This window comes from Streptomyces sp. CT34, from assembly GCF_000805335.1.
Classification (GTDB): Bacteria; Actinomycetota; Actinomycetes; order Streptomycetales; family Streptomycetaceae; genus Streptomyces.
Genome location: NZ_KN708638.1, coordinates 5,616,776 through 5,674,255 on the forward strand (window position 1 = coordinate 5,616,776; position 57,480 = coordinate 5,674,255).

Below are 57,480 nucleotides of genomic sequence, written 5' to 3' on the forward strand. Positions count from 1 at the left end.
GATTCTCCCTGTCCCACCAAGAAACAGGAGAACTACCAGCATGACGCACCCGCGCCCCTCCGACCAGCTGACCTCCGCGCTTGACGCAGCGTCGCGGGGCTGGCACGTCTTCCCCCTCATCCCCGGCGACAAGCGCCCCGCCGTCCGCGACTGGGAGACCCGCGCCACCACCGACCGCGAGCGCATCACCCGGTGCTGGACGCACGCCCCCTACAACGTCGGCATCGCCACCGGACCGTCCGGGCTGGTCGTCGTCGACCTCGACACCCCCAAGTGTCCTGACGACACCCCGCCGGCCGAATGGACCGCGCACGGCGTCGCCGATGGCGCGGACGTGCTCGCCGTGCTCTGCGAGCGCCACGGCCAGCTCTTCCCTGCCGACACCCACACCGTGCGCACCGGCCGCGGCGGGCTGCACCTGTACTTCGCCGCCCCCACAGGCGAAGAACTGCGCAACACACAGGGCAAGCTGGGCTGGAAGATCGACACCCGCGCCGGAGGCGGCTACGTCGTCGCCGCAGGCAGCATCGCCAACGGGCACCCCTACACGACCCCCCACAGCGCCTCCGTGGCGCTCCTGCCGGGCTGGCTGGCTGCACTGCTGCGCCCGGCTCCGCTGCCCCCGCAGCGCCCGGTCACCGTCCCGCTCACGACAAGAGACCGGCGCGGTAAGTTCCTCAACGCGGCACTCAACGGCGAGTTGGCCCGAGTCGCCAACTCCGGTGAGCACCAGCACAACAACGCCCTCTACTACGCCTCAGTGGCGCTGGGACAGCTGGTCGCCGGGGGAGAGCTGGACGCACACACGGTGACCGAGAGGCTCGTTGAGGCAGCGCTCAGCGTCGGCCAAGGTGAGCAAGAGGCCCGGCGCACCATCGCCTCCGGCCTGCGGGCCGGAGCCAATCGTCCCCGGACGGTCGCGGCATGAACAACAACCCCATCCCCCCGCTCCACCTGTACTCGGTGCCGCCCCACCCCGAGACGGACCGCGAGGCGCCGCCGAAGCGGGAACGAATGCGCACCGCATGGACCGCGGATCAGCTGATGGCCGCGGACTTCCCGGAGCCGAAGTGGGCCGTGCCGGGCATTCTCTCCGAGGGCGTCAACCTCCTGGCCGGTCCGCCGAAGGTCGGCAAGTCCTGGCTGTCCCTCGGACTCGGACTGTCCGTCGCCGCGGGAGGCACGGCGTTCGACGCTGTGCCCGTGGAGGGCGGACCGGTCCTCTACCTTGCGTTGGAGGACACCCCGCGGCGTCTTCAGGCCCGTATGGGCAAGATCCTCGGAGGCCAGCCCGCACCGGCCGGGCTGACCCTCGCCACCCAGTGCCCGCCGCTGCCGCAGGGCGGCAACGAGGCGATCGCCAACTGGTTGGAGCGCAACCCTGAGGCGCGCATGGTGGTCATCGACGTGTTCGCCAAGATGCGCGGAGCCTCCGCGCCCGGCGCGTCTGCCTACGACGCTGACTATGCCGCCGTGGGGCACGCGAAGCGGCTCGCGGACCACTACAGCGTGGCCGTAGTCCTGGTGCACCACGTCCGCAAGGCGGGTTCGGACGACTTCCTAACCGAGGTCTCCGGCACCAACGGCCTCGCGGGCGCCGCAGACGCCACGCTCGTACTCAAGCGCGCCCGCGGGCAGGCCGACGGCATCCTCCATGTCACCGGCCGCGACGTCGACGAAGCCGAGTACGCCCTGAAGTTCCACAAGGGCGCCGGAGCCTGGCAGTTGCTCGACGGGCCCGTCTCCGACCACACCATCGGCGACACCCGCGCTGCCATCCTGCGCTACATCCGGGAGAACCCTGGCGTGCAGCCCAAGGACATCGCCGAGGCGTTGCCGCAGGTCGACGCCGACACCATCCGACGCTACTGCTCCCGCATGGCCAGAGCAGGCCAGCTCACCAAGGACGGCAGCGGCCGGTACTACCCGGACACCGCGGCGAATGCCCGGGAGGTGTCCGAGGTGTCCGACTGTCCGGTTACCCCATCTGACCAGGGAAAAGTACCCGGACACCCGGATTGCCCTAGTGTCCGACTGTCCGGTGCGGACGAGGCCGAAGGGATGGCCAGATGAGCGCTCGTGCACGGGACGAGAAGATGACCGTCCAGGAGGTTCTTGCCGACCTGAAGGTCGCCCCGTCGACCTTCTATCGGTGGCGCCAACTGGGGAAGGGGCCGCGCTCGATCAAGCTCCCGAACGGCGATGTCCGGATCCGGCGGTCGGAGTACGAGCGTTGGCTTGCGGAGCGGGAGGACGCTGCGTGAGCACTGAGAACGGCACCCCGGCCGGGCGCCCTCGCGGGTCGGCCCGGCCGGGCTACACCTTCGACGTCAAGTTGTGGAAGATCTCCAAAACCGGCCGCAAATCCCGCCCATGGCGCCTTCGTTGGGTAGTGGCAGGCGAGGTGTTCGGCGATACGTTCGCCACGTACCCGCTCGCCGAAAGCCGACGCAATGAGTTGTGGCACGCCATGAATCGGCGCGGCGAAGCGTTCGAGATCGAATCGGGGCTGCCAGAGTCCGAGGTGCGGGCGGCGGCCGAGGCCGCTGTAGCAGCGGACGCCGAACCGCGGGTTCGGTGGTTCGAGTTCTGCCGCAAGTACGTGGCCGGGCGGTGGCGTACAGGCGCGGCCAAGACCCGTGAGGGCATGGCGGACGGTCTTGCGGCCGTGACGCTCGCCATGGTCAAGCGCGGGGACGGCGTCCCCGACGACGAGACGCTTCGACTTGCTTTCAGGTGGGGGGTCGTGCCCGCGAATGCGGGGGAGGAACCGTCGGCCGAACTCAAGGCGGCGTACGACTGGGTTACGACGGCCGACCGGCCGTTGGGTGATCTGGCCGACCCCGAGGTACTCGAAGACGTGCTGTACCGCCTCAGCTACAAGCTGGACGGCACCCCGGCGGCGGGCGACACGTACAAGCGGCGCCGTCGCGCCCTGAACACCGCCCTCGAACACGCCGTGGTCGCGGGGGAGCTCGCGGAGAACCCGCTTCAGCGGTCCCGCCGGAAACACGTCGGCTCGAACGACGTGGTGGATCGCCGCGTGCTGGTGAACGCCGTACAGGCGCGCCAGTTGCTCACCGCCGTCTCCTACGTCGGGTCGTGGGATCGCTGCCGCGGGCGGCGTCTGGTGGCCTTCTACGCGGTCCTGTACTACGCAGGGCTCCGACCCGCTGAGGCCGTCGGGCTACGGCTGTCGGACTGTCACCTGCCGGAGAAGGGCTGGGGCACGCTGACACTGCGGGAGACACGCCCTGTCTCCGGCAAGCAGTGGACGGACTCAGGAGAACGGCACGACCGCCGCGGACTGAAGGCGCGGGAGGCCTCCACGGACCGGCCCGTTCCGATCCCGCCGGTCCTGGTCGCCATCCTTCAGGAGCACCTGAAGGAGTTCGGCACTGCCAAGGAGGGGCGTGTGTTCGGCAACGAGCGCGGGGGAGTGGTCGGTTCTTCTACCTATTGGCGGGTGTGGGAGGAAGCGCGGGGGTACGCCCTCCCGCCGGAACGCGCAGACTCGCCGTTGGCTGGGCGCCCGTACGACCTACGGCACGCCTGCATCACGCGGTGGCTGAACGCGGGGGTGCCGATTGCTGAGGTGGCCCGTCGGGTCGGCAACTCTCCGGAGGTGATCCACCGCCGGTATCACGGCTGTATCGATGGCCATGAGGAAGCGGCGAACGCCAAGATCACAAAGGTGCTGGAGGAGGACGGCGACACGGCTTGATCGGTGTGTCGGAGGTGTGTCGTGAACACTGAGAGAGCCTGAGGAGGAGCGGGAGTCAGTGGGACTGGCTCCCGCTCTCTTGTGCTGGCATTCGCCCTGGTCAGAGCTTGATTCTTGCTGGTTGACCGGCGAGTGCCCCCGGCAGGATTCGAACCTGCGCACACGGCTCCGGAGGCCGTTGCTCTATCCCCTGAGCTACGGGGGCGTTGCCGCTGTTGTTGCGGCGACGGGTAGAACCCTACCAGCTCTGATGGGGTGTTCATGAACAGGGTTTTGGGAGGGGGACGGAGGGCGGTGGAAGGCGGGGGACGGGCGGCTTTACCGCATGGGATGGGTGTGCCGGCGGTGCTCGTGGAAAGGTCCCCCGCATGGGGGCGGAAGTGGGCAAAACCGGGACGCAGCCGCAGGTGGGCACCTAGTCTCATGGTGTGCCTGGCTTGTCCGGTCGGATCCTTGTCGTGGACGACAACAAGGTGATCCGGCAGTTGATCAGGGTCAACCTTGAGCTGGAGGGCTTCGAGGTGGTGACCGCGGCTGATGGTGCCGAATGTCTGGACGTCGTGCACCACGTGAGACCGGACGTGGTGACCCTCGACGTCGTGATGCCGCGGCTCAACGGGCTGCACACCGCCGCGCGTCTGCGCTCCGACCCGCGGACCTGGGACATTCCGATCGCCATCGTCAGCGCGTGCACCCAGGGCGAGGTGGACAACGGGGAGTCGGTGGGGATCGACGCCTTTCTGGCGAAGCCGTTCGAGCCGATGGAGCTGGTGCGTACGGTCGGGATGCTGGTCCGCGAGGGGCGGCAGCGGGAGCGCGGTCCCGAGAGTGAGGGGGCCGAGGGCGGGCCTGAGGTGCCGGGGGGCGGCGGCATGACGGCCGCGGACGGTGTTCAGGGGAACGCCGTGGGGGACGAGGTCGAGAGTGGCGTGGAGAGCGGTGGGGAATCCGGGGCCGGGGGGCGGTCGGCCGGCTGAGGCGGCGGGTCGTGGGGCCGGGGCGGTGCCGGGTGTCCACAGGGCGAAACCGGGTCGCATGGATGCCCCCCTTCTCCCATACGCTTGTCCTGTGACGCCCGCCGAGCTCTCCCGTACCGTCCTGCGCTCCGTGCGCGGTGCTGTTGAGGAACGGGAGCTCTCCGTGGCCGTACCGGCGCGGATCGTGGTGCAGCCGCCGCCGCGGCCCGGGTGCGGGGACTACGCCTCCAACATCGCGTTGCAGCTGGCCGGGCCCGCGGGGCGGCCGGCCCGGGAGGTGGCCGAGATCCTGCGGAAGCGGCTGGCGGGCAGTGCGGGGATCGCCCGGGTCGAGATCGCGGGACCCGGTTTCCTGAATTTCACGCTGGGGGACGGCGCGCTGGCCGGGCTGGTACGGGAAGTACTGGCGCGTGGGGCGGCGTACGGGGAGTGCAGCGGCGCTTCCGGGGAGGCGAGTGCTTCCGGGCGCGGGCGGGGGAGTGGGGCTTCGGGGCCTGCGGCGGCCCCGGTGGGAAGTGGCGCGCGCGGCCTGGTCGTGGCCGAGGTGCTGGCGCGGATCGGAGCGGGTGACGGCGGTCGGGCCGCCGGCCCGAGTGAAGACGTCGCCGGCCCCGGAGACGACGTCGCCGGCCCCGATGACGGGTGTCTCGATGACGGGCCGGGGGGTCCGGCCGGCGGGGGCACTGTTTTCGTCAACTGCCTTGCCGGCTCTGGATCTCCCTCTGGTTCTGGATCGGTCTCTGGCTCTGGATCGGGCTCCGGTCCCGGTTCGGGTTCCGGTCCCGGTTCGGTTTCCCCTGCCGGTTCCGGCTCGGAATCCGTCGCCGCCTCCGCCGACGCCCACGCTCCCGCCCGCGTCTCGCCCTTCTCCTTCCCATCTGCCCCTGTCTCGTCCTTCCGTCCCGCCCTCGACTCGTCCTCCCCCTCCGCCCGTGCCGAGTTGGCCGCGCTCGTGGCGCGGCTCGGTTCGGACGAGGCCCGCTGGGTGCTGCTGCGGCCGGCGGCCCAGGACCCGGTGCGGGTGCCGGAGCGGCCGGTGCAGCGGGAGGAGAATCCGCGGTTCCGGGTCCAGTACGCGTACGCCCGGACCCGGGCGATGGCGCGCGGCGCGCGGGAGCTGGGGTTCGCGGGGGAGCCGGGCGAGGTGATGGCGGCCGGGGGCGGCCGGGTGGTGGCGACGGGACGTCCGCATGATTCGCAGGGGCCCGGGAGCGGGCAGCCGTCGCGGATCCTCCAGGCCGTGCAGACGTGCCTGGCGACCTACCCCGCGGCCACGGAGAGCGCTCTGCGGCTGGGGGCGCCGGACCGGCTGGTGCGGCATCTGGAGGCGACCGCGGATGCCTGGCTCCGGTGCCAGGAGGAGTTTCCGCCGCTGCCCGTCGGCGAGGAGAAACCCTTGGCCGTGCACCGTGCCCGGCTGGCCCTTGCCGAGGCCGCCGGGGCGGTGCTGGGGAACGGCCTGCGCCTGCTCGGCATCTCTGCTTCTGAATACGTCTGATGTGTGTGAGGCGCCTGATGCATCCGTCCCACGGCCTTCGCGCACCCCTGGTGACCACCTCCGATGACTACCTCTGAAAGATTTTGAGGGGATCGTTTCCGTTATGAGTCGTTCCGCGCATCCTGCTGGGCCCCGCCATGGCGACGTGCTGCCCGAGGGGCACTACGCCGGGCCGCCCGCCGACCTCAACACCCTTGACCCGCACGTCTGGTCCCGTACCGTCCGGCGCGACGCCGACGGTGTGGTGACCGTCGGCGGGCTGGCCGTGACCGCGCTCGCCGAGGAGTTCGGCACGCCGGCGTACTTCCTGGACGAGGAGGACTTCCGGGCGCGCTGCCGGGCCTGGAAGGACGCGTTCGGGGCGGACGCCGACGTGTTCTACGCGGGCAAGGCGTTCCTCTCCCGGGCCGTCGTGCGCTGGCTGGACGAAGAAGGGCTGAATCTCGACGTCTGCTCCGGCGGCGAGCTGGCCACGGCGCTGGCCGCCGGGATGCCCGCCGAGCGGATCGCGCTGCACGGCAACAACAAGAGCACCGAGGAGATCACCCGGGCCGTCGAGGCGGGGGTGGGCCGGATCGTGCTCGACTCCTTCCAGGAGATCGTGCGGGTCGCGCATATCGCCGAGAAGCTCGGCAAGCGGCAGCGGGTGCAGATCCGCGTCACCGTCGGCGTCGAGGCGCACACCCACGAGTTCATCGCCACCGCGCACGAGGACCAGAAGTTCGGGATCGCGCTCGCCGGCGGGCAGGCCGCCGAGGCGGTGCGGCGCGCGCTGAAGCTGGACGGCCTCGAACTCATCGGTATCCACAGCCACATCGGGTCGCAGATCTTCGACATGGCGGGCTTCGAGGTCTCCGCCCGCCGCGTCGTCCAACTGCTCGCCGAGGTGCGGGACGAGCACGGCATCGAGCTGCCGGAGATCGATCTCGGCGGCGGCCTCGGGATCGCGTACACCTCCGAGGACGACCCGCGCGAGCCGCACGAGATCGCCAGGGCGCTGGGCGACATCGTGACCCGCGAGTGCGACGCCGCAGGGCTGCGGGTGCCGCGGCTGTCGGTCGAGCCGGGACGGGCGATCATCGGGCCGACGGCGTTCACGCTCTACGAGGTCGGCACGGTCAAGGAGCTCGAAGGGCTGCGGACGTACGTGTCCGTGGACGGCGGGATGTCCGACAACATCCGCACCGCGCTCTACGACGCGGAGTACAGCGTGACGCTGGCGTCGCGCACGTCGGACGCCCGGCCGATGCTGTCCCGGGTCGTCGGCAAGCACTGCGAGAGCGGCGACATCGTCGTCCGTGACGCCTTCCTGCCCGGCGATGTGGCGCCCGGGGACCTGCTCGCGGTGCCGGCCACGGGTGCCTACTGCCGCTCCATGGCGAGCAACTACAACCACGCGCTGCGGCCCCCGGTCGTGGCCGTCAAGGACGGTGCGGCCCGGGTGATCGTCCGGCGGGAGACGGAGGAAGATCTCCTGCGGCTGGATGTCGGGTAGGGGCGGATCGCCGGGACCGGGCCCCGGATGAAATAAATGTCTCGGTATCCGGACCGACGACGGAAAGTGCGGTCCGGTGCGTGAGACTGGTGCATGACCAAGCATGAAAACCGCTGGATCGAAGAAAAGACGAGGTCGAATGATGCGTACGCGTCCGCTGAAGGTGGCGCTGCTGGGCTGTGGTGTGGTCGGCTCAGAGGTGGCGCGCATCATGACGACGCACGCGGACGACCTCGCGGCCCGTATCGGTGCGCCCGTGGAGCTCGCCGGGATCGCCGTCCGCCGCCCCGAGCGGGTGCGCGCCGGCGTCCCGGCCGAGCTGATCACCACCGATGCGACCGCGCTCGTCAAGCGGGGCGACATCGACGTCGTCATCGAGGTGATCGGCGGGATCGAGCCCGCCCGCGGGCTGATCACCACCGCCTTCGAGCACGGCGCCAGTGTGGTTTCGGCCAACAAGGCGCTGGTGGCGGCCGACGGTGCCGCGCTGCACGCGGCGGCCGAGAAGCACAACGCCGACCTGTACTACGAGGCGGCGGTCGCCGGTGCGATCCCGCTGGTGCGCCCGCTGCGCGAATCGCTGGCCGGTGACAAGGTCAACCGCGTCCTCGGCATCGTCAACGGCACCACCAACTTCATCCTCGACAAGATGGATTCGACCGGCGCCGGCTACAGCGAGGCGCTGGACGAGGCGACCGCGCTGGGCTACGCCGAGGCCGACCCGACCGCCGACGTCGAGGGCTTCGACGCCGCCGCCAAGGCCGCGATCCTCGCCGGGATCGCCTTCCACACCCGGGTCACCATCGACGACGTGCACCGCGAGGGCCTGACCGAGGTCACCGCGGCCGACATCGCCTCCGCCAAGCGCATGGGCTGCACCGTCAAGCTGCTGGCCATCTGCGAGCGGGCCGCGGACGGCGCGTCGGTGACCGCGCGGGTGCACCCGGCGATGATCCCGCTGACCCATCCGCTGGCGTCCGTGCGCGAGGCGTACAACGCGGTCTTCGTGGAGGCGGACGCGGCCGGCCGGCTGATGTTCTACGGGCCGGGCGCGGGCGCATCGCCGACCGCCTCCGCGGTCCTCGGCGACCTCGTCGCGGTCGGCCGCAACAAGCTCGCCGGCGCCACCGGGCCGGGGGAGTCCGCCTACACCGCGCTGCCCGTGAGCCCCATGGGCGAGGTCGTCACCCGCTACCACATCAGTCTCGACGTGGCCGACAAACCCGGCGTTCTCGCCCAGGTCGCGACGGTCTTCGCCGAACACGGCGTATCGATCGATACGGTCCGTCAGCAGGGTAAGGACGGCGAAGCGGACCTCGTCGTCGTCACCCACCGAGCGACCGACGCGGCCCTGTCGTCGACCGTCGGTGCACTGCGCGAGCTGGACACCGTCCGCGGTGTCGTCAGCATCATGCGGGTCGAAGGGGAGTAAAGGAACCCATGTCTGCCAATTCCACCGTGACCACCACCAGCCGTCAGTGGCGCGGAATCATCGAGGAATACCGTGACCGGCTTCCGGTCAGCGACACGACCGAGGTCGTCACCCTCCGGGAGGGCGGCACGCCTCTCGTGCCGGCCCAGGTGCTGTCCGAGCGCACCGGCTGCGAGGTGCACCTCAAGGTCGAGGGCGCCAACCCCACGGGCTCGTTCAAGGACCGCGGGATGACGATGGCCATCACCCGCGCCAAGGAGGAGGGCGCCAAGGCGGTCATCTGCGCCTCCACCGGCAACACCTCCGCCTCGGCCGCCGCCTACGCGGTCCGGGCCGGCATGGTGTGCGCGGTGCTGGTCCCGCAGGGCAAGATCGCGCTCGGCAAGATGGGCCAGGCGCTGGTGCACGGTGCCAAGATCCTCCAGGTCGACGGAAATTTCGACGACTGCCTGACGCTGGCCCGGGGCCTTTCCGAGAAGTACCCGGTCGCACTTGTGAACTCCGTCAACCCGGTGCGCATCGAGGGCCAGAAGACCGCCGCCTTCGAGATCGTCGACATGCTCGACGACGCCCCGGACATCCATGTGCTGCCGGTCGGCAACGCCGGCAACATCACCGCCTACTGGAGGGGCTACCAGGAGTACGCCGCCGACGGCGTCGCCTCGCACACCCCGCGGATGTGGGGCTTCCAGGCGTCCGGCAGCGCCCCGATCGTGCGCGGTGAGGTCGTCAAGGACCCGCACACCATCGCCACCGCGATCCGTATCGGCAACCCCGCCTCGTGGGAGTTCGCGGAGCGCGCCCGGGACGAGTCCGGCGGCCTCATCGATGACGTGACGGACCGTCAAATCCTCGCCGCCTACCGCCTGTTGGCCGCACGCGAGGGTGTCTTCGTGGAGCCCGCGTCGGCCGCCTCGGTCGCCGGTCTGCTCAAGGCCGCCGAGGAGGGCAGGGTCGACCCGGGCCAGCGGATCGTCTGCACGGTCACCGGCAACGGCCTCAAGGACCCGGACTGGGCGGTCGCCGGAGCGCCGCAGCCGGTCACCGTCCCGATCGACGCGGACGCCGCCGCCGAGCGGCTCGGACTCGGCTGACCGGACGTCCGTGACCTGCGCGTACGGCAGCGGATGACGGGGCGGCCGGTCCCCCGTCATCCGCCGTGCTGCAAATTGCGCAAAGCCTGCAAAGTCAGGACAGGGGCACAGGATGGCGCGCGACACGCATCGTGCGCCTCCTGTGCGCCCTATGTCGCGACAGAACCTTCCTTCGATAGGCTGGCACCCAACTCCCCTCGCCACGGCATAACGCAGTGGTGTGCAGGGCAGGTCAGAACAGACCCCACGAGCCGTCCCGGCACCTCGGTGCCGCGGAGCTGTGCTCCGGGGCAGTACCGCAGCATCAATCAAGGAGAGTCATCGAGCGATGGCCGGTCCCGCGTTCCGCGCCGCCGCCGTCCGGGTGCGCACCCCCGCTACCAGCGCCAATCTCGGTCCCGGCTTCGATGCCCTGGGTCTTTCCCTGGGCCTGTACGACGATGTCGTGGTACGTGTCGCCGACTCCGGGCTGCACGTCGACATCGCCGGTGAGGGGGCCGACACCCTTCCGCGCGACGAGAGCCACCTGCTCGTACGGTCCATGCGCACCGCCTTCGACCTGCTCGGCGGGCAGCCGCGCGGCCTGGAAATCGTCTGCGCCAACCGCATTCCGCACGGCCGCGGCCTCGGCTCCTCGTCGGCCGCCATCTGCGCCGGTATCGTCGCCGCCCGCGCCGTGACCATAGGCGGCGAGCAGCGGCTCGACGACGCCGCGCTGCTGGAACTGGCCAACGAGATCGAGGGCCACCCCGACAACGTCGCAGCCTGCCTGCTCGGTGGCTTCACGCTCGCCTGGATGGACACCGGAACCGCTCACGCGATCCGGATGGATCCCGCCGATTCCATCGTTCCGGTGGTCTTCGTGCCCGGCAAGCCGGTGCTCACCGAGACCGCCCGCGGACTGCTGCCGCGCACCGTCCCGCACGTGGACGCCGCGGCGAACGCCGGCCGCGCCGCACTGCTCGTCGAGGCCCTGACCAGGCGCCCCGAGCTGCTGCTGGCCGCGACCGAGGACCGACTTCACCAGGACTACCGCGCCCCCGCGATGCCGGACAGCGTGGCCCTGGTGAACCGACTGCGCGCGGACGGCGTCCCCGCAGTCATCTCCGGTGCGGGCCCGACGGTGCTCGCACTGGTCGAGGACGCGGCGGCCGACAAGGTCGCGGCACTGGCGGGAGAGGGGTGGGCGGCCAACCGGCTGACCCTCGACGCGGCCGGTACGTGTGTGCTGCCGCTCGCCGGGTGATCACGACCAGTGATCGACGATTGCCGGTCTTTGAGAGGGGGAATGTTTGTTGGATCCGGTAGTGTTAACCTCAAGTCAGTACTCGACGCCAGTGTGGCGCGGTGCTTCGTGTCCCCCTTCGGGACCACTTTCTTCCGGGAGCCTCCCAAACTGCTTGGAGCAATGGCCTGAGCAGAAGTGAGCACGCTCCGGAATCGGCGTGACGAACCAGAGCCACACCGCATATCTTCACGCCGGAGCCATGAACTGATCTTCCGCCGTATCCGGCGGGACCACCGCCCCGGCCCGGTCCGCAAGACCTAAGGACCCAGCCGGACAGCACAACCGGTCGCCGAGCCAGACAGGCCGACGCCCGCTCCAGGGAAGGACCCTTCGTGAGCGACACCACCGATCTGATGGGCGCGCGCACCGATGGCAGTGCCACCACGCCCGCCACGGACGCTCCCGCCGCGCCTGCTACCACGCGGCGCCGCCGTTCCGGCACCGGCCTTGACGGCATGGTCCTGGCAGAGCTGCAGCAGGTTGCCTCCGGCCTCGGTATCAAGGGCACCGCGCGGATGCGCAAGAGCCAGCTGATCGAGGTCATCAAGGAGAGGCAGGCCGGCGGCACGGGAACCGCCGCCAAGGCCGACGCGCCCGCCGCCGACACCGAGACCAAGCCCAAGCGCCGTACGACCTCCAAGGCCCGCACCGGCGAGGACGGTGCCGAGCCGGCCGCCAAGGCCGAGAAGCCCGCCAAGGCGGCCAAGGCCGCGGACAAGGGGGCCCAGCAGCAGATCGAGATCCCGGGCCAGCCCTCCCCCAAGGTCTCGGCTTCGCCCGACCAGGGAGGTGCCCCCACCGACGAGCAGCCGGCCGGCGAGCGCCGCCGGCGCCGGGCCACCGCCGCGGCGGGCAGCCCGGAGACCGCCCCCGCGGGCGACGTCAAGACCGAGGTCAAGGCCGAGGTCAGGACCGAGACCGCGACGGCCCCGCAGGAGACCGGCGAGGGCCGGCCCGCCAAGAGCGGTGAGCGCCAGGACCGCGGCGACCGCCAGGAGCGCGGGCAGAAGGGCGACCGCCGGCAGCGCGACCGCGACCGCGGGGACCGCCGCAAGGGCGACGCCGGCGACGGCGGCCAGGGCGGTGGTGGCCGCCAGCGCGACCGCCGGGCCGACGAGGACGACGACTTCGAGGGCGGCCGGCGCGGTCGCCGCGGCCGGTACCGCGACCGCCGTGGCCGCCGTGGCCGCGACGACTTCGCGGGCGAGCCGCAGCTGTCCGAGGACGACGTGCTCATCCCGGTCGCGGGCATCCTCGACATCCTCGACAACTACGCGTTCATCCGGACCTCGGGCTACCTGCCCGGCCCGAACGACGTGTACGTCTCGCTCGCCCAGGTCCGCAAGAACGGCCTGCGCAAGGGCGACCACGTCACCGGTGCGGTCCGCCAGCCCAAGGACGGCGAGCGGCGCGAGAAGTTCAACGCGCTGGTGCGGCTCGACACCGTCAACAGCATGGCGCCCGAACAGGGCCGCCAGCGGGCGGAGTTCGGCAAGCTGACGCCCCTTTACCCGCAGGAGCGGCTGCGCCTGGAGGGCGAGTCGGGCGGGCTGACGACCCGGATCATCGACCTGGTCACCCCGATCGGCAAGGGCCAGCGAGGGCTGATCGTGGCCCCGCCGAAGACCGGCAAGACCATGATCATGCAGGCGATCGCCAACTCGATCACCCGCAACAACCCCGAGTGCCACCTGATGGTCGTCCTCGTCGACGAGCGTCCCGAAGAGGTCACCGACATGCAGCGGTCGGTCAAGGGCGAGGTCATCTCCTCGACCTTCGACCGCCCGGCCGAGGACCACACCACCGTCGCCGAGCTGGCCATCGAGCGCGCCAAGCGGCTCGTCGAGCTGGGCCACGACGTGGTCGTCCTGCTGGACTCCATCACCCGCCTGGGCCGCGCGTACAACCTCGCGGCACCCGCCTCCGGCCGCATCCTGTCCGGTGGTGTCGACTCGACCGCGCTCTACCCGCCGAAGCGCTTCTTCGGTGCCGCGCGCAACATCGAGGACGGCGGTTCGCTGACCATCCTGGCCACCGCGCTGGTCGAGACCGGCTCGCGGATGGACGAGGTGATCTTCGAGGAGTTCAAGGGCACCGGCAACCTGGAGCTCAAGCTCGACCGCAAGCTCTCCGACAAGCGCATCTTCCCGGCGGTGGACGTGGACGCGTCCAGCACCCGTAAGGAAGAGATCCTGATGGGCAGCGACGAGCTGGCCATCGTCTGGAAGCTGCGCCGGGTGCTGCACGCGCTGGACCAGCAGCAGGCCATCGAGCTGCTGCTGGACAAGATGAAGCAGACCAAGTCCAACGCGGAGTTCCTGCTGCAGATCCAGAAGACGACGCCGACCGCGGGCAACGGCAACGACTGACGCCCGCGGGCGCACGCGCCGCACCACGAGGCCCCCTCGCCGCACCGGTGAGGGGGCCTCGTGCTGTGCCGCCCCGCGGTGCGGTACGGCGTGTGAGCCATGCCGCACGGCGAGCTGTCCCCCTTGAGACCTTCCTGAGACCTTCCGCACAGGTTCGTCCCGCGCACACAGTTCGGGCAAAGCCGGATCACCGGACGAAACCGCAGGTGAGAGGGCGAAAGTCGGATGACGCACGGACCGTGTACGGCGCCTTTCTAAGAAAGCGCTCATAGCGCCCTGTGCAACCCTTCCGGTCGACCTCCCGTCTGTACAGGCACTCACCCGTGACCACGGGATGACGGCGAGGGGCAGCCGAGGGAAAAAGGGACTGAGGAGCAGATGGCGGACAGCAACGGAAGCCCGCGGGCGGCCGGGGGCCGCAGCCGCGGCATACGTGCCACGGGCCGCCGGCGCAAGGGCCCGACCCGGCGCCGCCGGGCCCTGACGATCACGCTGTGCGTGCTGGTCGGCGCGGTACTGCTCGGCGGCGCCGGGCTGGGCTACGTCTACTTCAAGCTCAACGGCAACCTCAAGGGCGTCGACATCAACGCGGCCCTCGGCCAGGACCGGCCGAAGAACGTCGACAACGGCTCGATGGACATCCTGGTCATGGGCTCCGACTCACGGGCCGGCAAGAACGCCGACTACGGCAAGGACGAGGGCGGCGCCCGCTCGGACACCGCGATGGTGGTGCACGTCTTCAAGGGCCACCAGAAGGCCAGCGTCGTCAGCATCCCCCGCGACACCCTGGTCACCCGGCCCAGCTGCACCAAGGACGGCAAGAACGTCCCGGGGGAGCGGCGGGCGATGTTCAACACCGCCTTCGAGGTCGGCGGCCCGGCCTGCGCCGTCAAGACCGTCGAGTCGATGAGCGGGATCCGCATGGACCACTTCGTCGAGGTCGACTTCACCGGCTTCAAGAAGCTGATCGACGCGCTGGGCGGGGTGGACATCACCACCACCAAGCCCATCAACGACCGCTACAGCCACCTGAACCTGGCGCCCGGCAAGCACACCCTCAACGGCGAGGACGCGCTCGGACTCGTCCGGACCCGGCACGGCGTCCCCGGGGGCGACGGCAGCGACCTGGGCCGCATCCAGCTCCAGCAGACCTTCGTCAAGGCGCTGATGAACCAGGTCCGCAACGTCGGCGTGCTCTCCAACCCGGCCAAGCTCTACACCATCGCCGACACCGCCACCAAGACCGTCACCACCGACACCGATCTCAACTCGGTCCCCCAGCTCACCGGGCTCGCCAAGACCCTGGGCGGGATCACCTCGGACCACATCGACATGGTGACGCTGCCGGTGAACTACGACCCGCTCAACCCCTCCCGGGTGCTGCCGCTGACCAAGCAGGGCCGGCTGGTCTGGGACGCGCTGCGCAACGACCAGGACATCCCGAAGTCGGCGATCAAGGGTTCGGCGGGTGACAAGGGCGGAACGGGCAACTACGTCAAGTAGCCGCCCGGCCCGCGTCCCGGCCGCCGGCCCACCGGGGAATAGTTGCGCCCGCACCCCGGTTTTGGGAGATACGGCCAGTCCTGGCAGACTGGACCGTCGGCCCCGGTTCACGTGACGCAATTCCGCAGCACGACCCGGTGCACTCCCGAACCTAGGAGAATCCCTTGAAGCGCGACATCCACCCGGAGTACGTCGAGACCCAGGTCAGCTGCACCTGTGGCGCGTCGTTCACCACCCGTAGCACCGTCGCCGGCGGCACCATCCGCGCCGACATCTGCTCCGAGTGCCACCCGTTCTACACGGGCAAGCAGAAGATTCTGGACACGGGCGGCCGTGTGGCCCGCTTCGAGGCCCGCTTCGGCAAGTCCGCCGCGGCCGCCAAGAAGTAGCGACCCGCAAGGCGCCGGTCTCCGGTCGCCCCCGGACAGGGGGGACCGGACCGGCGTCTTTGTCGTCCGTAGCCTCCGCCGCCCCGGCGGGACACGGTCCGCCGCGCAGCGGCAGCGGGGCGCAGCCGCCCCGGGAAGCCACATCAGCAGTCAGCAGAGGAACACACGATGTTCGAGGCGGTCGAGGAACTGGTCGGCGAGCACGCCGATCTCGAAAAGCGGCTGGCCGACCCGGCGGTCCACGCGGACCAGCGCGAGGCCATGCGGCTCAACAAGCGCTACTCCGAGCTGACCCCGATCATCACGGCGTACCGCGCCTGGAAGCGGACCGGCGACGACATCGAGACCGCCCGGGAACTGGCCGCGGACGACCCGGACTTCGCCGACGAGGTCAAGGAGCTGGACGCTCGCCGCGAGGAGCTCACTGAGAAGCTGCGGCTGCTGCTGGTCCCGCGCGACCCCAGCGACGACAAGGACGTCATCCTCGAGGTCAAGGCCGGTGAGGGCGGCGAGGAGTCCGCGCTGTTCGCCGGCGACCTGCTGCGGATGTACCTGCGGTACGCGGAGCGGGTCGGCTGGAAGACCGAGATCCTGGACGCCAACGAGTCCGACCTCGGCGGCTACAAGGACGTCCAGGTCGCGGTGAAGACCAAGGGCGGCGCCGGCGCCACCGAGCCGGGGCAGGGCGTCTGGGCGCGGCTGAAGTACGAGGGCGGGGTGCACCGCGTCCAGCGGGTGCCGGCCACCGAGTCGCAGGGCCGGATCCACACCTCCGCGGCCGGTGTGCTGGTCACGCCCGAGGCCGAGGAGGTCGAGGTCGAGATCCAGGCCAACGACCTGCGGATCGACGTCTACCGCTCCTCCGGGCCCGGCGGCCAGTCCGTCAACACCACCGACTCCGCGGTCCGCATCACGCACCTGCCCACCGGCATCGTCGTCTCCTGCCAGAACGAGAAGAGCCAGCTCCAGAACAAGGAGCAGGCGATGCGCATCCTGCGGTCGCGGCTGCTGGCCGCGGCCCAGGAAGAGGCCGAGCGGGAGGCGTCGGACGCCCGGCGCAGCCAGGTGCGCACGGTCGACCGCTCGGAGCGCATCCGGACGTACAACTTCCCGGAGAACCGCATCTCGGACCACCGGGTGGGGTTCAAGGCGTACAACTTGGACCAGGTGCTCGACGGCGAGCTCGACCCGGTCATCCAGGCGTGCGTGGACGCCGACTCGGCGGCCAAGCTCGCCGCCGCCCAGTAAGACCGCAAGACCCGTACATTCCGGCTGGAGGACCAGTGCCGCACGATTCCGGGGGGCGACCCCCGAGCCCACGATCGGTGCTGCTCGCGGAGGTGGCCCAGGCCACCCGGCGGCTGGCCGACGCCGGTGTGCCCTCACCGCGCTTCGACGCCGAGGAACTGGCCGCGCATGTGCACGGCGTCAAGCGCAGCCAGCTGCACACGGTCCGCGACGCGGACTTCGACGCCCGCTACTGGGAGGCGATCGCCCGCCGCGAGGCGCGTGAACCGCTCCAGCACATCACCGGCCGGGCCTTCTTCCGCTACCTCGAACTCACCGTCGGGCCGGGGGTGTTCATCCCCCGCCCGGAGACCGAGTCGGTGGTCGGCTGGGCCATAGACGCGGTCCGCGCCATGGACGTCGTCGAGCCGCTGATCGTCGATCTGTGCACCGGCTCGGGCGCCATCGCCCTGGCCCTCGCGCAGGAGGTGCCGCGGTCGCGGGTGCACGCCGTGGAGCTGTCCGAGGAGGCACTGCGGTACGCCCGCAAGAACGTCGAGGGGTCCCGCGTCGTTCTGCATCACGGCGACGCGCTGACCGCGCTTCCCGAACTGGACGGGCAGGTCGACCTGGTCGTCTCCAACCCGCCGTACATCCCGCTGACCGAGTGGGAGTACGTCGCCCCCGAGGCCCGCGACCACGACCCGGAGCTGGCGCTGTTCTCGGGCGAGGACGGCCTCGACACCATCCGCGGCATCGAGCGGACCGCCCACCGCCTGCTGCGGCCGGGCGGCGTGGTCGTCATCGAGCACGCCGACACCCAGGGCGGGCAGGTGCCGTGGATCTTCACCGAGGAGCGGGGCTGGGCCGACGCGGCCGACCACCCCGACCTCAACAACAGGCCCCGATTCGCCACCGCGCGCCGGGCGACGCCATGACGCGCCCCGTTCCCGCGCCCGGTGCACGCGATGCATCCGAAGTATTCGTTCCGCACGAGGAGGTCCCGTAATGGCACGGCGATACGACTGCAGCGACGCGACCGACCGCGCGACCGGTCTGCGTGAGGCCGCCTCGGCCGTCCGCCGCGGTGAGCTGGTCGTGCTGCCGACCGACACCGTCTACGGCGTCGGCGCGGACGCCTTCAGCTCCGAGGCCGTCGGTGATCTGCTGGAGGCCAAGGGCCGCGGCCGGGGGATGCCCACCCCGGTCCTGGTCGGGTCCCCCAACACCCTGCACGGGCTCGTCACCGAGTTCTCCGAGCAGGCGTGGGAGCTGGTCGACGCCTTCTGGCCGGGTGCGCTGACCCTCGTCGCCAAGCACCAGCCGTCGCTGACCTGGGACCTGGGCGAGACCCGCGGCACGGTCGCGGTGCGGATGCCGCTGCACCCCGTCGCGATCGAGCTGCTCAACGAGTTCGGCCCGATGGCGGTCTCCAGCGCCAACCTCACCGGCCACCCCTCCCCGCAGGACTGCGACGCCGCCCAGGAGATGCTGGGCGACTCGGTCTCCGTCTACCTCGACGGCGGCCCGACGCCCGCCGCCGTGCCGTCCTCGATCGTGGACGTGACCGGCCCGGTCCCGGTGCTGCTGCGCACCGGCGCGATCAGCGCGGAGGAGCTGCGCAAGGTGGTACCCGAGCTCGAGGTGGCGAATTGATGCCGCCCCTGGGGCGTGGCATAGCGGGACCCGGCGACGACACCTTCCCCTCCGCAGCCCTTACGTCCCCCTCGCCGCCTTCGCCCGCCTCCGCCACGTTCCGGATCCTCCACGTCAGCACCGGCAACGTCTGCCGCTCGCCGATCACCGAGCGGCTGCACCGGCATGCCCTGGAGGAGCGGCTCGGCGACGGCGGGGCCTGCGGGCTGCTCGTGGAGAGCGCGGGCACCTGGGGCCATGAGGGCGCGCCCATGGAGGCGCACGCCGCGACCGTGCTCGCCGACTACGGCGCGGATCCGGCCGGCTTCATCGGCCGCGAGCTGCTCGACGAGCACGTCATCCGGGCCGACCTGGTGCTGACCGCCACCCGCGACCACCGCGCCCAGGTCATCTCCATGGGCCACTCCGCCGGGCTGCGCACCTTCACGCTCAAGGAGTTCAACCGGCTGGTACGGGCCATAGACCCCGCCACGCTCCCGGCACCCGACCCGGAGCTCCCCGGCGGGGGGCTGGTCGAGCGCGCCCGCGCACTGGTGGGCGCCGCCGCCGCGCTGCGCGGCTGGCTGCTGGCGCCCAACCCGGAGTCCGACGAGGTCTACGACCCCTACGGCGCCCCCATCACCTTCTTCCGCTCCATCGGCGACGAGATCAACCAGGCCCTCGACCCGGTCGTCACCGCCCTCACCGGGGTCCCGGCACCCGCATAGTGGCCGCCCGGCGGGCCGTGACCGCGCCCCGGAAGGGCCTGGACGCCCCCTGGCGGTCCCGCGGCCGGGACCTGGCCCCCGATGGCCCGTACACCGCGCCCGATCGCTGAGCCGCGCCTACATTGGGATTAGGGCCTGCCCGGCGGATCGGGGCCGGACCGGCCCGGGGCACGCGCGGCGTGCCCTGGTCCCCGTACGAGGCCCGGAGCCAGCGATGCCCGCCACCACCGCGTCACCCCGCAGCCAGTCGCCGGCCGACCCCGTCCGGGCCCCCGCACCCGCGGCCCCGGGACCGGCCGAGACCATCGAGGACCGGGCGCGGGCCGCGGCCCGCGACGCGGTCACCCGGCCGCCCGGCTCACCGGACTTCGCGGCGCTGCTGCGGCAGGACCCGGAGATCGCCGGGGTGCTGCTGGGGGAGAGCGCCCGGCAGCGCGACGGACTCCAGCTGATCGCCGCGGAGAACTTCACCTCGCCCGCCGTACTCGCCGCCCTGGGCTCGCCGTTGGGCAACAAATACGCCGAGGGCTATCCGGGCGCCCGGCACCACGGCGGCTGCGAGATCGTCGACCTCGCCGAGCGGATCGCGGTGGAGCGCGCCAAGGCCCTGTTCGGCGCCGAACACGCCAACGTCCAGGCCCACTCCGGGTCTTCGGCCGTACTGGCCGCCTACGCCGCCCTGCTGCGCCCCGGGGACGCCGTCCTGGCGATGTCCCTGCCGCACGGCGGACACCTCACCCACGGATCCCCGGCCAACTTCTCCGGCCGGTGGTTCGACTTCACCGGTTACGGCGTCGACGAGGAGACCGGGCTGCTGGATTACGGCGCGATCCGCGCGCTGGCCCGCGAAAGCCGTCCCAAAGCCATTGTCTGCGGCTCGATTTGCTATCCCCGGCACATCGACTACGCCGCGTTCCGCGACATCGCCGACGAGACCGGCGCGTATCTGATCGCCGATGTGGCGCACCCGATAGGGCTCATCGCGGGCGGCGCGGCGCCCAGCCCGGTCCCGTACGCCGATGTGGTGTGCGCCACCACCCACAAGGTGCTGCGCGGGCCGCGCGGCGGGATGATCCTGTGCGGGGCGCGGCTGGCCGAGCGGATCGACCGCGCGGTGTTCCCGTTCACCCAGGGGGGCGCGCAGATGAACGCGGTCGCCGCCAAGGCCGTCGCCTTCGCCGAGGCCGCGACGCCCGCGTTCGCCGCGTACGCCCATCAGGTGACCGCCAACGCCCGCACCCTCGCCGCCGCGCTGGCCGCCCAGGGCCTGGTGATCACCACCGGCGGCACCGACACCCACCTGATCACCGCGGACTCCGCCCCGCTCGGGGTGGACGCGCGCACCGCCCGGGGCCGGCTGGCCGCCGCCGGGATCGTGCTGGACACCTGCGCGCTGCCGTGCGCCGGCGCGCCCGGGAAGCGCGGGGCGCGCCCGACCGGCATCCGGCTGGGCACCGCCGCGGTGACGACCCAGGGGATGGGCGAGGCCGAGATGCACCGGATCGCCGAGCTGATCGGGGCGGCGCTGCGGGAGGACCGGGAGGCCCGCGCCGACACCGCCGCGCTGGTGCACCGCTTCCCGCCATATCCGGATCAGGACTGATCCGGGAACCGTTCACGGACCGGGTGCGTCTGTTCCTGTATTCACGGCCAGGGGGCTGACACGCATAAGGTGTGGGGCTGTGATGGCCAGCTATCTCTATGGGGCAGCCCGTGCGTGAATACCTGCTGACGCTGTGCGTCACGGCCGCGGTGACCTACCTGCTGACCGGGCCGGTACGGAAGTTCGCGATCGCGGCCGGTGCGATGCCGGAGATCCGCGCGCGTGACGTGCACCGCGAGCCGACGCCGCGGCTCGGCGGTATCGCGATGTTCGGCGGACTGTGCGCGGGACTGCTGGTCGCCGGGCATCTGACCAACCTCAAGAGCGTCTTCGAGACCAACGAGCCGCGGGCGCTGCTGTCGGGCGCCGCGCTGATCTGGATCCTCGGCGTGCTCGACGACAAGTGGGGCGTGGACGCGCTGGTCAAGCTCGGCGGCCAGATGATCGCCGCGGGCGTGATGGTCCTTCAGGGCCTGACGATCCTGTACCTCCCGGTCCCCGGCATCGGTACGGTCGCGCTGACGCCCATGCAGGGCACCCTGCTGACCGTCGCGCTGGTCGTGATCACCATCAACGCGGTGAACTTCGTCGACGGCCTGGACGGCCTGGCGTCCGGCATGGTGTGCATCGCCGCCGCCGCGTTCTTCATGTACACCTACCGGCTGTGGTTCGGCTACGGCATCGAGGCCGCCGCCCCGGCCACCCTGTTCTCGGTCGTCCTGATGGGCATGTGCCTGGGCTTCCTGCCGCACAACATGCACCCGGCGCGGATCTTCATGGGCGACTCCGGATCGATGCTGATCGGCCTGGTGATGGCCGCCGGCGCGGTCTCGCTGACCGGCCAGGTCGATCCGGACCTGCTCAACCAGAAGGCGGGCGGTCTGCGCGAGGCGACCCACGCGATGGTGCCGGTCTACATCCCGCTGCTGCTCCCGCTGACGATCATCGCGGTGCCGATCGCCGACCTGTTTCTGGCCATTGTGCGGCGCACGTGGAAGGGCCAGTCGCCGTTCGCCGCGGACCGCGGGCATCTGCACCACCGGCTGCTGGAGATCGGTCATTCGCACAGCCGCGCGGTGCTGATCATGTACTTCTGGTCGGCGCTGATCGCGTTCGGCGCGGTGGCCTACTCGGCGAACGACGCCAGCATGTGGATCGTCCTGGGCATCGTGCTGCTCAGCGCGGTCGGCCTGGTGCTGCTCCTGCTGCCGCGCTTCACGCCGCGCGCCCCGCGCTGGGCGGAGCGGATGGTTCCGCCGCGTTACCGCCGGGTCGCGAGCGGGCCGGTGGCGGCCGTCGCGGCGGCCGGTACGGAGTCCGCGGAGGCGCCCTCGCAGGAGCGGCGGCCGGCGATTCCGCCGGGCATCCACGGCGCCACCGCGATCGGCGACCGGTCACGCTTCGTGGATCGCCGCAAGGCGGGGAGTCATCACTGAGTGGTGCGACGTCCCCCGAACGTGCGCTGGGAATCGGGACAGTTGACCCGATACCAGACAATCCGCTGCCTGTCAGTGCACCAACGCGCAGGTTCACGCTCAGGTGTGACAGGGTCCACACGAACCAGGTAAAGACCTCATCAAATAGTTTGTGATACCGTTCACGAAACCCGGCGACAGAGCCGAAGGACCGTAGTGCGACGGCCCTTTGGCCTCAGGTTCTTCCTCAGGCCGGGTCTACGCTCGTCCCTGACGAACACCCCACCCTTTGCCGGAGCGCCGCCATGCAGTCGAATGACGCCCGACTACTCCTTCACGCCGTTGTGCCCACCCTCGCCACCGGCGCGATCGCCGCTGCCGTGAGCGGTGCGGTCGCGGGCGGGACGGGAGCGATCGGCGCCGTCGTCGGCACCGTGCTGGTGGTGCTGGTGATGGGCGCCGGACTCGTTGTCCTGCAGCAGACCGCCAAGAAGCTTCCGCAGTTGTTCCAGATGATGGGCCTGCTGCTGTACACGGTGCAGATTCTGTTCGTGGCGGTGTTCCTCATCGCCTTCAAGGGCACAACGCTCTTCGACACCAAGGCATTTGCGTTCACCTTGCTCGCGGCCACCCTCGTATGGATCGCGGCGCAGACCCGCGGGCATATGAAGGCGAAGATTCTGTACGTGGACCCCGACTCCGCGGACGCCAAGAAGGCGGAGACGGCGGGGTCGCCGACGTGACACGTAGGGCCGAGATAAATGGCCTCATGCGGGCCTGCTATCGTCCGGTGCCAACTGCGGCGCAGATGGCGCAGGCGGCTGAGCTCCCAGATTCCACGCGATGGAACGGGCAGTTCTCGCGGCCGATGCCTGTGATCCGGTCCGGCCTCGCGCCGACCAGCCGCCCCCTAATCCGTAAGACCAGTCCAGTGCCGCTCCGTGGCTCAACGCCGCGCCGACACAACGAGGTTGCCGTACCCATGCGCCACGCTGAAGGAGCTCGCGGTGAGTGCTGAAACGATGCTCGCCTTCGAGACCGACTGCCACATCTTTTCCGGGTGCGGCTTTGATGCTCCCGGGCTTCATAACTTCGTCTTCGAGCCGCTCTTCACCATCGGCGGCTTCGAGTTCAACAAGCCGATGCTGCTGGCCGTGCTCAGCACGGTCGTTGTGGTGTGGTTCTTCTGGGCTGCATTCGGCCGGGCGAAGGTGGTTCCCGGAAAGCTCCAGATGATCGGCGAGGCGGGCTATGACTTCGTGCGCCGCGGGCTCGTTTACGACGCGCTGGGGAAGAAGGAGGGCGACAAGTACGTCCCCTTCATGGTCTCGCTGTTCTTCTTCGTGTGGATCATGAACCTCTGGTCGATCATTCCGGTCGCCCAGTTCCCGGTGACGTCGATCATCGCTTTCCCCGCGGGCCTCGCCGCGATCGTCTACATCCTGTGGGTCTCCCTCACCTTCAAGAAGCACGGCTTCGTCGGCGCCTTCAAGAACTTCACCGGCTATGACAAGTCGCTCGGCTGGGTCCTGCCGCTGCTGATGGCCATCGAGCTTCTCTCGAACCTGATCATCCGGCCGTTCACCCACGCGGTACGACTCTTCGCGAACATGTTTGCGGGCCACCTGCTGATCGTGATGTTCACCGTCGCGAGCTGGTACCTGATGAACGGCATCGGCTTCGCCTACGCCGGGGCCTCGTTCCTCATGACCCTCCTGATGACGGCCTTCGAGCTGTTCATCCAGGCCGTCCAGGCGTACATCTTCGTCCTTCTGGCCTGCAACTACGTCCAGGGCGCGCTCGCCGAGCACCACTGAGCACCCCGCCTCCCACCCCAACAGCTGTCCGGTGGCCAACCCCCACCGGTACGTGAAACGAGAAGGAAGTAACGGCATGTCCGCTGCTCTCGAGATGGTCAACCACCTCGCCGCCGCCGGTGACAACGCGAAGACCACGGTCGTCGGCAACGTCGCCTCGATCGGTTACGGTCTCGCCGCCATCGGCCCCGGCGTCGGCGTCGGCATCATCTTCGGTAACGGCACCCAGGCCCTGGCCCGCCAGCCCGAGGCCGCCGGCCTGATCCGCACCAACCAGATCATGGGTTTCGCCTTCTGTGAGGCTCTCGCCCTGATCGGCATCGTCATGGGCTTCGTTTACAAGTAAACGAAACTCCTCGACTATCCATTCAGACGGAAGGCACTGATGTGAACGCCCTGAACTTGGCGGTGGAGGTTCCTGAGAACCCCCTGGTCCCGCCGATTCCGGAGCTGGTCATCGGCCTGATCGCTTTCTTCATCGTCTTCGGCTTCCTCGCCAAGAAGCTCCTCCCGAACATCAACAAGGTTCTGGACGAGCGCCGGGCGCAGATCGAAGGCCGGATCGAGGATGCCGAGGCGACTCAGGCCGAGGCGCAGCAGGTTCTCGCGGACTACCGGGCCCAGCTCGCCGATGCTCGCCACGAGGCCGCGCGTCTGCGCCAGGAGGCGCAGGAGCAGGGCGCGACGCTCATCGCCGAGATGCGCGCCGAGGGCCAGCGGCAGCGTGAGGAGATCATCGCCGCCGGTCACGCCCAGATCGAGGCGGACCGCAAGGCGGCGGGTCAGGCGCTGCGCCAGGACGTGGGCAAGCTCGCCACCGAACTGGCCGGCAAGCTCGTCGGGGAGTCCCTCGAGGACCACGCCCGCCAGAGCCGGACCATCGACCGCTTCCTCGACGAGCTCGAAGCGAAGGCGGCGTCCGACGCGACGAAGGCTGAGGCCGGCCGATGAACGGAGCGAGCCGCGAGGCACTCGCCTCCGCACGCGAGCAGTTCAACGCGCTGACGGACCACACCTCCGTCGACGCGGTGACGCTCGCCGAGGAGCTGGCTGCCGTCACCGCTCTGCTCGACCGCGAGGTGTCGCTGCGTCGGGTCCTGACCGACCCGGCGCAGGGCGGCGAGGCGCGCGCCCAGCTGGCCGAGCGGCTGCTCGGCGGCCAGGTCGGCGAGGCGACTCTCGACCTGGTGACCGGCATGGTCCGCTCCCGCTGGTCGCGCTCGCGCGACCTGCCGGACGCGATCGAGGAGCTGGCCTACAGCGCCGACCTCGTCGCGGCCCAGCGGGACGGCCGGCTCGACGACGTCGAGGACGAGCTGTTCCGGTTCGGCCGCATCGTCGCGTCCAGCGGTGAGCTGCGCCGCGCGCTGACGGACCGCAACGCGACAGCCGCTGCCAAGACGGAGCTGCTGCGCACGCTGCTGGGCGGCCGGGCCAACCCGGTCACCGAGCGCCTGGTGATCCGTCTTGTCGCACAGCCGCGGGGCCGTAGCCTGGAGGCAGGGCTCGATGCCCTCTCCAAGCTGGCGGCGGCCCGCCGGGACCGGATGGTCGCGGTGGTCACCTCCGCGGTGCCGCTCAGCGAAGGGCAGCGGCAGCGTCTCGGCGCCGCCCTGGCCGAGCTGTACGGACGGCAGATCCACCTGAACCTCGACGTGGACCCCGAGGTCCGCGGCGGCGTCCGGGTACGGATCGGCGACGAGGTCATCAACGGGACCATCGCGGAGCGCCTCGAAGAGGCAGCCCGGCGGATGGCCGGCTGACCCAGCCACCAACTCAAGAGCTGCACAACCGGCGGCCGCACACCGGACCGGCCGGCCGGACCGAGAGGTCCGGCTGCGGTCCGGAAGACGCCCCGGGAAACAGCACAAGCATGACGGCGGCCCGAGTTGGGCCGTAAGCGGAAAGCCCCTGGGGGGACGAGCCCCCCGGACCCCGCAAGTAACTTCGGGCCCAACAAGGAGAGCAGGGAACCCAGATGGCGGAGCTCACGATCCGGCCGGAGGAGATCCGGGACGCGCTGGAGAACTTCGTCCAGGCGTACAAGCCGGACGCGGCCTCGCGCGAAGAGGTCGGGACGGTCAGCGAGGCCGGCGACGGCATCGCGAAGGTCGAGGGTCTGCCCTCGACGATGGCGAACGAACTGCTGAAGTTCGAGGACGGCACGCTCGGTCTCGCGCTGAACCTGGAAGAGCGCGAGATCGGTGCGGTCATCCTCGGTGAGTTCAGCGGCATCGAGCAGGGCCAGCCGGTGCAGCGCACCGGCGAGGTGCTCTCGGTCGCCGTGGGCGAGGGCTACCTCGGCCGCGTCGTCGACCCGCTGGGCAACCCGATCGACGGCCTCGGCGAGATCGAGACCGAGGGCCGCCGCGCCCTGGAGCTCCAGGCTCCGGGCGTCATGGTCCGCAAGTCGGTGCACGAGCCCATGGAGACCGGCTACAAGGCCGTCGACTCGATGGTGCCGATCGGCCGCGGCCAGCGTCAGCTGATCATCGGTGACCGCCAGACCGGCAAGACCGCCCTGGCCGTCGACACGATCATCAACCAGCGCGACAACTGGCGCTCGGGCGACCCGAAGAAGCAGGTCCGCTGCATCTACGTCGCCATCGGCCAGAAGGGCTCCACCATCGCGTCCGTGCGCGGCGCGCTGGAGGAGGCCGGCGCCCTGGAGTACACCACCATCGTCGCCGCCCCGGCGTCCGACCCGGCGGGCTTCAAGTACCTGGCGCCCTACACCGGCTCGGCCATCGGCCAGCACTGGATGTACCAGGGCAAGCACGTCCTGATCATCTTCGACGACCTCTCGAAGCAGGCCGACGCCTACCGCGCCGTGTCCCTGCTGCTGCGCCGCCCGCCGGGCCGCGAGGCGTACCCGGGCGACGTCTTCTACCTGCACTCGCGTCTGCTGGAGCGCTGCGCCAAGCTCTCCGACGACATGGGCGCCGGCTCGATGACCGGTCTGCCGATCGTCGAGACCAAGGCCAACGACGTGTCGGCGTTCATCCCGACCAACGTCATCTCCATCACCGACGGCCAGTGCTTCCTGGAGTCGGACCTGTTCAACGCCAACCAGCGTCCGGCGCTGAACGTCGGTATCTCCGTCTCCCGCGTCGGTGGTTCCGCCCAGCACAAGGCCATGCGCCAGGTCTCCGGCCGGCTCCGCGTGGACCTCGCCCAGTACCGCGAGCTGGAGGCGTTCGCCGCCTTCGGTTCCGACCTGGACGCGGCCTCCAAGGCGCAGCTGGAGCGCGGCAAGCGCATGACCGAGCTGCTCAAGCAGGGCCAGTACGCCCCCTTCGCGACCGAGGACCAGGTCGTCTCCATCTGGGCCGGCACCAACGGCAAGATGGACGACGTGCCGGTCGAGGACATCCGCCGGTTCGAGCGGGAGCTCCTGGACTACATGCACCGGGAGAAGAAGGACCTGCTGACCAGCATCCGCGAGGGCGCGAAGATGTCCGACGACACCATCGGCGCGATCTCCGAGGCCGTCGACGGCTTCAAGCGGCAGTTCGAGACCTCGGACGGCAAGCTGCTCGGCGAGGACGCCCCCGCCACCGGCAAGTGACGACGGAAGGGACCTGATCCATGGGAGCCAAGCTCCGGGTCTACAAGCGTCGCATCCGCTCCGTCACCGCGACCAAGAAGATCACCAAGGCGATGGAGATGATCGCCGCCTCGCGCGTCGTCAAGGCGCAGCGCCAGGTGGCGGCGTCGACGCCGTACTCGAGTGAACTGACCCGTGCGGTGACGGCGGTTGCCACGGGTTCGAACACCCAGCACCCGCTGACGACCGAGGCGGAGAAGCCGACCCGGGCCGCGCTGCTGCTCATCACGAGCGACCGCGGTCTGGCCGGCGGCTACTCCTCCAACGTCATCAAGGCCGCGGACCAGCTCACCGAGCGGCTGCGGGCGCAGGGCAAGGAGGTCGACGCCTACATCGTCGGGCGCAAGGGTGTGGCGTACTACAGCTTCCGCGAGCGCACGTTCGTGGAGTCGTGGACCGGCTTCACCGACAACCCGACGTACGCGGACGCGAAGAAGATCGGCGCACCGCTGATCGAGGCCGTCCAGAAGGACACCGCCGAGGGCGGCGTGGACGAACTCCACATCGTCTACACCGAGTTCATCTCGATGATGACGCAGACCGCGCTCGGCGACCGGCTGCTGCCGCTGTCCCTGGACAAGGCCGCGGCCGAGCCGGACGGGCAGGCCAAGGGCGAGATCCTTCCGCTGTTCGACTTCGAGCCGTCGGCCGAGGACGTCCTCGACGCGCTGCTGCCGCGGTACGTCGAGTCGCGGATCTACAACGCACTCCTGCAGGCCGCCGCCTCCAAGCACGCCGCCACCCGGCGCGCGATGAAGTCGGCGACCGACAACGCAGAAGAGCTCATCAAGTCGCTCTCGCGGCTTGCCAACGCGGCCCGACAGGCCGAAATCACCCAGGAAATCAGCGAGATCGTCGGTGGCAGTGCCGCACTGGCCGACGCGACCGCGGGGAGTGACTGACAACTATGACCACCACTGTTGAGCCGACCGCTCCTGCTGGCGTGGCCACTGGCCGCGTCGCGCGGGTCATCGGCCCGGTCGTCGACGTGGAGTTCCCCGTCGACGCGATGCCGGACATCTACAACGCACTGACCGTCCAGGTCGACGACCCGGCCGAGAAGGGCAAGTCCAAGACGCTGACCCTCGAGGTCGCGCAGCACCTGGGCGAGGGCCTGGTCCGGGCGATCTCCATGCAGCCCACCGACGGTCTGGTCCGCCAGGCCCCGGTGACCAACACCGGCACCGGTATCACCGTTCCGGTCGGGGACGTCACCAAGGGCAAGGTCTTCAACACCCTCGGTGAGATCCTCAACAAGCCGGAGGCGGCCTCCGAGGTCACCGAGCGCTGGGCGATCCACCGCAAGGCCCCCGGCTTCGACCAGCTCGAGTCCAAGACCGAGATGTTCGAGACCGGCATCAAGGTCATCGACCTGCTGACCCCGTACGTCAAGGGCGGCAAGATCGGTCTGTTCGGTGGTGCCGGTGTCGGCAAGACCGTTCTGATCCAGGAAATGATCTACCGCGTGGCCAACAACCACGACGGTGTGTCGGTGTTCGCCGGTGTCGGCGAGCGCACCCGTGAGGGCAACGACCTCATCGAGGAGATGACCGACTCCGGCGTCATCGACAAGACCGCGCTGGTCTTCGGTCAGATGGACGAGCCGCCGGGCACCCGTCTGCGCGTCGCGCTGGCCGGCCTGACCATGGCCGAGTACTTCCGCGACGTCCAGAAGCAGGACGTGCTGTTCTTCATCGACAACATCTTCCGCTTCACGCAGGCCGGTTCCGAGGTCTCGACCCTGCTCGGCCGGATGCCCTCCGCGGTGGGCTACCAGCCGAACCTGGCCGACGAGATGGGCCTCCTCCAGGAGCGCATCACCTCGACCCGCGGTCACTCGATCACCTCGATGCAGGCGATCTACGTCCCCGCGGACGACCTGACCGACCCGGCGCCGGCGACCACCTTCGCCCACCTGGACGCGACCACCGTTCTGTCCCGTCCGATCTCGGAGAAGGGCATCTACCCGGCGGTGGACCCGCTGGACTCGACGTCCCGGATCCTGGACCCCCGCTACATCTCGCAGGACCACTACGACTGCGCCTCGCGCGTCAAGACGATCCTGCAGAAGTACAAGGACCTCCAGGACATCATCTCCATCCTCGGTATGGACGAGCTCGGCGAGGAGGACCGGCTCACGGTCTACCGCGCCCGGCGTATCGAGCGGTTCCTGTCGCAGAACACCCACGTGGCGAAGCAGTTCACCGGTGTCGACGGCTCGGACGTGCCGCTGGACGAGTCGATCGCGGCCTTCAACGCGATCGCCGACGGCGAGTTCGACCACTACCCGGAGCAGGCGTTCTTCATGTGCGGTGGCCTGGAGGACCTGAAGAACAACGCCAAGGAGCTTGGCGTTTCCTGACCCGTGCTCCCGGACCGGGGGCGGCCCTGGCCGTCCCCGGTCCGTACGACCACTAGTATTTGACCCAACATCTGCCACACCAGGCAGGTGGAGACCCGAGGAGCCATCGTGGCTGAGCTGCACGTCGAGTTGGTCGCCGCGGACCGGCAGGTCTGGTCCGGCAAGGCCAGCCTGGTCGTCGCGCGCACCTCGTCGGGCGACATCGGCGTCATGCCCGGACACCAGCCGCTGCTCGGCGTGCTGCAGTCGGGCCCGGTGACGATTCGTACGGCGGGTGAGAGCGGGGACGGCACCGTCGTCGCCGCGGTGCACGGCGGCTTCATCTCGTTCGCCGACAACAAGCTGTCTCTGCTCGCGGAGATCGCCGAGCTGTCGGACGAGATCGATGTCCAGCGCGCGGAGCGGGCCCTGGAGCGAGCGAAGTCGGATGCTGACGCAGCCGCCGAGCGCCGCGCCGATGTCCGGCTGCGTGCGGTGACGGGCGTTCACTGAGCCCCGTCACCGACGAGATCGATCCTCAGCCGCGGGCCGCCCGGAGTACCGGAGCGGGCCGCGGCTGAGGCAATGCAGGTGCGTTTCCCGAATACACGGCGAGGAGGTCGGTCGAGATGGTCCTCGCTCTGCTTGTGAGCGGCGCGGTCGTGGTGCTGGTGCTGCTGGGACTGTTCGTCTTCGGACTGAGGCGGCGGCTCATCCAGCGGTCCGGAGGCACCTTCGACTGCAGCCTGCGCTGGAACGTGCCGGAGAACGAGTCCAGCGGCAAGGGCTGGATCTACGGCGTGGCGCGGTACAACGGCGACCGGATCGAGTGGTTCCGGGTCTTCTCGTACGCGCCCCGGCCCCGCCGCCTGCTGGAGCGCTCCGCCATCGAGGTGCTGGAGCGCCGCACCCCGCAGGGCGAGGAGGAGCTGGCGCTGCTCTCCGACTCCATCGTGCTCGCGTGCCGGCACCGCGGTACCCGCGTCGAGCTGGCGATGAGCGAGGACGCGCTCACCGGCTTCCTGGCCTGGCTGGAGGCGGCGCCTCCCGGACAACGAGTCAATGTGGCCTGAATAACAGGGGTCTCGGTGGGCGGGGGCCGGTCCCTCGGGCGGAGTCTGGGGGGAGGGGCAACGTGGCGTAGCCGTAGCCGTAGCCGTAGCCGTAGCCGTAGCCGTAGCCGTAGCCGTAGCCGTGGACGTGGCACGGGTGCGGTGTGTGCGTAGGGAATATCCCCGCCCCCCGCCCCGTTGTGGCCCCGCAGGGGGCGCTGCCACCCCCTACGGGATGCGTTCGACCGCCCCCTACGGTGCGTCCCCTACGAACGCGTCCACCAGAGCGCACCCCTACGGCGCGTCCCGTACGGCTCGTCCCCTACGGCGCATCCACCCCCAACTCCTGTGCCAGTACGGCCGCTTGCACCCGGCTGCGCAGGTCCAGCTTGGCCAGCAGCCGGCTGACGTGGGTCTTCACGGTGGCCTCCGCCATCGCCAGCCGCAGCGCGATATCGGCGTTCGACAGCCCCTGGCCCAGACACCCCAGCACCTCCCGCTCGCGCGGCGTCAGCGCGTCCAGCACCGCCGGATCGGGCGTCCCGCGGTCCCGCGGCGGCCGTTCCGCCGCCCGGGGCCGGGCGAACTCGGCGATCAGCCGGCGGGTCACGGCCGGGGCGATCAGCCCCTCACCGGAGGCGACCGTGCGCACCGCGGTCAGCAACGCCGTCGCGTCGCTGTCCTTGAGCAGGAAGCCCGCGGCCCCGGCGCGCAGCGCGCCGAAGACGTACTCGTCCAGGTCGAAGGTGGTCAGCACCAGGACGTCCGCCAGCTGTTCGGCGACCACCTGGCGGGTCGCCGAGACCCCGTCGAGCCGGGGCATCTGGATGTCCATCAGGACCAGGTCGGGGCGTAACGCGCGGGCCAGGCGGACGGCCTCCTCGCCGTCCACGGCCTCCCCGACGACTTCGACGTCGGGCGCGGAACGCAGGATGAGGACCAGCCCGGCCCGTACGGCGGACTGGTCCTCGGCGACGAGGACCCGGATCGGCTGCGCGGCGGCGCCTGTCATCGTTGTTCTTCCTCCCCGGCGGCGGGCAGCGTCGCCCGCACCAGCCAGTCTCTTCCGTCCGGCCCGCTCTCGGGGCCGGCGTCGAACTCCCCGCCCAGCAGGGCGATCCGCTCGCGCATGCCGACGAGCCCGGCGCCGGAACCCGGTGCGCGGGGGCGCGGCCGGTCGGCGTACGGACTGCGGACGATGACGAGGAGCGTCCCCTCGGGGCCGTGGGCGATACGCACCCGGACCCGGCCGGGCGCGGCGTGCTTGAGGGCGTTGGTCAGTGATTCCTGGACGATGCGGTACGCGGCCAGTTCGACCGGCGCGGGCGGTTTGGGCTCGGCGTCCGGGCCGGTCAGCCGCCGGGCGTCGGCCAGGTCGAAGGTCAGGCCGCTGCCGGCGCCGTTCGTACGGGCCTGGTCGACCAGGGCCTCCAGTCCGTCGAGGGTGGGCGTGGCGGCCGGTTCGTCGCCGTGCGGGGTGGCCTTCGGATCCCGTAACAGCCCGATGAGGCGGCGCATTTCGGCCAGGCCCTGGACGCTGTTCTCCCGGATCACGCCCAGCGCCTCGCGGGTCGCGGCCGGGTCGTCGATGGTCTGCGCGGCGGTGGCGTGGATGGCGATGGCGGACAGGTGGTTGGCGACCAGGTCGTGCAGTTCGCGGGCCATCCGGGCGCGTTCGCTCGCCACCGCCTGGGTGCGGTCCATCTCGGCCAGCAGCGCGGTCTGTTCGGCCCGCAGCCGGGCGGTCTGCGCGGCGTCGCGGTGGTTGCGGATGATCACCCCGGTCCAGGCCGGGGCGGTGGTGATGAGCGCGATCCCGATGCTGATCAGCACGACCTGCGGGTCGCGCCACAGCGCCGTCAGCACGATCGTGGCCAGCACCGTCACCAGTACCGAGTGCACCGGGATCCGGCGGGCCGCGGCCGGCGGGCCGTACAGCACCGCCGCGTAGACCACGTCGGTGAACATCAGGACGGTGGCGACGAGTGTGCCGGTGGTGAGGTCCAGTGCCAGGGCCGGTACCGCGACGGCCAGTGCGGCCATCGGGGCCGTACGGCGCATCAGTTCGGCCGCCGACATCGCGGTGAGCGCGAGCAGGGTCAGCGACGCGGGCAGGCCGAGGAGCGGCGGCCCGCCGTGCAGATCCAACGCCCACAGCAGCAGCCCGACGAGCAGCCCGCCGCCCGCGATGACCACGTCGAGGCGGTGCGGCCGGCCGGGCGCGGCGGGGGATCTGGCGGTCACCCCTCCATGAAACACGGCGCCGGGGCCGGGTGCCCCGCCTCCGCTTCAACCGGCTGCTCCCCGGGCTACATCGAAAGATGCAGCCCCGGATCATCGCCTGCGACGACGTACCGGGCGGTGGCGGCTGGAACGCTGGAGGTGTTCGGTCTGAGCGGTCCGGGACTCGGAGCGGCCGGAGAGGAGACTGCCGTGGTCGTCACGCTGATCATCGCCTGCGAGGTCGGGTTCTGGGTGCTGCTGGCCCTGGGCCTGGCCCTTCGCTATCCGGCGCGGATGCCGCGTACGGGTGCGGCGGTGCTGCTGCTGGAGCCGCTGCTGGAGCTGGCGCTGCTGATCGTCACCGCGATCGACCTGAAGAACGGCGCCTCCGCGGACTGGAAGCACGGCCTGGCCGCCGTCTACATCGGCTACACGGTCGCCTACGGCCACTACACGATCAAGTGGGTCGACGGGCACGTCGCGCACCGCTTCGCGGGCGGCCCGCGCCCCGTCAAGCACTACGGCCTGGCCCGTTTCAAGCACGAGCTGAAGCTGGTGGCGCGGACGGTGCTGATGGTCGTCGTCGCGGTGGCGCTGCTCCAGGGCGCGATCTGGTACGTGGGCCACGACGGCGACACCGCGTCGCTGCGGCACTGGCAGCTGATGAGCCTGCGCATCCTGATCATCCACGGCGTGATCGCGCTGACGTACCTGGTCTTCCCGAGCAAGGCACCGCGCCGGGCCCCCTCGGGGGAGGCGGCCCGGCCCCGGGAGAAGTCGCTGCGCTAGGCCCTGTCGCCACACTGCCGGCGTGCGCCCGAAGGGCGGGCCGGGCGGCGTCCGGCGCGGCGAAGGGGGTCCCCCGCCCGAGCCGTGCGAAGCCGGTTCGAGGGTGGGGGCGCGTGCGGGGCGTCGGCCGGCAGGCGGGAGCGCGACGACAGGGCCCGGGGCCGGCCACGACCCGGCGCACAGGTCCTGGCCGGTTGCTCGGCGTCCTGGCCGGTTGCTCGGCTCAGCGCTCGCCGCCCGGCACCCAGAGCACGTCCCCGACCTCCTTGTTGGCCGTCCGGGCCAGGATGAACAGCAGGTCGGAGAGGCGGTTCAGGTAGGTGGCGGTGAGCGGGTTCATGGTCTCGCCGTGCTGCTCGAAGGCGGCCCAGGTGGAGCGCTCGGCGCGGCGGACGACGGTGCACGCCTGGTGGAGCAGGGCGGCGCCGGGCGTGCCGCCGGGGAGGATGAAGCTGCGGAGCTTCTCCAGCCCGGCCAGGAAGCGGTCGCAGTCCGCCTCCAGCTTGTCGATGTAGGACTGCTCGACGCGCAGCGGCGGGAACTCCGGGTTCTCCACCACCGGCGTCGAGAGATCGGCGCCGACGTCGAAGAGGTCGTTCTGCACCCGCAGCAGCACCGCGGCGATGTCCTCCGGCAGCGAACCGAGCGCCAGCGCCACCCCGATCGCCGCGTTGGCCTCATTGGCGTCCGCGTACGCGCCGATCCGCGCATCGGTCTTGGCGGTGCGGCTCATGTCGCCCAGGGTGGTGGTGCCCTTGTCGCCGGTACGGGTGTAGATGCGGGTCAGATTCACCATGAGGCGAGCCTACGCCGCGACGCCGCGGACGTCCTGGGGGCGGAGCGCGCCGCCCCCAGGCCACCGCTGCGGCACGTCCGGCGGGAGCGGTACGAGGACCTCTGGAGGAGGGCCTGCGCGACGCGGACCTGTGCGAGCCGGACCTGTACGGGCCTGGCGGCCACTCTCCGGCTCTCCGGCAGGAGGCCGGCGCGGCGAGCCGCAACGCCGCCTGATGGTGGGTCAGTTCCGCAGTGGGAGAGGTCCTCAACTCCGCGGTGCGGGCGGCCGGCTGACGGTCCTCCGGGGGCGCGCGGCGCGCCCCGCCGGTGTGATGTCCGTCATGGGGGTCGCGCCGCGGCCCGAAGGGCCTCGTCACGGGGAACGGGATCTCCCCTGCTCGAACGCGGTGGAGAGCTGGCGGAAGGTCGGGTGACGGGGGCGAGTGACGCGCATCTCTTACCCACCAATCGATCGCCAACGACCGCTAACGTCGCTCTGGACCGTCAAATGCACAGGGTGTGAGGGGACAGCAGTGGCAAAGAAGCTCGCCGTCATCGGCGCCGGACTCATGGGTTCCGGTATCGCGCAGGTCTCGGCTCAGGCGGGCTGGGACGTGGTGCTCCGCGATGTGACGGATGAGGCGCTGGCCCGCGGCAAGGGCGGCATCCGGAGCTCGTACGAGAAGTTCGTCGCCAAGGGCAAGCTGGACGCGTCGGCCGCCGAGCAGGCGCTGGCCCGCATCACCACCACGACCGACCTGGACGCGGTCGCCGACGCGGACGTCGTCGTCGAGGCCGTCTTCGAGAAGATCGAGGTCAAGCGGGAGATCTTCCAGGCGCTGGACAAGCTTGCCAAGGACGACGCGGTGCTGGCCTCCAACACCTCGGCCATCCCGATCACCAAGATCGCCGCGGCCACCTCCCGCCCCGAGCGGGTGGTCGGCACGCACTTCTTCTCGCCGGTGCCGATGATGCAGCTGTGCGAGCTGGTGCGCGGCTACAAGACCAGCGACGAAACCCTCGCCGCCGCACGGGAGTTCGCCGAGTCCGTCGGCAAGACCTGTGTCGTCGTCAACCGCGACGTGGCCGGCTTCGTCACCACCCGGCTGATCTCGGCGCTGGTCGTCGAGGCCGCCAGGCTCTACGAATCGGGCGTCGCCAGCGCCGAGGACATCGACACCGCCTGCAAGCTCGGTTTCGGCCATGCGATGGGTCCGCTGGCCACCGCGGATCTGACCGGCGTCGACATCCTGCTGCACGCCACCGAGAACATCTACACCGAGTCCCAGGACGAGAAGTTCGCGCCGCCCGAGATCATGCGGCGGATGGTCGATGCGGGCGATATCGGTCGCAAGAGCGGGCAGGGCTTCTACGAGCACTGATGCCGTGACAGAACTTTGGTCCGATGCCGTCACCCCGCGGGATGAATTCGGTATCGGTTCGCTTACAGGCGGCAACTTCGCCGTATGAGAGGCAGTCAGATCTGTAGACGACAATGCACCACAACCCATGACATCGGGGAGCGCATATGCACATCAGGGGCGACCACGTCGAGTTGGTCGTCGGGGGCCGCCTCGACGTCCGCAGCGCGGCGGACGCCCGTACTGCCCTGCACGCCGCCGTCGACTCCGGGCGGGGCGATCTGGTGCTGGACCTGACCGAGCTGGACTCGTGGGACGCCACCGGCCTCGGCGTGATCATGAGTGCGCACCGGCGTGCGGGCCGGGTCAACCGCCGGCTGGTGCTGCGCGGCGTGCCACCCCAGATGCAGCGGCTCCTGGTCGCCACCCGGCTCCACCGCATCCTCGCGATCGAGGGCGGCATCGCAGCGGAAACGCTTCCCCGGGTGTGATGCGCCGGCCGCGGTGACCGGCCGGGCCCGGACCGTCGCAGCCCGGCCGGGCCCGGCCCAGCCCGGGAGGAATGCCGCAAACCACACCTTGTCCCCCCGATCCGGGGTGTTCCCGTCAGGATGCCACCCCGCCGTGCGCGGACCGGGGGACCGCGGCTAGGGTGCGGTTCCCCGCCGTATGCCATCGACCGCGGCGGGGCACCGGACCAGACGCGACGGCTGAGGAGATCCGCCGGAGCCGGGGGAGTGCGGACGGCCGGAAGCACCGACGGCACGCACATTCTGGGAGCTAGCAGCATGGACCCGAACACGCACCGGGGACCGGAGGAGTACGGCGATCAGGACGCGCCCGACGCGCCGCCGGCCCCCGCGTCCGGCGACCGGCAGGGCGGCTCCGGCGGGCTCGCCCGGGTCGTCCGGCTGGTCGCCGGCAACTACCTCGTCGCCGTCAACCCGGTCGACGGCAGTGAGATACAGCCGTGCCCGCCCGGCGAGCGGCCCGCCCCGCCGGAGAAGCTCGACCAGCAGGAACGCGCCGCCGCGGCCCGCGCCGCGGCGCCCCCCGTGCCGTCGGGGCCGGTCTCCTTCGCCGGCCACGAGGTCCCCCTCGAAGAGCGCGACGAGGACGTCGACCGGCTGGTCCGGCTGCTCACCCGCGGACGCTCGGTGCGCGTCACCGGCCCCTCCGGCTCCGGCCGCACCCGGCTGCTGGACGCCGTCGCCGGCGCGGTGGCGGACCTCGCGCCCGACGGCGTGGTCCGGCTCTCCGGCTACCGCAGAGGCGTCACCGACGTCCTGTACGCCCTGTACGCGGCCGTCTACCGGGCTCCGCAGCACCGCCCCGACCGGCCGGAGCTGCTGCGGCTCCTCGGCGGCATCGGCGCGATCGTCGTCGTCGACGACCTGGAGTTCGGCGGCGCCGCGCTCGACGAGCTCCTCGACGCCACCCCCGAGTGCGCCTTCCTGCTCTCCGCGACCCCCGACGTCCCGGCCCCCAGCGCCGACTCGCACCTCGAAGAGGTCTTCGTCGGCGGGATCAGCCGCACCGCCGGCGTACGGCTGCTGGAGCGCGCCGTGGGCCGCCCGCTCACCGCCGAGGAGGACACCTGGGCCGCCGACCTCTGGTTCGAGTCCGAGGGGCTGCCGCTGCGGTTCGTCCAGGCCGCAGCCCTGCTGCGGCACCGCGAGCGGGCCCGCACCGCGCCCGGCGCCCTGGACGACGGCTACGGGCTGTTCCCCGAGGAGGGGACGGCCGCGGCCGGCGAGCCCGGCGAGCGCCCCGAGACGCCGCTGCCGCCGCTCGGGGAGGCCGCCGCGCCCGCCTCGCTGCTCGCCGAACGGCTCGGCGCCGCCGCCCAGGAGACGCTCCGCTTCGCGGTCGCCCTCAACGGCGAACTGCCGCACCAGGCGCACCTGCCGGCCCTCACCCAGGACACCCACGCGGACGCTGCCCTCGGCGAGCTGCTGGGCAGCGGCCTGATCAGCCCGGCCGGCACCCACTACCGGCTCGCCGGCTCCGTCCGGGACCAGCTGACCGCCGCCGGCTACGCCGAGGGCGCCGCCGCCCGGGCGCACACCGCGGCCCAGCACTACGCCTGGTGGGCCGGGCACCCCTCGGTCACCCCCGAGCAGGCCGCCGCCGAGTCCGACACGGTACTGGCCGCGATGGGCGTACTGACCGGCAGCCGGGAGAACGGCCACCCGGCCGCGGCCGTGCTGCTGGCCCGTACGGCGGCGCCCGCGTTCGCCGCGGCGCTGCACTGGAGCGCCTGGGAGCGCAGTCTGCGGCACGGCCAGGAGGCCGCCCGGCTGGCCGGTGAGGTCGCCGAAGAGGCGTACTTCCACCACGAGTTGGGCGTACTGGCGCTGTGCAGCGGCAACATCGACCGGGCGCGCGCCGAACTGGAGGCGTCCATCGGGCTGCGCGGCGTGCTCTCCGACCGCGACGGCGCGGTCGCCGGGCGGCGGGCGCTGGCCCTGGTCCTCGACCGCGCGCGGGCCGCCTCGGCGAACGCGGCCACCACCGTGCTGAAGTCCGTCGGCCCGGCGGCGGGCGGCGCGACGGCGGCGGCCGCGGACGCGCCGGACGCCCCGGAGGCGGCGCAGGCCCCGACCGGGTCGCCCGATGCCGTCTCGACCGCCAAGCTGAACGCCGTCCGCCCCGCCGGCAGCGGCCCGACGGCCGTCGCCCGGGGAGCTGCGGCTGCCTCCGCCGCCGTGTCCGCCTCCGCCGGCGAGACCACCGCGCCCACCGCCGCGGTCCCGGCCGCCAAGGGCACCGCCGCCGGCAGCGGTGGCGCCCGGCGCGGCATCCTGCGTGGCAGCCGCCGCAACCTCGTCGCCGCCGGCGCCGGGGTGCTGCTGGCCGCCGCGCTCGGCACCGCCGTCACCCTCGGCGCGACCTCCGGCACCTCCACCACCCACGAGAACAAGGTCACCACCGAGCAGTCCTCGGGCGGCGACAGCGGCAGCCCGGACACGCCCGCACAGGACCCCGGCACGGGCTCCGGCCGGCCGGGAGCCTCGGCGGGCGCGTCCGGTACGACCCGGCCCGGCACGCCCGGCCACAAGCCCGTCCCGGCGCCGTCCACCGGCCGTCCCGGCACCACCGGCGCACCGACCGGTACCGACCCGGGCTCCCCGACGACCGGTCCCACCCGGCCGACCGGCGAGCCCACCACCCCGACCGGCCGGCCGACCCATCCCTCGCACAGCCCGAGCAGCAGCCCCACCAAGCCGACGCCGCCGACCAGCCCGACCGGGGAGCCCAGCACCACGCCGACCGGCCCCACGGACAAGCCGACGGGCCAGACTCCCTCGCAGAGCGCCGGCGGCCCCTCGGGCAGCAGCCCGTCCGGCACCAACGCCGCCGCGGCCCCGGCCACCGGCACGGGCTCCGGCGACCCGGCGTCCGCATCCGGCCAGGGCACTCCGGCCGGCTGACGCCCAAGAACGTCCGGGAACACCACGACGGCCCGGTACGGACCGCCCGCCGCAAGGCGGGCCGGCCGGTACCGGGCCGTCGTGGTGTGCCGTGCTCAGAACAGCCGCAGCTTGTCGTCCTCGATGCCGCGCAGCGCGTCGTAGTCCAGCACCACGCAGCCGATCCCGCGGTCCGTGGCCAGCACCCGGGCCTGCGGCTTGATCTCCTGAGCTGCGAAGACGCCCTTCACCGGGGCCAAGTGCGGGTCGCGGTTGAGGAGTTCGAGGTAGCGGGTGAGCTGCTCGACACCGTCGATCTCGCCCCGCCGCTTGATCTCGACCGCAACGGTCTGGCCGTCGGAGTCCCGGCACAAGATATCCACCGGACCAATGGCGGTGGGGTATTCACGCCGAATCAGCGAATAGCCCTCGCCCAGTGTCTCGATCCGATCGGCGAGCAGCTCCTGGAGGTGGGCCTCCACGCCGTCCTTGATGAGCCCCGGGTCCACCCCGAGCTCGTGCGAGGAGTCATGGAGGATCTCCTCCAGGGTGATGATGAGCTTCTCGCCGCCCTTGTTCTCCACCGTCCACACAGCGCCGTCCCCCTCCTTGAGGGAACAGGGCGGGGACATCCAGTTGAGGGGTTTGTAGGCCCGGTCGTCCGCGTGGATGGAGACGGAGCCGTCGGCCTTCACCAGGATCAGGCGGGGGGCGGAGGGCAGATGGGCGGTGAGCCGGCCCGCGTAGTCCACGGAGCAGCGGGCGATGACGAGACGCATGGTGCGCCACGCTACTCGAACCGGGGCCGCTGACGCGATTCGCCCCTGGACGCCGGTCTCTTTACGGGGGAAACCCCCGCACCCCCGGCGCTCGCCATTGGCCGGTTGTATGTGCAATCCCATGGTGCGGGCCCCTTGCGCGGCATAACGTTGAAGCAGGGGGTCGTGAGGCGAACACGCTGTGTCGCGAATTCCCCTTGTCCCATCCCTAGGCCCCGTCTGTCCCGGCGGGTCCGCGAGAGGAGAACCTCATGTCGCTCGACGTCTCACCGGCCCTCCTCGAACAGGCCGAGCGAGGCGAGGTCGACGAAGCCGCATTTGTCGACTGCGTCCGGAACTCCCTGCCTTACGCATGGGGGATGATCAGCTCTCTGGTGGCCCAGCTGAAGGTGGACGGCGGCGAGTTCGCCGACAACCAGACGCCGCCGCCGGACGAGCAGGCGCGCGGCCAGCTGCTGCGCGCGCTGGCGAGTGACGCCATTCGCGGTTCCTTGGAGCGTCACTTCGGTGTGCGACTCGCCTTCCAGAACTGCCACCGGGTCGCGGTCTTCCCGCTCGACCCGGCGGTGGACGTGCGGCTGGCAAAATTCACCTCCATCCGGGGCCAGCTGCTGAACCAGTCGCCCGAACTCCGCGACTGCTGATCGGAGTTGCTGCCGCTGAGCGGGTCGGCCGGAGCGCTCTCCGGGACCGTGCACCGGCGGCAGCACCACCGACCAGCCGTACTCCGCAGCTCGCCCCGCACCCTCGCCACGGCCCGGCCCACGGGCGGGCGAGGGCTCGCGGGGGCCGACAGGACGCGCCCGGACCCGGTCACCCCAGCTGCGGCAGCACCTCGGAGCCCAGCCGCCGGACGTTCTCCTCGGTGGCGGCGAGATCCCCGGAGCCCTCCACGAGCAGCGCGAACCGCCGGATGCCGGTCCGCTCCGAGGTCGCCGCCAGCCGGTCCGCACACAACTCCGGCGTGCCGACCGGGTGCAGCGCGCACAACAGCTCCGTATACGCCAGCGGATCCCGCATCCGGCGATAGCGGCCGTCGACCGTCACATGCGCACCGAGCCCCTGCCGCAGCCAGCCGGGCATCGCCTTCGTCAGCGTCTCCACCGCCGCCGCCCGGTCGTCCGCGATCTGCACCACGCCCGCCGACACATGCTCCGCCGCGGCGATCTCCTCGCCGGACCGGCCGGCCTCCCGCGCCGCCGACCGCCACAGCGCGACCATGTCCGCCTTCTCCTCGTCGCCGCAGTGCATCCCCAGCAGCATCGGCAGCCCGCGCGCGGCGGCGAGTTCGACCGACGCGGCGGAGGTGCACGCCACGACCACCGGCGGCCCGGCCGCCAGACCGTCCGGGTCGTCCGGATCCCCCAGCGCCTCGGCCGGCCGCGGCACCACCGCCACCTCCCGGAACGCATAGCGCTCGCCCTGCGCGCCCACCCGCGGCTCGCGCAGCCAGCGCAGCAGCAGATCCAGTGACTCCGGGAAGCCGTGGTCGTACGCGGCCAGGCCGGAGCCGAAGACCTCCAGGTCGACCCAGGGGCCGCCGCGCCCGACGCCGAGCGTGAACCGGCCCTCGGACGTCAGATGCAGCAGCGCCGCCTGCTCGCCGAGCGCCACCGGATGCTGGGTCGGCAGCACGCTGACCGCCGTGCCCACGCCGATCCGGCGGGTCCGCCCCAGCAGCAGCGCGGCCAGCGTCGTCGCCTGCGGACAGACGCCGTACGGCACGAAGTGGTGTTCCGCCAGCCAGACGTCATGGAGACCGGCCTGCTCCGCGACCTCCGCGGAGCGCACCGCGCGGTGCAGTGCTTCCCCCTGTCCCTGGCCCGGGAATTGAGCGGCCAGGATGAACGCACCTACGCGCATCGCTCTCTGCCTCCTCGCAGCCGACGCGACTCCCCCCTCGTAGGCAACAACGTGCGACACGTGCCCAGGGCACGGCCTGACGCGAAATTTCCTGATCATCGCAGAAACGTGGCGGGGGACGTCCGGCCCTGACCGTGCCGCGTACGCTGGTGACGGCCTCCCCCGGGCTCTCAACCGACGCTGTCCGAGCAGGGGGACCCCCATCGCCGTCGACATCCCGAGGTGTGCTGTGTCCCCGCGTCGAAACCGCCAGCGCGGTGCGAAACCCGTCGAGCGCGCGGGCGGTGCGCGCTACGGTCTGGAGGCCACCGAGGAGTGGCGCGGTGAGGAGTGGGTCGTCCGGCAGATCGGGGCGAGCGGCGCGGCCAAGCACTACCGCTGTCCGGGCTGCGACCAGGAGATCCCGCCGGGCGTCCCGCACGTCGTCACCTGGCCCCGGCACGGCGACGTCGACGACCGCCGCCACTGGCACCGGGCCTGCTGGAACGCACGGGACCGCCGGAGCGCACGGCTCCAGCGGTCCCGGAACGCGCCCAGGTACTGAGCGCGGAAGGCGAGTTGAGCGTCAGACGTCCCGCTTGAGGAGCGCCGCGTAGGCACCGCCCAGGGCGACCGCGGCCACCCCCGCGAGGATCAGCACCGGCTCCCAGCCCGACGGGCCCTCGGACAGGAACGGGATGTCGTAGAGCGTGGCGAACGCGTTCGGCACCGAGTACTCGATCATCGTGTGCTGGAAGTCCTTGAGGGACTCGCCCTGGAGGAACAGCGCCAGCAGCATCGGCAGCAGCACCACGCCCATCATGGCGCTGATGGCGCCCGCGGAGTGCCGCAGCAGCGCACCGACGGACAGCGCCAGCAGGCCGAGCAGTGCGACGTACAGACCGGCGCCGACGGTGCCGCGCAGCCACTGGTCGACGGTCGGCTCCGGACCGTTGAGCATTGCGTAGTCGAGCAGCGCCACCAGGGTCGTGGCGATCGTGGTCAGCACCAGCGCCAGCCCGAAGAAGACGATCGCCTTCGCGGTCAGCACCCGGGCGCGGCTGGGGCAGGCGGTCAGCGTCGTACGGATCATGCCGGTGCCGTACTCGGACGAGATCGACAGCACGCCCAGCGTCATCACGCACAGGCTGCCGAGCAGTACGCCGACGAAGCCGACCGCGAGCAGCGGGTTGACCCGCCGCTCCGAGCCCAGCGCGAGCGACGACAGCAGCCCGACGCCGACGATGAGCAGCAGCATCACGCCCAGCGTCCACATCGTCGAGCGCACCGAGCGGATCTTGGTCCACTCGGAGAGCAGCGCATCGCCCAGGTGACTCGCGCGCACCGGAATGGGGGAGACGTAACCAGCCCCGCCCGCCTGCCAGTTGGGGGCCTCGGGGTGGTGCTGCGGCGGGGGCGGGCCCTGCGGCTGGGGTTGGGGCTGCGGCTGACCGGCGGACGGGACGGTGAGCATCATCGTGCCGGCCGCCTCGCCCGGCTTGCCCGGACCGTGCGCCGCCAGCGGAGTCGGCTCGGGGTGGCCGACGCCCGGCGTCTGGGCCTGGAGCATCATCGTGCCGGCCTCCTTGGCGGGGCCGGGCTGCTCCGGTGGCTGCTGGGCCTGGAGCATCATGGTGCCCGCCTCCGCGGCGGGTGCGGGCTGCTCCGGTGCCTGCTGCGGCGGTTCCGGGGTGGCGGCGGGCGGCATCGGCGCGGCCGGCGGCATCGGGGCGGCGGGCGGCATCTGCTGCGTGCCGGTGTCGTGCGGTCCGCGCTGCGGCTGGGGCTGCGGCTGCTGAGGGCTGGTCATCGGGCGTCCTCGTGGTGCGGCGTGGGGAGATCGGCGGGGGCGGCAGGCGGCACGGGCGCGGCGGGCGGCGGCTGCTGTCCGTACGGGTGGGGCGCGCCGTAGGGACCGGGCGCCCCGTACGGGTGACCCTGACCCTGCGGTGGCAGCGGCTGACCCGGTACCGGAGCGGCACCGGGCGGCTGGGCGTACGGGTTCGGCGGCAGTTGGCCCGGCACCGGTTGCTGGGGCGCCCCGGGCGGCACGGCATATCCCTGCGGGACGGACCCCTGCGGGACGGCTCCCTGCGGCGCGTACCCGGCGGGGGCCTGCTGGAGGCCGGCCCGCTGGTCGGTCGTCGAGCGGTAGTCGACGACGCCCTGCGTCATCCGCATGTACGCCTCTTCGAGCGACGCCTGGTGCGGCGAGAGCTCCCACAGCCGGACCTCGGCCGCGTGCGCCAGATCGCTGATCCGGGGCAGCGGCAGCCCGGTCACCCGCAGCGCGCCGTCCGGCTCGGGTGCCGCCCGGCCGCCCGCCTCGTCGATCGCCGCGGTCAGCTTCTCGCGCTGCTCCGGCTCACCGTCCGGCGTCCGGACCCGGGCGAAGTCCGCGGAATGGGCCGAGATGAAGTCCTTGACGGACATGTCCGCCAGCAGCTGGCCGCGGCCGATCACGATCAGGTGCTCGGCGGTCAGCGCCATCTCGCTCATCAGGTGCGAGGAGACGAAGACGGTACGGCCCTCGGCCGCCAGCTGCTTCATCAGGTTCCGCACCCACAGGATGCCTTCGGGGTCCAGGCCGTTGACCGGCTCGTCGAAGAGCAGCACCTGCGGATCGCCGAGCAGCGCCGCCGCGATGCCCAGGCGCTGACCCATACCGAGCGAGAAGCCCTTGGAGCGCCGGCGGGCGACGTCCTGGAGGCCGACCACCCCCAGTACCTCGTCGACCCGCCGGGCCGGAATGCCGGACAGCTGGGCCAGCGACAGCAGATGCGACCGCGCGCTGCGCCCGCCGTGCACGGCCTTGGCGTCGAGCAGCGCGCCCACCTGGCGCGGGGCGTTGGGAACGTCGCGGAACGGACGGCCGCCGATCGTGGCCCGGCCCGACGTCGGCGCGTCCAGGCCCAGGATCATCCGCATCGTCGTCGATTTGCCGGAGCCGTTGGGGCCCAGGAAGCCGGTGACCGTGCCCGGCCGCACCTGGAACGACAGGTTGTGCACGGCCGTCTTGGGCCCGTAGCGCTTGGTCAGGCCGACTGCCTCGATCATTCTCCGCCCCTCGCAGATGGTCGGGGCAGAGGCGCCCTCGTGCCCCCGTGAGGGTTAGGAGGCTATACGCCCGTTGACGGTTCCCGTCAAAACGGCGGACTCCGGCACCCGTTGCCGGGGGCTCGGGCACCCGCCGGGGGCTCCGGCAACGGGTGCCGCGATCCGGGCCGGTCGCGTCAGGCGTCGCGCCTGTGCAGCAGCACGAATCCGCCGAGCAGCGCCGCCGCCGTCCAGGCCGCCATGATGGCGAAGCCGCCCCACGGTCCGTACGGCGTCGGGTCGTTGACGGGGGCGACCACCTGCATGATCTTCGAGCCGGCCTGGTCCGGGAGGTAGCGGCCGATCTTCCGGGTCGCCGAGACGTTCCCGAGGATGCTGGAGATCAGGAAGAAGAACGGCATCAGGATGCCGAGCGACAGCATCGGGCTGCGCAGCATCGTGGCCACCGCCATCGAGAACAGCGCGATCATCGTCATGTAGAGCCCGCCGCCGATCACCGCCCGCAGTACCCCCGGATCACCGAGGTACGCCCGGTGCTCGCCGAGCGTCGCCTGCCCCGCGAAGAACGTCGCGAAGCTGGTCGCCAGGCCCACCGCGAAGACCAGCGCGGTGGCCACCAGCAGCTTGCTGAACAGGAAGGTGCCGCGCTGCGGAACGGCGGCGAGCGAGGTGCGGATCATGCCGGTGCTGTACTCGTTGGAGACCACCAGCACCCCGAAGACGATCATCGCCAGCTGGCCCAGGCCCATCCCGGCGAAGCTGGTGTTGGTCGGGTCGAAGGAGAGCTGCCGGGCAGCCGGCATCGAGGCGAAGTCGTTCCGGGCGAGGGTGCAGATCAGCACGCCCACGACGACGGTCACCACCACCGCGATGCCCAGCGTCCACACCGTCGACCGCACCGACCTGATCTTGGTCCACTCCGACCGCAGGACCTGCCCGACCACCGCCATCCGTCAGCTCCTTCTCTTCTGCCACTGCCCACCCCAGCCGCCGGGCTGTGCACCGCCCGGCTGCGGACCGCCGGGTCGTGGACCGCCCGGCTGCGCAGCGCCCTGCGGCGGACCGCCCGGCTGTGCACCCCCCGGCTGTGCACCGCCCGGTTGTGGGCCGGCTGGTGGGGGACCGCCCGGGTACGGACCCGCCGGCCGCGGGCCGGCCGCGAACGCGCCCTGCGGCACCGCGGGCCGCCGCGGCTGCTGCCCGGCCCGCGGCCCGGCCGGCTCGCCGTTGTGCGCGTGGTACTCCACCGAACCGGCCGTCAGCCGCATGAACGCCTCCTCCAGGGACGCCTGCTGGGGGCTCAGCTCGTGCAGCACCAGCCCGCGCGCGGCGGCCAGTTCGCCCAGCCGGCGGGCCGGCACCCCGTCGATCTCCAGCGAGCCGTCGCGGGCCGGCACCGCCGCGACGCCCTCGCGGCGCAGCACGTCCAGCAGCCGCTCCCGCTCCGGGGACCGCAGCCGTACGTACGAGCGCGAGTTCTGCCGGATGAACTCCGCCATCGACGTGTCCGCCAGCAGCCGGCCCTGCCCGATCACCACCAAGTGGTCCGCGGTCAGCGCCATTTCGCTCATCAGGTGGGAGGAGACGAAGACGGTACGGCCCTGGGCCGCGAGGTTCTTCATCAGATTGCGGATCCAGTGGATGCCCTCCGGGTCGAGCCCGTTGACCGGCTCGTCGAACATCAGGATCCGCGGATCGCCGAGCAGCGCCGCCGCGATCCCGAGCCGCTGGCCCATGCCGAGCGAGAAGCCCTTGGACCGCTTCCCGGCGACCGACGTCAGCCCGACGGTGTCCAGCACCTGGGCGACCCGGGAGAGGGGGATGCCGTTGCTCTGCGCCAGACACCGCAGATGGTTGGCGGCGCTGCGGCCACCGTGCATCGCCTTGGCGTCCAGCAGCGCGCCGACATACGTCAGGGGGTTCTTCAGCTGCCGGTAGTGCCGGCTGTCGATCCGGACCGAGCCGGCCGTCGGATTGTCCAGATCGAGCATCATCCGCATGGTCGTGGACTTGCCCGCGCCGTTGGGACCGAGGAAGCCGGTGACCATGCCCGGCCGGACGGTGAACGTCAGATGGTCCACCGCAACCGTGTCGCCGTAATGCTTGGTCAGCCCCTTGACCTCGATCATGTACAGCACGCTAGGCGGGCCCCGATGGCCCCGCCACCGGGGCGCGCCGCCCGGTGGACCGGTCACGACCACGCCCCCGTACCGCCACGGAGGCGGTACGGGGGCGCCGTTCGGCGAAGCGGCAAACCGCCGTGGGTCAGCGCGTCTGCTGGGCGGGCACGCCGCGGGTGATGGACTCCTCGTCGCCCGGCGCACCGGCCGCGGCCACCGCGGCACCGGTCAGCGTCGCCAGCATCTCGCGGACGTTGGTCAGCTGCGCGTTGATCGAGTCGCGGCGGTTGGTGAGCGCCGCCAGCTCGCGCTCCGATTCGCTGCGGATCCGGTCGGCCTTGGCGTTGGCGTCCGCCACGATGTCCTCGGCCTGGCGCTGCGCGGTCTCCACGGTCTGCCGGGCCCGGCGCTCGGCGTCCGTCCGCAGCTTCTCGGCCTCCAGGCGCAGCTGCTCGGCGCGGTGCTCGATCTCCGCCAGCCGCTTCTCGGCCTTGGCCTGACGCGAGGCCAGATCGCGCTCCGACTGCTCCCGGCGCTTGGCCAGGTTGGTCTCGAAGTCCGCGGCGGCCTGGGCGGCCTTGGCACGGGTCTCCTCGAAGAGGGAGTCCGCCTCCTCCCGCTTGGACTGGGCGTCCTTCTGCGCCTCGGCGCGCAGGGTGGCCGCCTCGCCCTTGGCCTTCTCGACGATCCTGGCGCCCTCGTCCTCGGCCTTCGCCTTGCGCTCGGCGGCGAACTGCTCGGCGTCGTTGCGGACCTGCTGGGCGGCCGACTCGGCCAGCTCGCGATGCTGCTCGGCAGCCCGACGAGCCTCCTCGCGCAGGTCCTTGGCCTCCTCCTCGGCGAGACGGAGGATCTTCTCGACGCGCGCGCCGAGGCCCGCGTAGGACGGCTCGGCGTCATTGACCTGAGCCTGGGCGTTCTGCGTTTCGAGGTGCAGCTCCTCGATGCGCTTCTCCAGCGAGGTGATACGGGCCAGCGCGCTGTCGCGGTCCGCGACGAGCTTCGTAATGCGGTCATCCACCTGACCGCGGTCGTACCCACGCCGCACGAGCTCGAAGCCGAAGGGGGAGGAAGTGTCGCTCATGGGGTTCCTGTCGAAAGAGACCGGTGAGGTGATAAGGAGAATCCTAGGGGTCTTAACGGCGTGTCATCGAGTCATTGCGCGTTTGAAGTGGAGAATGACCCCTCATTTGAGTGGCTACCCCTCAGACTGCTTGCCACTCGAACGAGTTGCGCCCGCTCCCGCAGCAGCTTTCACACCCCCACCCTTGCCGTCCGCGCCCCCCGCGGGGGTCTCGAACGACTCCAGCGCCTCCAGAACGTCCTGAACCCGGGAGATTTCGGCGTTGATGTCCTCGCGGCGGCGCACCAGGACCTCCAGCTCGTGCTTGCCCTCCGCCACGATCCGGGCGGCCTCCTGCTCGGCCTCCGCCCGCATCCGCTCCGCGTCGCGCACCGCCTCGGCCTTCTTGTTCTCGGCTTCCTTGATGAGGCCCTCGGCCTTCTTGACGGCCTGGATCCGGACCTTGCTCGCCTCGCTGTTCGCGTCGGACATCAGCCGGTCGGCCTTCTCCTCGGCCGCCACCTGCTGCGCGGTGGCCTGCGCGATGAGCTTGTCGACCCGCTCGCCGGCGTTCTTCATCGTCTCCGCCGACTCCCGGCGGGCCCGCTCGTGCAGCTCCTCGACCTCGGACTCGATACGCACCCGCAGCTCCTCGGCGCGCTCCCTTATGGCGGTGGCGTCCCCGCGCGCCTCGCTCAGCAGCGTGTCGGCGTCCGTACGGGCCTTCTCCACCCGCGCGTTGCCGTCGTTCGTCGCCTCCCGGACGATCCGCTCGGCCTCCTTGCGGGCCGCCCCGACCATCGTGTCGGCCTGCTCCTCGGCGCCGGTGGCCGTCTTCAGCGCCTCCTCCCGGGCCTTGACGATGAGCTGGTCGGCCTGCTCGGCGGCGTCGCCGCGGCGCTTGGCCGCGTCCTTGCGGGCCTCGTCCAGCAGCCCGTCGGCCTCCTTCTGCGCCTCGGCCCTGGTGCGCTCGGCAGCCGCCTCGGCGTCCTCCCGGACCTTCGCGGACTCGCTGCGGGTGCGGGTGGCGTGCTCCTGCGCGGCGGTGACCGTCTCGGCCGCCTCGGCGCGCAGCCGGTCCGCCTCCGCGGTGGCCGTGGCGATCATCCGGTCCGCCTGCTCGCGGGCGTCCGCCCGGGCGCGGTCCGCCTCCCGCTCGGCCTCCGCGGTCCGCTCCGCCGCCTCCGAACGCAGCCGCTCGGCCTCGCCGGCGGCCTCCGCCACCAGCTCGTCGGCCTGCGTCGCGGCGTCCGCACGCGTCTTGTTGGCCGCCTTGCGCGCCTCGTCGCCGGTGCGCTCCGCGTCCGTACGGGCGCTCTCCAGCGCCTCGGCGGCCTCGGCGCGCAGCCGCTCGGCCTCCTCGGTGGCCTCCGCGACCATCGCCTGGGCCTGCTGCTCGCCCTCCGCGCGCAGCAGGTCGGCGACCTCCTGGCCCTCCCGGACCGCGCGGTCCGCGTCGTCCTGTGCCGAAGATGTCAGCTCGGTGGCCTCGGTGACGATCCGTTCGGCCTCCGTACGGGCCTCGGCGATCAGCCGGTCGGACTGCTCGGCGGCCTCCGACCGCATCCGGTTCGCGTCGTCCCGCGCCTCGGCCCGGGTCCGCGCCGCGTCCTGCTCCGCCGACGCCAGCGCGTCCGACGCGTCGGTACGCAGCTGCTGCGCCTTCGCGGTGGCGTCCGCGACCAGCTTGTCGGCCTGTGCGGTGGCCTCGGTGACGAGTTGGTCGGCCTGTTCGGCGGCTTCGGTGCGGGTGGTGTTGGCGTCGCGGCGGGCCTCGTCCAGGACGTCCGCGGCCTCGGTCCGCAGCTCCTCGGCCCGCGCGGTGGCGTCCGCGACCTGCTTTTCCGCCTCGGCGGTGGCTTCTGTGACGAGTTGGTCGGCCTGTTCGGCGGCTTCGGTGCGGGTGGTGTTGGCGTCGCGGCGGGCCTCGTCCAGGACGTCCGCGGCCTCCGTCCGCAGCCGCTCGGCCTCCTCGATGGCCTCCGAAACCGTCCGCTCCGCAAGGGACTTGGCGGCCTCCGTCGACTCCTGCGCCTCCCGCCGCACCCGCGCCGCGTCCTCCGACGCGCGCTCGCGCTCGGCGTAGGCGTCCGCGCGGACCCGGTCGGCCTCCTCCTGTGCCTCGGTCCGGGTCCGCTCGGCGGCGTGCTCGGCCGCCGAACGCAGCCCGGCGATCTCCTCGTTGGCCTGGTCGTGCAGCCCCGCGACCGCGTCGCGCACCTGCTGCGCGGTCTGCTCGGCCGCGGCCACCAGTTCGCCGGCCCGCCGGTCCGCCTCCTCGACCAGCCGCTCGGCCTCCGTCTGCGCCTCGCTCACCCGCGTACGGGCCGACGCCAGCAGCTCCTCGCTCTGCTCCCGCGCCGCGGTGCGCTCCTGGTGGGCCTCCTCGCGGGCCTCGCCCAGCAGCTGCTCGGCCTCCCGGCGGCGCCGCGCGGCCTCCTCCTGGGCCTCGGCGAGCGCCTGCGCCGCCTCCGTGCCGGTGCGCTCCGCGGCAGCCGCCGCCTCCGCGCGCACCCGGTCCGCGGTCTCCTGCGCCTCCGCCTTGAGCCGCTCCGCCTCGGTGGACGCCTCGCCGCGCAGCCGTACGGACACCGCCTCGGCCTCGGAACGCGCCGCCGAGGCGTCCTCGGCGGCCTCCGCGCGCAGCCGCTCGGCCTCCTCCTCGGCCTGCTGCGCCAGCGACCGCCGGCGCTCCGCGGCCTCCGCCTTGAGCCGGGCCGCCTCCTCCTGCGTCTCCCGGCGCAGCTGCTCGGCCTCCGCGCGGGCCTCGCGCAGCGCCTCCTCGGCGGCGGCGACCTGCTCCTCCGCCTCGCCGCGCAGCCGGTCCAGTTCGGCCTGCGCCTCGGCCCGCCGCTCCTCGGTGGCCTCCTCGGCCTCCGCGCGCAGCGCCGCGGCGCTCTTCTCGGCCTCGGACGTCAGCTCCTCGGCGGCCTGGGTGCCCTCCAGCAGCAGCTGTTCGGCCTCCGCACGGGCCCGCTCCAGCGCTTCCTCGGCCTGCTTGCGCAGCCCCGAGGCCCGCTCGATGGCCTCGGTCCGCACCCGCTCGCTCTCCGCGACCGCGCCCGAACGGGTCTCCTCGGCATCGGACTTGGCCTTGGCCAGCAGCTCCTCGGCGGTCCCGGCCGCCTCCTCGATCTGCTGGACGGCCTCCCGGCGCGCCTCACTGCGGATCCGCTCGCCCTCGGCGACCGCGTCCGCCCGCAGCTGCTCCGCCTCGCCGCGCAGCCGCCGTGCCTCCTCCTGGAGTTCGACGGTCTTGGCGCGGTACTCCTTGGTGTCGTCCTTCGCCGCGCCCTTGAGCTGCGCCGCGGTGTCGTGCGCCTCCTCGCGCAGCCGGTCCGCCTCGGACTCGGCCTCCCTGCGCAGCCGTTCGGCCTCCTCGGCGGCGGCCTTCGTGGTGGCCTTGGCGTCCTCCGACGCCTTGGTCAGCACCTCCTCGGCGGTCCGCGCCGCCTTCGCCAGCTGCGCCGCGGAGTCCTCCGCCACCTTGGAGCGGGCGGACTCCTGCGCCTCCGCGAGCAGCCGCTCGGACTCCGTCCGCGCGTCCTCCCGCAGTTGCTCGGCCTCCGCCTTGAGCGCCTCGGCCTCCTTGGTGGCCTCCGCCACCAGCCGGGCGACCTCCGCCTTGGCCGTACGGGTGCGCTGCTCGTTCTCCGACTCGGAGGCCGACAGCCGCTTGGCGGCGGACTGCTGCGCCTCCTCGACCAGCTTCTCCGCCTCGGCGCGCGCCTCGCGCAGCGCGGTGTCCGCCTCCTTGACCTTGGCCTCGGCGGTACGGGTCAGCTCCGCGGCCTGCCGGCGGGCCTCCTCGGACTCGCTGCCGGCCGCGGTACGCAGCTGCTCGGCCTGGTCGGTGGCCTCCTGGGCCTGACTGGAGGCGGCGTTCAGCAGCCGCTCGGCGTCCGTGCGCGCCCGGCGCAGGATGGATTCGGCTTCGGCCCGCGCCTCCTCGGCCTCGGTGCCCAGCCGCTCGCGGGCCCGCTCGGCCAGCCGCTGCGCCTCGGCGCGCGCGGACGCCAGCGCCTGCTCGGCCTCCGCCCGGGACTCCTCCATCAGCCGGCGGGCCTGCGACTCCGTGCGGGCGCGCAGTTGCTCGGCCCAGGCCACGTTCTCGTTGACGTGCGATTCGACGGTCTGGCGGCGCTCATTGAGCTCCTCGTCCAGCCGCTGCCGGCGGCTGACCGCCTCGGCGTGCAGCTCGGCCTCCAGCCGCGCCTGCCGCTCGGCCTGCTCCTGGAGCAGCCGCTGGGTCTGCGCCCGTGCCTCGCGCAGCTCCCGCTCGGCGTCCGAACGCAGCTGGTCGGCCTGGATCTGCGCGTTGCGCAGCAGCTGTTCGGCCTGGTGGCTGAGGTTGTCGTAAGCAGGGCGGGTCGCGAGATTGCGGCGCGCCTCATGGAGCTTGGCCCGCAGCACCTCGACCTGGTAGCCGAGGTCGTCGGCGTGCTGGACGGCCTTGTCCCGCTCGGTCTTCAGCCGCTCCATCTCGGCTTCGAACTGCGAGAGGTGGTCGGCCTCAGCCCACTTACGCTCCTGGCGTTCGTTGCCCCGCACTGCGCGGTCCCATCCGTCCCCTGGTCATGGTGGCGGCCGGCCCCGGTCCTTGCGATGCGCGTCCCGTACACGTCACGTCGTACCCGACTCGCACCCGTCGGAGCTGACCCTTCCGAAGAAATGGTGTCAGATCATCGGCAGAGTATGGACCGAGCCCCATTCCCGTACCCCGGCCGAAGCTGCACTCTACCGGCCGGGGAAGGCGAAGGTCAGTGGTCAGTCGCGGCGGGCGGCGCCGCGGTGACGAGTTCGGTGAGCACGCCGTGGCAGTCCTTGGGGTGCAGGAAGGTGATCCGCGAGCCCATCGAACCGGTCCTGGGCTCGTCGTAGAGGACCCGGACGCCCTTGCTCCGGATGTCCTCGGAGTCCCCGTCGACATCGGCCGTGCCGAAGGCGATGTGGTGCACGCCCTCGCCGTTCTTGGCCAGCCACTTGCCGACCGCGGAGTCCTCGCTGGTGGGTTCCAGGAGCTGGAGGTAGGACGCCCCGCCGTCCGACGTCCCGTTGATTTTGAGCATGGCCTCCCGCACGCCCTGCTCCTCGTTGACCTCGGAGTGGAACACCTCGAAGCCATACGTGGCACGGTAGAACTCGACGGTCTTGTCGAGGTCGAAACAGGCGATCCCGATGTGGTCGATTCGCGTCAGCATGGCTCCAGTGCACCGCCCGCACGGCTGGTTACGCAACGTGCGCGCGATCACACCTGCTTGCCGGTGACCCGGCGGCTACCCCTCAGTACATTGACGGGAACCCTCGTTAACTTCCCTCCGAAGGAAGGCCGCACCGTATGTCTGCAAACAACGGCACCACCTCAGTGATCGTGGCCGGAGCGCGCACCCCCATGGGACGGCTCCTGGGGTCCCTGCGGACCTTCTCCGGAGCCGACCTCGGCGGCGTGGCCATCAAGGCGGCGCTGGACCGGGCCGGCATCGGCGGCGACCAGGTGCAGTACGTGATCATGGGCCAGGTGCTCCAGGCCGGGGCGGGGCAGATCCCGGCGCGCCAGGCCGCGGTCAAGGCCGGCATCCCGATGAACGTCCCAGCGCTGACCGTCAACAAGGTCTGTCTCTCCGGCCTCGACGCCATCGCGCTGGCCGACCAGCTCATCCGCGCCGGCGAGTTCGACGTCGTCGTCGCCGGCGGCCAGGAGTCCATGACCAACGCCCCGCACCTGCTGCCGAAGTCCCGCGAGGGCTTCAAGTACGGCGCGGTGGAGATGCTCGACGCGATGGCCCACGACGGCCTCACGGACGCCTTCGAGAACATCGCGATGGGCGAGTCGACCGAGAAGCACAACACCCGCCTCGGCATCGGCCGCACCGAGCAGGACGAGATCGCCGCGGCCTCCCACCAGCGGGCCGCAGCCGCGCAGAAGAACGGCCTGTTCGAGGCCGAGATCACCCCGGTGGAGATCCCGCAGCGCAAGGGCGACCCGGTCATCTTCAGCAAGGACGAGGGCATCCGCGGCGAGACCACGGCGGAGTCGCTCGGCAAGCTGCGGCCGGCCTTCGCCAAGGACGGCACGATCACCGCGGGCACCTCCTCGCAGATCTCCGACGGCGCAGCCGCGGTGGTCGTCATGAGCAAGGCCAGGGCCGAGGCGCTGGGCCTGGAGTGGATCGCCGAGATCGGCGCGCACGGCAATGTCGCCGGCCCCGACAACTCCCTCCAGTCGCAGCCGTCCAATGCGATCAACCACGCCCTCGGCAAGGAGGGCCTGACCGTCGAAGATCTTGACCTGATCGAGATCAACGAGGCGTTCGCGGCGGTCGCCGTGCAGTCAATGAAGGATCTGGGGGTTTCCCCGGAAAAGGTGAATGTCAACGGTGGTGCGATCGCGCTCGGGCACCCGATCGGCATGTCCGGCGCCCGTATCGTGCTGCACCTCGCGCTGGAGCTGCGGCGGCGCGGCGGCGGGGTGGGCGCGGCGGCGCTGTGCGGCGGCGGCGGCCAGGGCGATGCGCTGATCATCCGGGTGCCGGGCAAGTAGGCGGTCCGCGCGCAGCGGGTACGGGAAGGAGTGCTCGTGTACCGGGTACGGGAGCCGGCCTTCGCGTACCGGCGTACCGGGTGAGGAAGCGAGCGCGTACGGGCGGGCCGGACGCGGACGAGTGAGCCGAAGGAGCCGAGCGGCGATGGTGGACGTCCCCCAGCTGGTGGAAGCGGCCCGGCAGGGCCGGCCGAGGGCGGTGGCCCGGCTGATCTCCCTCGTCGAGGGGGCGGCGCCGGAGCTGCGCGAGGTGATGGCGGCGCTGGCGCCGCTGACCGGTGGCGCGTACGTGGTCGGGCTGACCGGCTCGCCCGGCGTCGGGAAGTCCACCACCACGTCAGCGCTGGTGACCGCGTACCGCAAGGCGGGAAAACGGGTCGGCGTGCTCGCCGTCGACCCGTCGTCGCCGTTCTCCGGGGGCGCGCTGCTCGGCGACCGGGTGCGGATGAGCGAGCACGCCTCGGACCCCGGCGTCTACATCCGCTCGATGGCCACCCGCGGCCATCTGGGCGGGCTGGCGTGGGCGGCGCCGCAGGCGATCCGGGTGCTGGACGCGGCCGGCTGCGACGTGGTGCTGGTCGAGACGGTCGGTGTCGGGCAGTCGGAGGTGGAGATCGCCTCGCAGGCCGACACCAGTGTGGTGCTGCTGGCGCCCGGGATGGGCGACGGGATCCAGGCCGCGAAGGCGGGCATCCTGGAGATCGGCGACGTCTACGTGGTCAACAAGGCCGACCGGGACGGCGCGGACGCCACCGCGCGGGAGCTCAACCACATGCTGGGGCTGGGCGAGGCGCGGGCGCCCGGCGACTGGCGGCCCCCGATCGTGAAGACGGTGGCGGCGCGCGGGGAGGGCGTCGACGAGGTCGTCGAGGCGCTGGAGAAGCACCGGGCCTGGATGGAGGAGCACGGCGTCCTCGCGCAGCGGCGGCTGTCGCGGGCGGCCCGCGAGGTCGAGACGATCGCGGTCACCGCGCTGCGGTCGCGGATCGGGGACCTGTCGGGCGACCGCCACGTGGACGCGCTGGCCGAGCGCATCGTGGCCGGCGAGACGGACCCGTACCGGGCGGCGGACGAGCTGGTGGCGGGCCTGACGTCGGGGGAGTGACCTGGGACCCGGCGGCCCGCTGCGCGGTGCGGTCGCGGCCCGGTGGGGCCGGCGCTTCCCGGGCGCCGCCCCACCGGACCCACCCGCGCTACAGCGCGCCGCGCCGCTCGCGGAGGTGTTCGGCGACGGGGGTCAGGGAGACGCGGAGGGCTTCGAGGTCTTCGGGGGCGAAGAGGTCGATGAAGTGCCTGCGGACCGAGGTGACATGGTGCGGGGCGACCCGGCGCATGGTGTCCCAGCCCTCGTCCGTGAGGACGGCGTAGAGGCCGCGGCGGTCCGACTCGCAGCTCTCGCGGCGCACCAGGCCGGCGTTCTCCATGCGCGTGATCTGGTGCGAGAGGCGGCTCTTGGACTGCAGGGTGCTGGCGGCCAGGTCGCTCATCCGCAGCCGGCGGTCCTCGGCCTCGGAGAGGTTGACCAGGATCTCGTAGTCGTTGTTGGTCAGGCCGAACGGCTGCAGATCGCGCTCCAGTTGGTGCATCAGCAGCCTGCTGACGTCCAGATGGGTGCGCCAGGCACGCTGCTCCTGGTCGGTCAGCCAGGGGGTGTCGCTGTCGGTCGTCATGGATGAATTCTACCCGTGAAAGTTGAATAATGAATTAATCATGGCTGTGGTGTGACAGACATCGGCCGGCCGGGACCGGGTGTTGGTCAGACGTTCGAGGTCACCGTCCGCAGACTACCGTTCACAGCCCGAAGCGGCGCTGGAGCCCCCCGATGTCGCCGGGAAGCTGCGGCAGTTGTGAGCCACTTTGCGCAGCGTGGCCGGCGCCGCCCGGTATGCGGCCCTCCTCCGGCGTGCCGGTCGCCGGCTCCGGCAGGATCTGTTCGGCCGGCCGGAGCGGGACGATCTCGGTGCCGGTGCACTCGTACCGGTGCTCCTCGCCCGAGGTGCCGCCGGAACCGGTGCGCGCGCGTCGCCCACCCGGGAATCCCCGCAGGTACCGGTGGTCGCGGCGAGGGCAGGGGGAGGGGCGGCCGGCCCGGCCAACCAGGGCCGGGGGAGCAATGCGGAGCGGTGGCTCGGTGACGACCACGCGGCCGTCGGAGGCGGCGGCGAACTTCCCGGTGCCGGTGAGGGTGCGGAAGCCGGGGGTGATCGACTGCTTCGGCGGCGGAGATGGCTGAAAGGCGAGCACATTGCCGGCGCGAAGAGTGAGGTTGCCCTCATCCAGGTCGCGGGAGTTCACGCCGAAGGACCGCCCGGTGAGCAGCA

Annotated in this window: 51 protein-coding genes and 1 tRNA gene (1 of these 52 running past the window's edge); 37 read left to right on the top strand and 15 right to left on the bottom strand. The window is 71.6% G+C overall.

Annotated features, from left to right (window positions below):
- Window positions 1–40: 40 nt before the first annotated feature.
- From RZ84_RS24640 to RZ84_RS24655, 4 genes are read left to right on the top strand one after another with little or no spacing between them, the layout of a single operon-like run.
- Window positions 41–928: a bifunctional DNA primase/polymerase gene (locus tag RZ84_RS24640; protein WP_043266119.1), complete on the top strand. Its 888-nt coding sequence runs from the start codon at window positions 41–43 to the stop codon at window positions 926–928.
- Entirely contained in the window at window positions 925–2,073 is a 1,149-nt protein-coding gene (locus tag RZ84_RS24645) for an AAA family ATPase (RefSeq protein ID WP_052230147.1), read from the top strand. Before RZ84_RS24640 ends, RZ84_RS24645 begins: the two co-directional genes overlap by 4 nt.
- A complete protein-coding gene (locus RZ84_RS24650; protein WP_043270748.1) occupies window positions 2,070–2,264 on the top strand; it encodes a helix-turn-helix transcriptional regulator in 195 nt (64 codons plus the stop codon). The genes RZ84_RS24645 and RZ84_RS24650 overlap by 4 nt, the downstream gene beginning before the upstream one ends.
- Window positions 2,261–3,724: a tyrosine-type recombinase/integrase gene (locus RZ84_RS24655; RefSeq protein WP_043270750.1), complete on the top strand. Its 1,464-nt coding sequence runs from the start codon at window positions 2,261–2,263 to the stop codon at window positions 3,722–3,724. Before RZ84_RS24650 ends, RZ84_RS24655 begins: the two co-directional genes overlap by 4 nt.
- A 133-nt stretch (window positions 3,725–3,857) precedes the next feature.
- Here the strand turns inward: RZ84_RS24655 and RZ84_RS24660 are convergent.
- A tRNA-Arg gene (locus tag RZ84_RS24660) sits at window positions 3,858–3,929 on the bottom strand.
- 253 nt (window positions 3,930–4,182) lie between these two features.
- On the opposite strand from RZ84_RS24660, the gene RZ84_RS38335 reads away from it, so the two are divergent.
- The 25 genes from RZ84_RS38335 (at window position 4,183) to RZ84_RS24785 (ending at window position 31,215) form a co-directional block, all read left to right on the top strand.
- Complete coding sequence (locus RZ84_RS38335; RefSeq protein ID WP_241777845.1) at window positions 4,183–4,701, top strand: response regulator; 519 nt, start codon at window positions 4,183–4,185, stop codon at window positions 4,699–4,701.
- Window positions 4,702–4,792: 91 nt separating this feature from the next.
- Window positions 4,793–6,199 (top strand): ArgS-related anticodon-binding protein NrtL, encoded by a 1,407-nt coding sequence (gene nrtL, locus RZ84_RS37025; protein ID WP_241777846.1) that lies wholly within the window; start codon window positions 4,793–4,795, stop codon window positions 6,197–6,199.
- Window positions 6,200–6,302: 103 nt separating this feature from the next.
- Window positions 6,303–7,694, top strand: a complete 1,392-nt coding sequence (gene lysA, locus RZ84_RS24675) for a diaminopimelate decarboxylase (RefSeq protein WP_043266120.1) — start codon at window positions 6,303–6,305, stop codon at window positions 7,692–7,694.
- 139 nt (window positions 7,695–7,833) lie between these two features.
- Window positions 7,834–9,126, top strand: a complete 1,293-nt coding sequence (locus tag RZ84_RS24680; RefSeq protein WP_043266121.1) for a homoserine dehydrogenase — start codon at window positions 7,834–7,836, stop codon at window positions 9,124–9,126.
- A gap of 8 nt (window positions 9,127–9,134) precedes the next feature.
- Window positions 9,135–10,220 (top strand): threonine synthase, encoded by a 1,086-nt coding sequence (gene thrC, locus RZ84_RS24685; protein WP_043266122.1) that lies wholly within the window; start codon window positions 9,135–9,137, stop codon window positions 10,218–10,220.
- Between the two features lie 328 nt (window positions 10,221–10,548).
- Window positions 10,549–11,466: a homoserine kinase gene (gene thrB, locus RZ84_RS24690; RefSeq protein ID WP_043266123.1), complete on the top strand. Its 918-nt coding sequence runs from the start codon at window positions 10,549–10,551 to the stop codon at window positions 11,464–11,466.
- 374 nt (window positions 11,467–11,840) lie between these two features.
- Window positions 11,841–13,877: a transcription termination factor Rho gene (rho, locus tag RZ84_RS24695; protein ID WP_043266124.1), complete on the top strand. Its 2,037-nt coding sequence runs from the start codon at window positions 11,841–11,843 to the stop codon at window positions 13,875–13,877.
- A gap of 378 nt (window positions 13,878–14,255) precedes the next feature.
- On the top strand, window positions 14,256–15,380 hold the full coding sequence (locus RZ84_RS24700) for an LCP family protein (protein WP_043266125.1): 1,125 nt from the start codon (window positions 14,256–14,258) through the stop codon (window positions 15,378–15,380).
- 164 nt (window positions 15,381–15,544) lie between these two features.
- A complete protein-coding gene (gene rpmE / locus RZ84_RS24705) occupies window positions 15,545–15,769 on the top strand; it encodes a 50S ribosomal protein L31 (RefSeq protein ID WP_043266126.1) in 225 nt (74 codons plus the stop codon).
- 168 nt (window positions 15,770–15,937) lie between these two features.
- Complete coding sequence (gene prfA, locus RZ84_RS24710) at window positions 15,938–17,017, top strand: peptide chain release factor 1 (protein ID WP_043266127.1); 1,080 nt, start codon at window positions 15,938–15,940, stop codon at window positions 17,015–17,017.
- A gap of 35 nt (window positions 17,018–17,052) precedes the next feature.
- Window positions 17,053–17,934 (top strand): peptide chain release factor N(5)-glutamine methyltransferase, encoded by an 882-nt coding sequence (prmC, locus tag RZ84_RS24715; protein WP_052230149.1) that lies wholly within the window; start codon window positions 17,053–17,055, stop codon window positions 17,932–17,934.
- A gap of 70 nt (window positions 17,935–18,004) precedes the next feature.
- Window positions 18,005–18,652: an L-threonylcarbamoyladenylate synthase gene (locus RZ84_RS24720; RefSeq protein WP_043266129.1), complete on the top strand. Its 648-nt coding sequence runs from the start codon at window positions 18,005–18,007 to the stop codon at window positions 18,650–18,652.
- Complete coding sequence (locus RZ84_RS24725; protein WP_043266130.1) at window positions 18,652–19,359, top strand: arsenate reductase/protein-tyrosine-phosphatase family protein; 708 nt, start codon at window positions 18,652–18,654, stop codon at window positions 19,357–19,359. Before RZ84_RS24720 ends, RZ84_RS24725 begins: the two co-directional genes overlap by 1 nt.
- A gap of 214 nt (window positions 19,360–19,573) precedes the next feature.
- Window positions 19,574–20,962 (top strand): serine hydroxymethyltransferase, encoded by a 1,389-nt coding sequence (locus RZ84_RS24730; protein ID WP_043266131.1) that lies wholly within the window; start codon window positions 19,574–19,576, stop codon window positions 20,960–20,962.
- A gap of 98 nt (window positions 20,963–21,060) precedes the next feature.
- Window positions 21,061–22,398, top strand: coding sequence for an MraY family glycosyltransferase (locus RZ84_RS24735; RefSeq protein WP_198540049.1), 1,338 nt, complete (start codon window positions 21,061–21,063; stop codon window positions 22,396–22,398).
- 284 nt (window positions 22,399–22,682) lie between these two features.
- The gene (locus tag RZ84_RS24740) at window positions 22,683–23,120 is read left to right on the top strand and encodes a hypothetical protein (protein ID WP_043266132.1); all 438 of its coding nucleotides are present in this window, start codon (window positions 22,683–22,685) and stop codon (window positions 23,118–23,120) included.
- A gap of 279 nt (window positions 23,121–23,399) precedes the next feature.
- Window positions 23,400–24,194 (top strand): F0F1 ATP synthase subunit A, encoded by a 795-nt coding sequence (atpB, locus tag RZ84_RS24745; RefSeq protein WP_043266133.1) that lies wholly within the window; start codon window positions 23,400–23,402, stop codon window positions 24,192–24,194.
- A 76-nt stretch (window positions 24,195–24,270) separates the two neighbouring features.
- On the top strand, window positions 24,271–24,540 hold the full coding sequence (atpE, locus tag RZ84_RS24750) for an ATP synthase F0 subunit C (protein ID WP_189295580.1): 270 nt from the start codon (window positions 24,271–24,273) through the stop codon (window positions 24,538–24,540).
- 41 nt (window positions 24,541–24,581) lie between these two features.
- On the top strand, window positions 24,582–25,145 hold the full coding sequence (locus tag RZ84_RS24755; RefSeq protein WP_043266134.1) for a F0F1 ATP synthase subunit B: 564 nt from the start codon (window positions 24,582–24,584) through the stop codon (window positions 25,143–25,145).
- Window positions 25,142–25,957, top strand: coding sequence for a F0F1 ATP synthase subunit delta (locus RZ84_RS24760; RefSeq protein WP_043266135.1), 816 nt, complete (start codon window positions 25,142–25,144; stop codon window positions 25,955–25,957). The genes RZ84_RS24755 and RZ84_RS24760 overlap by 4 nt, the downstream gene beginning before the upstream one ends.
- A gap of 215 nt (window positions 25,958–26,172) precedes the next feature.
- The gene (gene atpA / locus RZ84_RS24765) at window positions 26,173–27,762 is read left to right on the top strand and encodes a F0F1 ATP synthase subunit alpha (RefSeq protein ID WP_043266136.1); all 1,590 of its coding nucleotides are present in this window, start codon (window positions 26,173–26,175) and stop codon (window positions 27,760–27,762) included.
- A gap of 20 nt (window positions 27,763–27,782) precedes the next feature.
- A complete protein-coding gene (locus RZ84_RS24770) occupies window positions 27,783–28,703 on the top strand; it encodes a F0F1 ATP synthase subunit gamma (RefSeq protein ID WP_043266137.1) in 921 nt (306 codons plus the stop codon).
- A gap of 5 nt (window positions 28,704–28,708) precedes the next feature.
- A complete protein-coding gene (gene atpD / locus RZ84_RS24775) occupies window positions 28,709–30,163 on the top strand; it encodes a F0F1 ATP synthase subunit beta (protein ID WP_043266138.1) in 1,455 nt (484 codons plus the stop codon).
- 108 nt (window positions 30,164–30,271) lie between these two features.
- Complete coding sequence (locus tag RZ84_RS24780) at window positions 30,272–30,655, top strand: F0F1 ATP synthase subunit epsilon (protein WP_043266139.1); 384 nt, start codon at window positions 30,272–30,274, stop codon at window positions 30,653–30,655.
- Between the two features lie 116 nt (window positions 30,656–30,771).
- On the top strand, window positions 30,772–31,215 hold the full coding sequence (locus RZ84_RS24785; protein WP_043266140.1) for a DUF2550 domain-containing protein: 444 nt from the start codon (window positions 30,772–30,774) through the stop codon (window positions 31,213–31,215).
- Window positions 31,216–31,516: 301 nt separating this feature from the next.
- Here RZ84_RS24785 and RZ84_RS24790 read toward each other — a convergent pair whose 3' ends face one another.
- Together RZ84_RS24790 and RZ84_RS24795 are read right to left on the bottom strand one after the other, a co-directional pair.
- Window positions 31,517–32,206, bottom strand: coding sequence for a response regulator (locus RZ84_RS24790; RefSeq protein ID WP_043266141.1), 690 nt, complete (start codon window positions 32,204–32,206; stop codon window positions 31,517–31,519).
- Window positions 32,203–33,438 (bottom strand): sensor histidine kinase, encoded by a 1,236-nt coding sequence (locus RZ84_RS24795; protein WP_043266142.1) that lies wholly within the window; start codon window positions 33,436–33,438, stop codon window positions 32,203–32,205. The genes RZ84_RS24790 and RZ84_RS24795 overlap by 4 nt, the downstream gene beginning before the upstream one ends.
- 189 nt (window positions 33,439–33,627) lie before the next feature.
- Between RZ84_RS24795 and RZ84_RS24800 the strand changes: the two genes are divergently transcribed.
- Entirely contained in the window at window positions 33,628–34,206 is a 579-nt protein-coding gene (locus RZ84_RS24800; RefSeq protein WP_043266143.1) for a hypothetical protein, read from the top strand.
- A 223-nt stretch (window positions 34,207–34,429) separates the two neighbouring features.
- Here RZ84_RS24800 and RZ84_RS24805 read toward each other — a convergent pair whose 3' ends face one another.
- On the bottom strand, window positions 34,430–35,002 hold the full coding sequence (locus RZ84_RS24805; protein ID WP_043266144.1) for a cob(I)yrinic acid a,c-diamide adenosyltransferase: 573 nt from the start codon (window positions 35,000–35,002) through the stop codon (window positions 34,430–34,432).
- Between the two features lie 514 nt (window positions 35,003–35,516).
- On the opposite strand from RZ84_RS24805, the gene RZ84_RS24810 reads away from it, so the two are divergent.
- The 3 genes from RZ84_RS24810 to RZ84_RS24820 all read left to right on the top strand — a co-directional run bounded on the left by RZ84_RS24810 (window position 35,517) and on the right by RZ84_RS24820 (window position 39,778).
- Window positions 35,517–36,365, top strand: a complete 849-nt coding sequence (locus RZ84_RS24810) for a 3-hydroxyacyl-CoA dehydrogenase family protein (protein WP_043266145.1) — start codon at window positions 35,517–35,519, stop codon at window positions 36,363–36,365.
- A 146-nt stretch (window positions 36,366–36,511) separates the two neighbouring features.
- Window positions 36,512–36,835 carry an STAS domain-containing protein gene (locus tag RZ84_RS24815; protein ID WP_043266146.1) on the top strand — a complete coding sequence of 108 codons (324 nt, stop codon included), beginning with the start codon at window positions 36,512–36,514 and terminating at the stop codon, window positions 36,833–36,835.
- Between the two features lie 297 nt (window positions 36,836–37,132).
- Window positions 37,133–39,778, top strand: a complete 2,646-nt coding sequence (locus RZ84_RS24820) for an ATPase AAA (RefSeq protein WP_043266147.1) — start codon at window positions 37,133–37,135, stop codon at window positions 39,776–39,778.
- 95 nt (window positions 39,779–39,873) lie between these two features.
- Here RZ84_RS24820 and nucS read toward each other — a convergent pair whose 3' ends face one another.
- Window positions 39,874–40,536, bottom strand: coding sequence for an endonuclease NucS (nucS, locus tag RZ84_RS24825; RefSeq protein ID WP_043266148.1), 663 nt, complete (start codon window positions 40,534–40,536; stop codon window positions 39,874–39,876).
- A gap of 251 nt (window positions 40,537–40,787) precedes the next feature.
- Between nucS and RZ84_RS24830 the strand changes: the two genes are divergently transcribed.
- Entirely contained in the window at window positions 40,788–41,180 is a 393-nt protein-coding gene (locus RZ84_RS24830) for an SCO5389 family protein (RefSeq protein ID WP_043266149.1), read from the top strand.
- Window positions 41,181–41,349: 169 nt separating this feature from the next.
- Here the strand turns inward: RZ84_RS24830 and RZ84_RS24835 are convergent, their stop codons facing one another.
- Window positions 41,350–42,399, bottom strand: coding sequence for an LLM class flavin-dependent oxidoreductase (locus tag RZ84_RS24835; RefSeq protein ID WP_043266150.1), 1,050 nt, complete (start codon window positions 42,397–42,399; stop codon window positions 41,350–41,352).
- Between the two features lie 229 nt (window positions 42,400–42,628).
- On the opposite strand from RZ84_RS24835, the gene RZ84_RS24840 reads away from it, so the two are divergent.
- Window positions 42,629–42,943: a hypothetical protein gene (locus tag RZ84_RS24840; RefSeq protein ID WP_043266151.1), complete on the top strand. Its 315-nt coding sequence runs from the start codon at window positions 42,629–42,631 to the stop codon at window positions 42,941–42,943.
- 21 nt (window positions 42,944–42,964) lie between these two features.
- On the opposite strand, the gene RZ84_RS37035 is transcribed toward RZ84_RS24840, so the two are convergent.
- The 7 genes from RZ84_RS37035 to mce form a co-directional block, all read right to left on the bottom strand.
- Entirely contained in the window at window positions 42,965–44,188 is a 1,224-nt protein-coding gene (locus RZ84_RS37035) for an ABC transporter permease subunit (RefSeq protein ID WP_078894149.1), read from the bottom strand.
- A complete protein-coding gene (locus RZ84_RS24850; protein WP_043266152.1) occupies window positions 44,185–45,435 on the bottom strand; it encodes an ABC transporter ATP-binding protein in 1,251 nt (416 codons plus the stop codon). The genes RZ84_RS37035 and RZ84_RS24850 overlap by 4 nt, the downstream gene beginning before the upstream one ends.
- Window positions 45,436–45,611: 176 nt before the next feature.
- Window positions 45,612–46,385 (bottom strand): ABC transporter permease, encoded by a 774-nt coding sequence (locus RZ84_RS24855; RefSeq protein ID WP_043266153.1) that lies wholly within the window; start codon window positions 46,383–46,385, stop codon window positions 45,612–45,614.
- A gap of 3 nt (window positions 46,386–46,388) precedes the next feature.
- Window positions 46,389–47,564, bottom strand: a complete 1,176-nt coding sequence (locus RZ84_RS24860) for an ABC transporter ATP-binding protein (protein ID WP_241777847.1) — start codon at window positions 47,562–47,564, stop codon at window positions 46,389–46,391.
- A 136-nt stretch (window positions 47,565–47,700) separates the two neighbouring features.
- Window positions 47,701–48,639 (bottom strand): coiled-coil domain-containing protein, encoded by a 939-nt coding sequence (locus RZ84_RS24865; RefSeq protein ID WP_043266154.1) that lies wholly within the window; start codon window positions 48,637–48,639, stop codon window positions 47,701–47,703.
- Window positions 48,640–48,753: 114 nt separating this feature from the next.
- A complete protein-coding gene (scy, locus tag RZ84_RS24870; protein WP_043266155.1) occupies window positions 48,754–53,169 on the bottom strand; it encodes a polarized growth protein Scy in 4,416 nt (1,471 codons plus the stop codon).
- 209 nt (window positions 53,170–53,378) lie between these two features.
- Entirely contained in the window at window positions 53,379–53,819 is a 441-nt protein-coding gene (gene mce, locus RZ84_RS24875; protein ID WP_043266156.1) for a methylmalonyl-CoA epimerase, read from the bottom strand.
- A gap of 164 nt (window positions 53,820–53,983) precedes the next feature.
- Here mce and RZ84_RS24880 point away from each other — a divergent pair, with 164 nt between their 5' ends.
- A complete protein-coding gene (locus RZ84_RS24880; protein WP_043270764.1) occupies window positions 53,984–55,159 on the top strand; it encodes an acetyl-CoA C-acetyltransferase in 1,176 nt (391 codons plus the stop codon).
- A 145-nt stretch (window positions 55,160–55,304) separates the two neighbouring features.
- A complete protein-coding gene (gene meaB, locus RZ84_RS24885) occupies window positions 55,305–56,264 on the top strand; it encodes a methylmalonyl Co-A mutase-associated GTPase MeaB (protein ID WP_043266157.1) in 960 nt (319 codons plus the stop codon).
- A gap of 88 nt (window positions 56,265–56,352) precedes the next feature.
- On the opposite strand, the gene RZ84_RS24890 is transcribed toward meaB, so the two are convergent.
- Complete coding sequence (locus RZ84_RS24890) at window positions 56,353–56,829, bottom strand: MarR family winged helix-turn-helix transcriptional regulator (RefSeq protein ID WP_043266158.1); 477 nt, start codon at window positions 56,827–56,829, stop codon at window positions 56,353–56,355.
- A gap of 121 nt (window positions 56,830–56,950) precedes the next feature.
- Window positions 56,951–57,480, bottom strand: the 3' portion of a protein-coding gene (locus tag RZ84_RS24895; protein ID WP_241778092.1) for an AIM24 family protein. The gene runs 178 nt beyond the window's last position; only the last 530 of its 708 coding nucleotides appear in the window; its start codon lies beyond the right edge, outside the window; it ends in the stop codon at window positions 56,951–56,953.

Bases quoted from the DNA above. Each gene is read 5' to 3' on its own strand.
- RZ84_RS24720 (WP_043266129.1), top strand. From the start codon at position 18,005: ATGGCACGGCGATACGACTGCAGCGACGCGACCGACCGCGCGACCGGT.
- RZ84_RS24805 (WP_043266144.1), bottom strand. From the start codon at position 35,002: ATGGTGAATCTGACCCGCATCTACACCCGTACCGGCGACAAGGGCACC.
- RZ84_RS24855 (WP_043266153.1), bottom strand. From the start codon at position 46,385: ATGGCGGTGGTCGGGCAGGTCCTGCGGTCGGAGTGGACCAAGATCAGG.
- lysA (WP_043266120.1), top strand. From the start codon at position 6,303: ATGAGTCGTTCCGCGCATCCTGCTGGGCCCCGCCATGGCGACGTGCTG.
- atpA (WP_043266136.1), top strand. From the start codon at position 26,173: ATGGCGGAGCTCACGATCCGGCCGGAGGAGATCCGGGACGCGCTGGAG.
- RZ84_RS24790 (WP_043266141.1), bottom strand. From the start codon at position 32,206: ATGACAGGCGCCGCCGCGCAGCCGATCCGGGTCCTCGTCGCCGAGGAC.
- thrB (WP_043266123.1), top strand. From the start codon at position 10,549: ATGGCCGGTCCCGCGTTCCGCGCCGCCGCCGTCCGGGTGCGCACCCCC.
- RZ84_RS24815 (WP_043266146.1), top strand. From the start codon at position 36,512: ATGCACATCAGGGGCGACCACGTCGAGTTGGTCGTCGGGGGCCGCCTC.
- RZ84_RS24835 (WP_043266150.1), bottom strand. From the start codon at position 42,399: ATGCGCGTAGGTGCGTTCATCCTGGCCGCTCAATTCCCGGGCCAGGGA.
- RZ84_RS24740 (WP_043266132.1), top strand. From the start codon at position 22,683: ATGCAGTCGAATGACGCCCGACTACTCCTTCACGCCGTTGTGCCCACC.
- RZ84_RS24760 (WP_043266135.1), top strand. From the start codon at position 25,142: ATGAACGGAGCGAGCCGCGAGGCACTCGCCTCCGCACGCGAGCAGTTC.
- RZ84_RS24865 (WP_043266154.1), bottom strand. From the start codon at position 48,639: ATGAGCGACACTTCCTCCCCCTTCGGCTTCGAGCTCGTGCGGCGTGGG.
- RZ84_RS24725 (WP_043266130.1), top strand. From the start codon at position 18,652: ATGCCGCCCCTGGGGCGTGGCATAGCGGGACCCGGCGACGACACCTTC.
- atpD (WP_043266138.1), top strand. From the start codon at position 28,709: ATGACCACCACTGTTGAGCCGACCGCTCCTGCTGGCGTGGCCACTGGC.
- meaB (WP_043266157.1), top strand. From the start codon at position 55,305: ATGGTGGACGTCCCCCAGCTGGTGGAAGCGGCCCGGCAGGGCCGGCCG.
- atpE (WP_189295580.1), top strand. From the start codon at position 24,271: ATGTCCGCTGCTCTCGAGATGGTCAACCACCTCGCCGCCGCCGGTGAC.
- RZ84_RS24860 (WP_241777847.1), bottom strand. From the start codon at position 47,564: ATGATCGAGGTCAAGGGGCTGACCAAGCATTACGGCGACACGGTTGCG.
- atpB (WP_043266133.1), top strand. From the start codon at position 23,400: ATGCTCGCCTTCGAGACCGACTGCCACATCTTTTCCGGGTGCGGCTTT.
- nucS (WP_043266148.1), bottom strand. From the start codon at position 40,536: ATGCGTCTCGTCATCGCCCGCTGCTCCGTGGACTACGCGGGCCGGCTC.
- RZ84_RS24785 (WP_043266140.1), top strand. From the start codon at position 30,772: ATGGTCCTCGCTCTGCTTGTGAGCGGCGCGGTCGTGGTGCTGGTGCTG.
- RZ84_RS24770 (WP_043266137.1), top strand. From the start codon at position 27,783: ATGGGAGCCAAGCTCCGGGTCTACAAGCGTCGCATCCGCTCCGTCACC.
- RZ84_RS24735 (WP_198540049.1), top strand. From the start codon at position 21,061: ATGGGGCAGCCCGTGCGTGAATACCTGCTGACGCTGTGCGTCACGGCC.
- RZ84_RS24680 (WP_043266121.1), top strand. From the start codon at position 7,834: ATGATGCGTACGCGTCCGCTGAAGGTGGCGCTGCTGGGCTGTGGTGTG.
- RZ84_RS24650 (WP_043270748.1), top strand. From the start codon at position 2,070: ATGAGCGCTCGTGCACGGGACGAGAAGATGACCGTCCAGGAGGTTCTT.
- RZ84_RS24890 (WP_043266158.1), bottom strand. From the start codon at position 56,829: ATGACGACCGACAGCGACACCCCCTGGCTGACCGACCAGGAGCAGCGT.
- RZ84_RS24730 (WP_043266131.1), top strand. From the start codon at position 19,574: ATGCCCGCCACCACCGCGTCACCCCGCAGCCAGTCGCCGGCCGACCCC.
- mce (WP_043266156.1), bottom strand. From the start codon at position 53,819: ATGCTGACGCGAATCGACCACATCGGGATCGCCTGTTTCGACCTCGAC.
- RZ84_RS24820 (WP_043266147.1), top strand. From the start codon at position 37,133: ATGGACCCGAACACGCACCGGGGACCGGAGGAGTACGGCGATCAGGAC.
- RZ84_RS24700 (WP_043266125.1), top strand. From the start codon at position 14,256: ATGGCGGACAGCAACGGAAGCCCGCGGGCGGCCGGGGGCCGCAGCCGC.
- thrC (WP_043266122.1), top strand. From the start codon at position 9,135: ATGTCTGCCAATTCCACCGTGACCACCACCAGCCGTCAGTGGCGCGGA.
- RZ84_RS24830 (WP_043266149.1), top strand. From the start codon at position 40,788: ATGTCGCTCGACGTCTCACCGGCCCTCCTCGAACAGGCCGAGCGAGGC.
- prfA (WP_043266127.1), top strand. From the start codon at position 15,938: ATGTTCGAGGCGGTCGAGGAACTGGTCGGCGAGCACGCCGATCTCGAA.
- RZ84_RS24850 (WP_043266152.1), bottom strand. From the start codon at position 45,435: ATGATCGAGGCAGTCGGCCTGACCAAGCGCTACGGGCCCAAGACGGCC.
- RZ84_RS24640 (WP_043266119.1), top strand. From the start codon at position 41: ATGACGCACCCGCGCCCCTCCGACCAGCTGACCTCCGCGCTTGACGCA.
- RZ84_RS37035 (WP_078894149.1), bottom strand. From the start codon at position 44,188: ATGACCAGCCCTCAGCAGCCGCAGCCCCAGCCGCAGCGCGGACCGCAC.
- RZ84_RS24645 (WP_052230147.1), top strand. From the start codon at position 925: ATGAACAACAACCCCATCCCCCCGCTCCACCTGTACTCGGTGCCGCCC.